The sequence below is a fragment of the Kitasatospora sp. NPDC029367 genome (assembly GCF_055569135.1).
In genome coordinates this window covers 1-57297 of the sequence record NZ_JBVHYH010000060.1, presented here as the reverse complement: position 1 = coordinate 57297, position 57297 = coordinate 1, and the positions used below count along the sequence as shown (strand labels likewise).

The following is a 57297-nucleotide window of genomic DNA, read 5'->3' as shown; positions in this document are numbered from 1 at the left end:
GCGTCGGCTGCGAGGAGTTCAAGCTCCCCGCCGAGCTGCTCGACGGCGCCACGGAGGACGAGAAGCTCTGCTCCGTCCACAAGAAGCCGGTCGAGTGGCTGGAGGAGGAGAACTACTTCTTCCGCCTCTCCGCCTACGCCGAGCGGCTGCTGGAGTTCTACGCCGCCAACCCCGACTTCATCCAGCCGGCCTCGGCCCGCAACGAGGTGCTGCGCTTCGTCGAGCAGGACCTCAAGGACCTCTCGATCTCCCGCTCCACCTTCAACTGGGGCGTGCCGCTGCCCTGGGACGAGAAGCACGTCCTCTACGTCTGGGTCGACGCGCTGCAGAACTACATCACCGCGGCCGGCTACGGCAGTGACCCGGAGCGCTTCGCCGAGCTCTGGCCGGCCTCCGTGCACCTGGTCGGCAAGGACATCCTGCGCTTCCACGCGGTGATCTGGCCGGCCATGCTGATGGCGGCGGGCCTGCCGCTGCCCAAGCGGGTCGTCGCCAACGGCTGGCTGATGGTCGGCGGCGAGAAGATGTCCAAGTCCAACCTGACCGGCATCGCGCCCACCGACCTCACCTCGCACTTCGGCGTCGACGCGTACCGCTACTACTTCCTGCGGGCGATCCCGTTCGGCACGGACGGCTCGTTCTCCTGGGAGGACTTCACCGCCCGCTACACCTCCGAGCTCGCCAACGACTTCGGCAACCTGGCCTCCCGGGTCGCCGCGATGGTCGGTAAGTACTTCGGCGGGACGCTGCCCGCCGCCACCGCCGCGGGCGAGGCCGAGCAGGCCGTCGCGGACGGGCTGGCCGCGGCCGTCGCCGCCGCCGACGCCAAGATCGGCGAGGAGCTGGACTTCGCCGGCGGCCTCGCGGCGATCTTCGAGTTCGTCAAGCAGGTCAACGGCTACCTCACCACCCAGGAGCCGTGGAAGGTCGCCAAGGACGAGTCCGAGGAGGGGCAGGCCCGCCTCGCCACCATCCTCTACACCGCCGCCGAGGCGCTGCGCGGCACCGCCGTGCTGCTCAACCCGGTGATGCCGTCCACCGCCGAGAAGCTGTGGGCCTCGCTGGGCGCCGCCGAGGGCCTCGGCGCACTCGCCGACCAGCGCGTCGCCACCACCGGTGACTGGGGCCGGCTGCCCGTCGGCGCCACCGTCACCAAGGGCGAGATCCTGTTCCCGCGCCTCGAAGAGAAGCCCGCCTCCTGATGGCGAGGAAGGACGACGACCGGTCGACCCCGCCGCCGCTGCCGGAGCCCCTGGCCGTGGCGGTGGCCGACTCGCACACCCACCTCGACATGCAGGCCGGCACCCCGGCCGAGGGGCTCGCCCGGGCCGCCTCGGTCGGGGTCACCACGGTCGTCCAGGTGGGCTGCGACGTGCCCGGCTCGCGCTGGGCCGCCGAACTGGCGGCGCAGTACGAGCAGGTGCACGCGGCCGTCGCCCTGCACCCCAACGAGGCGCCGCGGATCTTCCTCGGCGACGCCGACGGGTGGTCCGGGCAGCAGCGGCACGCGGGCGGGCAGGCGGCGCTGGAGGAGGCGCTCGCTGAGATCGACGCACTGGCCGCGCTGCCCCAGGTCCGCGCCGTCGGCGAGACCGGGCTGGACTACTTCCGCACCGGGCCGGAGGGCGTGGAGATCCAGAAGGAGTCGTTCCGCCGCCACATCGAGATGGCCAAGCGGTACGGCAAGGCACTGGTCATCCACGACCGCGACGCCCACGAGGACGTCATCGCCGTCCTGCTGGCCGAGGGCGCCCCGGAGCGGACCGTCTTCCACTGCTACTCCGGCGATGCCGAGATGGCGAAGGTCTGCGCCGAGCACGGCTGGTACCTGTCCTTCGCCGGCCCGGTCACCTTCAAGGCCAACCAGCCGCTGCGCGACGCCCTGCTCGCCACCCCGCTCGACCGGATCCTGGTCGAGACCGACGCCCCCTTCCTCACCCCGCACCCGTACCGGGGGCGGCCCAACGCGCCGTACCTGATCCCGGTCACGGTGCGGTCGATGGCGGCGACCCTGGGGCTGCACGAGGACGAGCTGTCGGCGGCGATCGCGGCGAACACGGCGCGGGCCTTCGGGTACTGAGCGGGTCGAACGGATCTCGGGTTCCGGAGGAACGATTCGGCACTCCTGGTTGCTTCCTAGGCTGGCTAGCATGAGTGCAGTGAGGGAGGTGGCAATGACCGCCGAGCCGATCAACGAACCCGTCGATCTGATGAACGAACCCGTCGAAGATCACCCTGAGTGGGTGCGGGCGCTGTCCCAGGACTGGACGTACGAGCAGGCCAAGACCCTCGACCTGCCGTTCGAATGGGATCTGGTGGACGGAGTCATCGTGGTCCGGGGGCAGACGAATCAGTGGCATGACCAGGTGCGGGACCAGCTGTTCATGGCCTTGTTCACCGCGCGCGTGGCGCCGTACGCGGCCAATGTCGAGCGTTGTGTGCTGCTGGACAAGGACAACACGACCAAGCCGGATGTCGTCGTGTTCGACAAGACCGGTCTCGACGTCTTCGAGCTGGAATGTGTTCCGCCCGAGGCGGTTGCCCTCACCGTTGAGGTCGTGTCCCACGGCACGCGGGCTGCGGACCGCTTCCGCAAGCCCGGCCAGTACGCCGAGAAGGGGATTCCCCACTACTGGCGGGTCGAGCGCGGTCTCGACAACCTGCCGATCGTCCACGAGTTCCACCGGGACGAGAAGAAGGGCGTCTACCTGCCCGTCGCCCAGCACGAAGGGGTGCTTCGTACCTCGGTGCCGTACCCCGTGGAGATCGACCTCGCCGAGGTCGTCGAACTCTGAGCGCCGCCCGCGCCCGTATCCTTGGCGCGTGAGCACCACCGACCCCACCCCTGACAGCCACCTGCTGGGCGCCGCCGACATCCGGGAGCTGGCGGCCGCGTTCGGCGTGAAGCCGACCAAGCAGCGCGGGCAGAACTTCGTCATCGACGGCAACACCGTGCGGCGGATCGTCCGCGCCGCCGACGTGACGGAGCAGGACGCGGTGGTGGAGGTCGGGCCCGGGCTCGGCTCGCTGACGCTGGCGCTGCTGGAGGTCGCGCGGCACGTCACCGCGGTCGAGATCGACCCGGTGCTCGCGCAGCACCTGCCGGACACCGTCGCCGCCCGGATGCCCCGCAAGGCGGACGCCTTCGCGCTGGTCCTCAGCGACGCCATGGAGGTCACCGAACTGCCGGGGCCGGCGCCCACCGCGCTGGTCGCCAACCTGCCGTACAACGTGGCCGTGCCCGTCCTGCTGCACATGCTGGCGACCTTCCCCAGCATCGAGCGGACCCTGGTGATGGTGCAGAGCGAGGTCGCCGACCGGCTCGCCGCCAAGCCCGGCAACAAGGTCTACGGCGTCCCCTCGGTCAAGGCCAACTGGTACGCCGAGGTGAAGCGGGCCGGCGCGATCGGGCGGAACGTGTTCTGGCCCGCCCCCAACGTCGACTCCGGGCTGGTCTCGCTGATCCGCCGCGAGCCGCCGAGGACCACCGCCAGCCGCGAGGAGGTGTTCGCGGTGGTCGACGCCGCGTTCGCCCAGCGCCGCAAGACCCTGCGCGCCGCGCTGGCGGGCTGGGCCGGCTCCGCCGCCGGGGCCGAGCAGGCGCTCGCGGCGGCCGGGATCGACCACAAGCTGCGCGGCGAGATGCTGACGGTGGAGCAGTTCGCCGCGATCGCCGAGCACAAGCCCGCCAAGCCTGCCGAGGACAGCGAGTGATCACCGTACGGGTACCGGCCAAGGTCAACGTCCAGCTCGGGGTCGGCGGACTGCGCGCCGACGGCTTCCACGACCTGGCCAACGTCTTCTTCGCGGTCGCGCTGGGCGACGAGGTCACGGCGAGTGCGGGCGAGGGCGTGACGCTGTCCTGCTCCGGGCCCGACGCCGACGCCGTTCCGCTCGACGACAGCAACCTCGCCGCCCGCGCCGCCCGGCTGCTCGCCGCCCACCACGGGATCGCCGACCCGGGCGTCCACCTGCACATCGCCAAGGCCATCCCGGTCGCCGGCGGCATGGCCGGCGGCAGCGCCGACGGCGCCGCCGCGCTGGTCGCCTGCGACGCGCTGTGGAAGCTCGACACCCCGCTCCCGGTGCTGCTGGACCTGGCCGCCGAACTGGGCTCCGACGTGCCCTTCGCCCTGCTCGGCGGCGTCGCACTGGGCCGCGGCCGGGGCGAGATCCTGGAACCGCTGCCGGTCGAGGGCGCCTTCCACTGGGTCTTCGCGGTCGCCGACGGCGGCCTGTCCACCCCCGCCGTCTTCCGCGAGTGCGACCGGCTCCGCGAGGCGGCCGGCACCGGCTCCAGCGACCTCCAGGTGCCCACCCCCGACGCCGACCCGGCCCTGCTCGCCGCCCTCGCCGACGGCGACGCCGTCGCCCTGGCCGGCGCGCTCACCAACGACCTCCAGGCCGCCGCGCTCTCCCTGCGCCCCGCGCTGGCCGCCACCCTGCGGGCCGGCACCGAGGCCGGTGCGCTCGGCGCCCTGGTCTCCGGCTCCGGACCGACCTGCGCCTTCCTGGCCAAGGACGCCGAGGCGGCGGCCGCCGTCGCGCGGGCGCTGCTGGCCTCCGGCACCTGCCGGGCCGCGCACGCCACGTACGGGCCGGTGCCGGGGGCGTCGGTCGTCTGACCCCGCGGGGGTGCTTGAGCTGGTGGGGCGCTCGACGCGGTGAGGGCGTTGCGGCCCGCCCATTAGGCTGGGGTGATCGGGTCGTCCCCGAGAGAGGGGCGGGCTGGGCCCGCCCCCGACCGCCGAACCCAGGAGCGCAGCACACGTGGCCGTCAACCTCGCCACCATCGAGTCCGTCACGAAGGTCTACGGCACCCGCACCCTGCTGGACGCGGTCAGCCTGGGCGTGAGCGACGGCGACCGGATCGGCGTCGTCGGCCGCAACGGCGACGGCAAGACCACCCTGATCCGGATGCTCGCCAAGCTGGAGGAGCCCGACGGCGGCCGGATCACCTGGAACGGCGGCCTCGAACCGGCCGTCCTCACCCAGCACGACTCGCTCGACCCGAAGGCCACCATCCGGCACGAGGTCATCGCCGACCGCGCCGACCACGAGTGGCTCGGCGACGCCCGGATCCGCGACATCATCGAAGGCCTCTTCGGCGGCCTCGACCTGCCCGGCTTCGCCGACGGCCTCGACACCGTCATCGGCCCGCTCTCCGGCGGCGAGCGCCGTCGGATCGCCCTCGCCAAGCTGCTGCTCGGCTCCCCCGAGCTGATCATCCTCGACGAGCCCACCAACCACCTCGACGTCGAGGGCATCAACTGGCTCGCCCAGCACCTGCAGAAGCGCCGCTCCGCACTGGTCTGCGTCACCCACGACCGCTGGTTCCTCGACCAGGTCTGCACCCGGATGTGGGACGTCCAGCACGGCGAGGTGCACGAGTACGAGGGCGGCTACTCCGACTACGTCTTCGCCCGCGCCGAGCGCTCCCGGATCGAGGCCGTCGAGGAGCAGAAGCGCCAGAACCTCGCCCGCAAGGAGCTCGCCTGGCTGCGCCGCGGCGCCCCCGCCCGCACCTCCAAGCCGCGCTACCGGATCGAGGCGGCCAACGCCCTGATCGCCGACGTGCCGGACCCCCGGGACAAGAGCGAGCTGATGAAGTTCGCCAACGCCCGGCTCGGCCGCACCGTCTTCGACCTGGAAGGCGTCACCGTCAAGGCCGGCCCCAAGCTGCTGCTGGAGAACCTCACCTGGCAGCTCGGCCCCGGCGACCGGATCGGCCTGCTCGGCGTCAACGGCGCCGGCAAGACCTCGCTGCTGCGCGCCATGCGCGACGCCTACGCCAGCGAGGGCGACGTCCAGCCCGCCTCCGGCGTGATCAAGGTCGGCAAGACCGTGCGCCTGGCCTACCTGTCCCAGGAGGTCGCCGAACTGGAGCCGACGACCCGGGTGCTGCAGGCCGTCGAGCAGGTCCGCTCCCGGGTCGACCTCGGCAAGGGCCGGGAGATGAGCGCCGGCCAGCTGTGCGAGCAGTTCGGCTTCGGCAAGGACAAGCAGTGGACGCCGGTCGGCGACCTCTCCGGCGGCGAGCGGCGCCGGCTCCAGCTGCTGCGGCTGCTGATGGACGAGCCCAACGTGCTGTTCCTCGACGAGCCGACCAACGACCTGGACATCGAGACCCTCAACCAGCTGGAGGACCTGCTCGACGGCTGGCCCGGCTCGATGGTCGTCATCAGCCACGACCGGTTCTTCATCGAGCGGACCACCGACGTCGTCCACGCGCTGCTCGGCGACAAGAAGATGCGGATGCTGCCGGGCGGCGTGGACGAGTACCTGGAGCGGCGGGCCCGGATGGCCGCCGCCGCGGCGCAGGCCGCCCCCGTCGCCGCGGCCCCGGCCGTCGACCCCGCCGCCGGGCTCTCCGGCGGGGACCTCCGGGCGGCCAAGAAGGAGATGCAGAAGATCGAGCGCCAGATCGCCAAGCTGGACGACAAGGAGTCCAAGCTGCACGCCCAACTCGCCGAGCACGCCGCTGACTTCTCCAAGGTCGCCGAACTGGACGGGCAGCTGCGCGCCGTCCGGGAGGAGAAGGAGGAGCTGGAAATGACCTGGCTGGAGCTGGCCGAGCAGGTCTGAGCCGCTTCCTCCCTGAGCTGCCTTCTTCCTGAGCTGCCTTCTTCGGGGGTTGTCCTCTTCCTGAACTACCGCTGCCTGAGCAGGAGTTCCAACTCGTCCGCCGCACGGCCCAGCGCACTGAGCGCCGGGTCGTGCGGTGCGTCCGGCCGGGCCGCCGGACCGACCGGCGGACGGTGCTCCCGGGCGGCGGCCGTCAGCTCGTCCAGGGCCCGCCGGACCCGCTCGGTCTCCACCGGATCCGGTACCCGTCCCCCGTACCGGATCTGCGCGGCGAACGCCGCCACCGCCCCGCCCAGCCGCTCCAGCGCCGCCGTGGCCGGCAGCCACTGCTCGGCCAGCCGGCCGGTGGGCGGCGGCTCGGCCAGCCCCTGCCGCACCTCCTGCCGGGCGTCCGCCAGGGACCGGTAGGCCGTACGGCGCAGCCACACCTCGCCGGTCCGGTGCTCCGTCACCGCGTCCAGGTAGGCGCGCAGGGCGGTCGTCGCGGTCACCAGCCGCGGCTCGATCCGGTGCCGCGGGCGCTCCGGCCACAGCAGGTAGCCGAGGAGCAGCACGATCGCGCTCGCCAGGACGGTGTCCAGCACCCGCGGCCAGAACTCGGCCGCACTGCTCCGGCCGCCGAGTTGGAGCAGCACCAGCGCCATCGGCGTCATCGCCACCGTGGTCAGCCCGTAGTGCGCCGCCGTCGCGTACGGCAGCAGCGCCACGCACAGTGCCGCCACCGCCGTCAGCACCCACTCCTCGGTGGTCGACGCCAGCAGCGCCGCCGTCACGGCCACACCCAGCACCGTGCCGACCGCCCGGCTCACCGCCCGCAGGAACACCGAACCCAGATCCGGCTTCAACACGAACGCGATCGTCATCGGCACCCAGTAGCTCTTGCTCAGCGGGTAGTTGGCCGTCACCGCCGAACCCACCGCGATGCACAGCGCCACCCGCAGCCCGTACCGCGCCGACGCGGCGGACCACAGCCGCCCCCGGAGCCGCCACGGGTCGGGCGGCGGCGCGGGCGCCGCGTCGATCCGGGTAGGCCGGCCCGCGACCGCGTCCGCGGCGGCCCGCAGCGCCACGTCCAGGGCCTGCCGCGCCGGGGTGTCCGGCCGCCACTGCGGCACCACCACCTCGCCGCCGCCCCGCCGCACCGCGGCCGCCAGCTGCCCCGGCACCGCCGCCACCTCCGCGGGCACCGGCCGCCACGCCCACAACAGGCCCGTCGCCGCCTCGGTCGCCGCCAGCGCCGCCTCGTACACCGGGCGCAGGGCCGTCCGGCCGTGCCCGGGGAACAGGTCCTGCACCTGGTTCAGCCGGGCCGTCAACACCCGGCGGGACTCCGCGCCCCGCGCCGTCCCCAGATCGCCGAGCGTCCGGCCGAGCGCCTCGTACGCCGCCGCCAACGCCCGGACGCGCGGGTCGGCCGCACGACCGGGCAGACCCAGCAGTACCACGAGCGCCGCACCCGCCGGCATCATCGGCGCCGCCGCCCACCACGGCTCCGGCAACGGCATCCCACTGCCCAGCGCCGCCGACACCAGCAGCAGCATCCCCGCCGCCGATCCGCGCGGACCCGTCGCACTCAACGCACCCGACACGAACGCCGTCAGGGTCAGCCCGGCACCGAGCGCCAGCACGCCGGCGTGGACGTGCTGCAAGGCCGTACCGACCAGCATCCCCACCGCCGAGGCCGCCACCGCCGACCCGATCCGGACCACCCGCAGCCCCGCGGGCTCGACCCGGTCGTTCATCGTCGCGTGCATCGCCCCCAGGGCGGCGAACACCCCCAGGTCCAGCCGGTGCGCCCACAGCCCCAGGACCAGCGGCACCGCCATCCCCAGCGCGGCCCGCACCATCAACACCACCGGCACCGGCGGCCGCTCCGGCCGCACCGCCCGGGCCCACCAGGGCGTCCTCTGCTCAGGCATGTCGTCACACGTCCGTTTCTGCGGCCACGGCTCGCTGCTGAGCGACATTGCACGGCAGATGGGGCGTACCGGGGCAGTCTATCCAGCGGCCCGACCCCGGGCTGTACGTGTCAAGTTCGTACCGATCGCGCCCGCGCAGGCCAAGGTCCCTGCCGGGCCGACAGGGGCGGTGGCTACCATGACAGAGGCGGGGGCCGCCCTCAGGGCGGGCGGCCGAACCGACCAGGACGGTAAGCCTTAGAAGTTGACGGTGCGTTGCGGCGCGACGGGGCCCGGGACACGCCCGGGACCCGCGGGCCGTACGGGGGAGAGGTGGATTGCTGTGGGAGAGCCGACGACCACGCCGAGCGCGGGATCGACGCCGGCACCGGGGACGCCGGGGGCACCGGACGCGACGCCGTTCATGCTGGACGGGCCGACGATCCCGCTGCCGTGGGGGCACGGGATCAAGATCGCCCCCGTGGTCAGCACCGTGCAGACCAACGTCAGCGCCGGGGACTTGGTGGCGGCCTTCGGCAAGCACGACGTCCAGATCGAGCTGCAGACGCTCACGAACTTCGCCAACAAGGTCGAGGCGCTGCTCCAGGCCATGGAGGGGTCGGCGGCCGCGCCGTACAAGCTCCAGGAGCAGAAGGTCTCCCAGGGCAGCTTCGTCAACGCCGCAGATGCTGCGAAGTTCCCCGAGGCCGTGGCCCTGCACGGTGCCTACGACAAGGTCCATGACCAGCTCGTCAAGCTCCACAAGGACTTCGTGGCGCAGATCGAGGCGATGAAGGCCGCGGTCGCGGACACGCACAGCCAGTACACGACCAACGAGGGCCACACGACCGACGCCCAGAAGGCGATCGCGGCGGGGGCGAGCGGAACGGCGTCGGCGTCCAGTGTGACGGCCTGACAGCCGCGCCAGGAGAGATCTACGGGGAGACGGGGAACGGACCATGTCAGGACCGACGGAGTTCAGCAACATCGACCACGCCGTACTCAAGGGGATGGTCGACGGCGGGAAACCCGCCGAGGTACTGAAGCGGGCGAACCAGCTCCAGGACGCAGGCCGCGTTCTGACGGACCTCAGCCAGGCGCTGCAGGGGCACCTCAGCAATGTCAGCTGGGAGGGGCCGGCGGCCGAGAGCTTCAAGACCTGGGTGGGAAACCTTTACAAGTCGGCTGCGATCATCGCCCAGCATTCCACGACCGCCGGCAATGCCATGGTCCAGGCCGGAGAGGCGCTCAGCACGGCCCAGTCCGCTGTGCCCAAGCCGCCACAGACGGAGATCGACCTGCTGGCCAAGGCCAAGTCGCAGACGGTCTACATGCCGTCGAGCGTGAACCTGGGCGGTAAGTCGGTCGACGACTTCATGTTCTCCCTCAACCCGAACTGGGTGAGCAAGGCTCGGGCCGATCAGGCCGCGGCGACGATCGAGAAGGAGAAGCAGGAAGCCATTCTCCAGATGGAGAAGTTGGCACAGGCGTACACCGCGGCGACGACGACGCTGAACGGGATCGACGACAACGTAGTGCTGCCGGGGACTCCTGGTAAGGACTCTGCCAGTAAGTCCGACGGCTCGGAGTACGGGGGTAGTGCGACCGGCTCTGGTGGTTATCGCGGCTATGGCGGCGGCACCCGTGGCTCCCGTACGAGTACCGGCAGTTACAGTCCGTCCGCAGACTACGGCGTCGCCGCCATGAAGCCCCGCGACCCGGCGGCGGGCCGGCAGGAGTCGACCTACCCTGGCCACACTGGACCGGTCCCTCCGCACAGTGGCGGTCAGCTGCCGTCTCCGCCGCAGGACCCGGGCACCCCGACCCCGCCGTCCCACCCGTCGGACCCGGTCACCCGCCCTGGTACCGGCCTGGACAGCATCCCGACCCTGCCGGACCAGACCACCCCGGTCGGGCCCGGAGGCGGCCCGGTGCTGCCGAGCGGTCCGGGTGGAACTCCGAGCTACCCCGGTGGTCCCGACGGCCGCGGCGGGCTGCCCGGCGTGCCGGGCAGTGGCCCGATCTCCGGCTTCCCGGTGGGTACCGGTGGCGGTTCCGTTCCGACCAAGGGCATCGGCAGCATCCCCGGCAAGGGCGGCGGTTCGGTTCCCCTCCGTACCGGCCCGTTCAACGGCGGCTCGACCCCTGGCAAGGCCGGTACCCCGGGACTCCCGAGCGGGACGGTCTTCGGGCGTGAGGGCGCGCCGGGCGGCGGCCGGGTCGGCGGTTCGCCCATGGGCGGCGGAATGGGTGGCATGCACCCGGGCATGGGCGGCGGCCACGGCGTCGGCGGCGGCAGCGGTGGCTCGCGCGGCCGAGGCCTGACCTCGACCCCGGGCGGCACGGTCGGTGGCCGCAAGGGCCCTGCTGCCGGTGGGGAGTTCACTCCCGGCGGCACGGGCCTGCGCAACCGCGCGGCGGCGGGAGCCGCCGAGGGCGGTGCCCGGTCCGGGCAGAACGGCATGATGGCCCCGGGTGCGGGCGGGCACGGCGGTAAGAAGGAACGCGACCGCCGCGACCGCGCGGACTACCTCCATGAGGAAGAGGAGACCTGGACCAGCGGTACGCCGCACAGCAACCCGGACGTGATTGAGTAGGACGCCGATGTCTGCCCGGCCACTGGGCCTGCCCAGTGGCCGGGCAGATCTGTTCGGGGCTGCGTTGCCCAGGGTGCTGAGAATACGACGAGGAGTTGTGATGGGGCGGAAGCTAGAGGGTCGGCGGATGCTCGCGGCGGGGATCTTGGCTGCGGGGGTTCTTGTCGTGCCGGTTGCGGCGCCTGCGGTTGCTGACGATTCGATCCGCGCCGATCAGTGGCATCTCGACACCATGCACGCCCCGGAAATGTGGAAGGTCTCGAAGGGGGAAGGCATCAAGGTCGCGGTGATCGACAGCGGGTTCAAGCTGGATCATCCGGACCTCGTCGGGCAGTTCCTGCCGGGGAAGGACTTCAGCGGCAGCTCGGGGGGAGTGGGGGCTGACCCGGAAGGACACGGGACGGAAATGGCCAGCCTCATTGCGGGTACGGGCAAGAACCGAGGGGGGAACGGCGCCTATGGCCTTGCGCCCGGGGTCAAGATCCTGCCACTGAAGATCAACAACGGGTCTGAGGGGCCTGTCATCTCGGCCGACTTCCTTGATCAGATCGGGCAGGCTGTGAACTACGCGGTCGACCAGGGTGTCAAGGTCATCAGCATCTCCCAGGGAAGGGCCGCAGTCACGGCGTCCCCCGCCGACGTATCCAAGATCAGCCTCATTCTGGCGAATGCGCGGGCGAAGGGCGTGCTCGTTGTTGCCAGCGCCGGGAATTCCGGACAGAAGGGCAATCAGGCTGACTATCCGGGGGCGTTGCCCAACGTCGTCGGAGTCGGGGCATTCGATCAGAACGGCAAGGTGACAGGGGAGTCCGAGAAGGGGCCACAGGTCGCTCTCGTGGCGCCCGGGCAGGACATAATTGCGGCTTGCACGGCCGCCACCGGTTACTGCAAGAGTCACGGCACGTCGGATGCGACTGCCTTGGTGTCTGCTTCGGCAGCGTTGGTCTGGGCGGTCCACAAGGATTGGTCGGCGAACCAGATTCTGCGGGTGCTGATCAATACTGCGGGCAGGCCGAACGGCGGGACCGCGCGTACCGACGACGCCGGTTGGGGTGCGGTGCGGCCCCGAATCGCGCTGACGGATCCCGGCGATCCCGGGCCGGCGGACGTGTCGCCCCTGCCCGCCGATGTGGTCACGCCGCCTGCCGATTCGTCCTCGGCGCCTTCGCCGGTTCCCACGTCGTCGGCTTCGACTCCGGCTGAGAGCCCGGCCGGAGCGGCGGCTGGTGCGCCGACGGTGCAGCCGAAGGCTGAGGCGTCGTCCGGGTCGGGCAGTGCGCTCCCGATCGTGGGCGGGGTGGTGGCCGGGCTGGTCGTGGTGGCCGGGGTGGTGTTCGCCGTGGTGAGGCGGCGGAGGACTGTCGCGGCGCCGGTTCCGCCGGTGGGCAACCCGTACGCGGAGTAGTTCGAGCTGTTCGTGTGAGTGGGGGATCGGATGGGGAGCCGCTGGATGTGGACCCGGCGGCTCGTGGCCGTGGGGCTCGCGGCCGCGTGTGTGGCGGGGAGTGCGGTCGGGCCGGCCGTTGCGGACGGCTCGATCCGTGCGGATCAGTGGCATCTGGATGCGATGCACGCCCCGGAGATGTGGAAGGTGTCGAAGGGAGAGGGGATCACCGTTGCGGTGATCGACGGTGGGTTCAAGCTGGATCACCCTGACCTTTCCGGGCAGTTCTTGCCCGGAAAGGACTTCAGTGGCAGCAAGGGCGGAGTTGGTGCTGATGCCAATGGGCACGGCACGCAGATGGCCGGGCTGATTGCGGGGACGGGGAAGGCGAATGGCGGGCAGGGTGCTTATGGGTTGGCGCCCGGGGCCAAGATCCTGCCATTGAAGATCAATACGGGATCCGAGGGGTCGGTGATTTCTGCTGACTTCCTGGACCAGATCGGGCAGGCCGTCGACTATGCGGTCGCCAGCGGTGCCAAGGTCATCAGTATTTCTCAGGGGACGAACTCGGTCACGACCTCCGGCGACGATGTGGCCAAGCTGAATCGGATCCTCGCGTCCGCCAGGTCGAAGGGGGCCCTGGTTCTCGCTGCGGTGGGGAACGAGGCGAAGTCCGGGAACCCGGTTGACTATCCAGGAGGATTGCCGAACGTCGTCGGTATCGGAGCCTTCGGTCGGAACGGGGATGTGACCGACGAATCAGAGACGGGGCCTCAGGTGGCTCTGGTCGCTCCTGGTGTGGACACCATCGCGGCCTGCACGGCTCCATCCGGATACTGCACCGGGCACGGAACGTCGGATGCGACTGCCCTGGCGTCCGCCTCGGCGGCGCTGGTCTGGTCGGCCCATAAGGACTGGTCGGCGAATCAGATTCTGCGGGTGCTGATCAATACTGCGGGCAGGCCGAACGGCGGGAACGCCCGGACGAACGACGCGGGTTGGGGTGCGGTGCGACCTCGGATCGCGTTGACGGATCCGGGGGATCCGGGGCCGGCGGATGTGTCGCCGCTTCCGGCTGATGCGGCTACGCCTTCGGCTGCCCCTTCGCCCTCGGCGAGTGCGTCCGTGCCGGTGTCGTCGTCGCCGAGTCCGGCCGGAGCGGCGGCTGGTGCGCCGACGGTGCAGCCGAAGGCTGAGGGGTCGGCCGGGTCGGGCAGTGTGCTGCCGATCGTGGGTGGGGTGGTGGCCGGGCTGGCTGTGGTGGCCGGGGTGGTGGTCGTCGTGGTGCGGAGGCGGAGGGTGGGGGCGCCGCCGTACGGGCGGTAGCGGTAGCGGTAGTGGCAGGTGAGGGGTGCGGTGGGCCCGGGCGTCGTGGTGGCGGCGCTCGGGCTTTTTGGTGGGCGCTGGGGGCCGGGGTGTGCGCCGGGGTCACTCGGGTGGGGGCTGGTGGGGTGGGGCGGGGGGTCGGGAGGGTGGTGGTATGGATGCGGAGGGTGCCCCGCGGGCTGGGCAGTTGAGGCGGGCCGCGGCTGCGGCGTTGATCGGGACGGCGATCGAGTTCTACGACTTCTTCCTGTACGGGACGGCGGCGGCCCTGGTGTTCGGGCCGGTGTTCTTTCCCGGGTTGGGTGGGACCGGGGCGTTGTTGGCGGCGTTCTCGGTGTACGCGGTGGCGTTCCTGGCCCGGCCGTTGGGGGCGGTGGTGTTCGGGCACTTCGGGGACCGGGTGGGGCGGAAGGCGACGCTGGTGGTGTCGCTGTTGCTGATGGGGTTGGCGACGGCGGCGGTGGGGCTGTTGCCGGGGTTCGCGGTGTGGGGGTGGTGGTCGCCGGTGCTGCTGGTGGTGCTGCGGGTGTGCCAGGGCGTCGGGTTGGGCGGGGAGTGGGGCGGGGCGGCGCTGCTGATCGCGGAGAACGCGCCGGCCGGGCGGCGCGGGCGGTACGGCGGGTTCCTGCAGTTGGGGCCGTCGGGCGGGTTCGTGTTGGCGAACGGGGCCTTCCTGGTGCTCCAACTCACCCTGGACGAGGGGTCGTTCCGGGCATGGGGCTGGCGGGTGCCGTTCCTGGCCTCGTTGGCGCTGGTGGCGGTGGGGCTGTTCGTGCGGCTGCGGCTGGCGGAGACGCCGTTGTTCCGGGCGGACGAGCGGCGGGACCGTCCGCCGGTGGTGGAGGTGCTGCGGGAGCACTGGCGGCCGGTGCTGGCGGGGGGTGGGGCGATCACGCTCGGGTACGCGTTGTTCTACCTGACCACCACCTACGCGCTGGCGTACGCGACGTCCGGCCTGGGGGTGGCGAGCACGGTGGTGCTGGCGATGCTGCTGGTCGGTGCGGTGGGCGGGGCCGTGACGGTGTGGCTGAGTGCGGCGCACAGTGACCGGTGGGGGCGGCGGCGGACGCTGCGGTGGGCGGCGGGCCTGGCGGCGGGCTGGTCGCTGGTGCTGTTCCCGCTGTTGGAGACGGTGCGCCGGCCGTTGATGTTCCTGGCCCTGGCCGGGGCGATGGTGGTGCTGGGGTGTCTGATGGGCCCGGTGGCGGCGTTCCTGCCGGAGCTGTTCCCGACCCGGGTGCGTTACACGGGTGCCGCGTTGACGTACAACCTGGGCGGGGTGGTCGGCGGGGCGTTGACGCCGTTGGTGGCGACGCGGCTGACCGGCGCGTACGGGACGGCGCAGCCGGTCGGCTGGTACCTGGGGGTGCTGGGGCTGTTGGCGCTGGGCTGTCTGTGGCTGCTGCCGGACACCACGGGTGCGGAGTTGGCGGCGGTGGACGGCGGACGCCGCCGGGCGCCCGTGTTGGGGGCGGATCCGGCGGCGTAGCCGTGCGGCGGGGGCGGTCTCAGCCGGCCAGGGCGGCGCGGCCGGCCAGGACGACGGCGGTGTGCCGGGCGACGCGCTCGCCCAGGTGCTCGGCGGTGGCGATGTCGGCCTTGTGGACGGCCTCGGGGCCGGCGTCGGCGGGGGAGGAGGCGGCGGCGCCGGTGAAGAAGCCGAGGCGGTTGAGGTCGTCCTCGGAGGCGGTGGTGGCGTTCCAGCCGGGCTTGAGGCCGAGGTTGACCCAGTTCATGCCGTGCTGGGCGGCGAGGGTCTGGAAGAAGCCGAGGGTGCTGGCCTTGTCGCCGCTCTTGGAGGCGGAGTTGGTGAAGCCGGCCGCGAGCTTGTCCTTCCAGGCGTCGGCGAACCAGCGCTTGCTGCTGGCCTCGGCGAAGACGTGGAAGGCGCCGGAGGCGGTGCCCATGTAGGTGGGGGAGCCGAAGACGATCGCGTCGGCGGCGTCCAGCTGGGCCCACTGCTCCTCGGTGATGGTGTCGACGGCGATCGTGACGACCTCGGCGCCCGCTGCGGCGGCGCCGCGGGCGACGGCCTCGGCGATCACGGCGGTGTGGCCGTAGCCGGAGTGGTAGGCGAGGGCGACGGTCGGGCGGATGGCGGTCATGCGGGCACTCCTGGGGACGGGATGGCGTGAGAGCGGGAGGGCAAGGGCGACGGAGCGGGGCGGGCCCGCTCCGTCGAGAGGTCTCCAATATAGACCAGGTCTCCAGAAGAGACCAGGTGCGGATCAGAGACCGTAGGTCTACCCTGGGTGTATGACGACGGAGGAAGCGGCCCGGGCCGAGGTCGAGCGGCGGGCAGAGGGCGTCGGGGTCGAACGGCAGGCGGGAGGCGGGGGGCCGGAGCAGGAGCAGGAGCGGGAGCTGGACGTTTTCGCCCAGCTCTGCCCCAGTCGCGAGCTGTTCGCCGAGCTCGCCGACAAGTGGTCGATGCTGATCCTGATGAGCCTGTCCGCCTGCGGGCCGCAGCGCTTCTCCGAGCTCCAGCGCGCGGTCGGCGGGGTCAGCCGCAAGATGCTCACCCAGTCGCTGCGGAGCCTGGAGCGCAGCGGGCTGGTGCTGCGCACCGTCTTCCCGGAGACGCCGCCGCGGGTGGTCTACGACCTGCTGCCGCTCGGTCGCGAGCTGGCCGGGCTGGTCGCCCCGCTCGGGCGCTGGACGGAGCGGCGCGCCGGGCAGATGCTCGCGGCCCGCGAGGAGTTCGACGCGGCGCACGCCGGGGGCTGACGGCCCGCGGGGCCCGGGGCGGAGCCGATTTCCCTTCCGGGCCGACGGCCGTGTAATGTCTTCCTTGTTCGACCGGCCCGGCGGAAACGCAAGGCCAAGCCCCTATAGCTCAGTCGGTAGAGCGTCTCCATGGTAAGGAGAAGGTCTGCGGTTCGATTCCGCATGGGGGCTCCATCGAAAGACCCTCGCCTCGCGGCGGGGGTCTTTCGCGTTCTGTGCACCGGGGTTCGCCCCGTTCCGCCACTGGTCCCGCGATCCTCGGTGGCCTAGCGGGTCGGGTACGGAATGCGCTGTGATGGTGCGTCATCGGCCGCCCGCCCGCAGGGTGCGGGCACGAGCCGGGCCCCGACCGGGAGGGCGTCATGGGTGTTCGACTCGTGGTGGTCGACGACCACCGGCTGCTGGCCGAGGCGCTGGCCACCGCGCTGCAACTGCGCGGCCACCGGGTGCTCGCGGTCGGCTCGCCGGCCGGTGTGGCGGCCGATCTGGTGGCCGGGCGGCGGCCCGAGGTGTGTCTGCTGGGGGTGTCCGCGCCGGGCGAGCCGGGGGCCTTCGACGGGCTGCGCCGGATCCGCCGGGAGCGGCCCGAGGTGGCCGTGATCGTGCTCGGACCGGTGGGTGAACTCCGGGGCGTGGCCTGCGCGTTCGCGGCCGGGGCGGCGGGGTACGTGCCCAGTGACGAGCGGATCGAGGTGGTCGAGCGGGCGATCGGGCGGGCCCGGGCGGGCGAGGCCGCGGTGGGGGTGGACGTCCTGCGCGGGGCCTTCGACCAGCTGCTGCGCCCGGTGGCCGAGCCGGACGACGAGGCGGTCCGGCTGCTGCGGCTGCTGACCCGCCGTGAGGTGCAGGTGCTGGCCCGGATCGCGGACGGCGAGGACACCGCGGCGATCGCGGCCGGGATGCGGATCGCCGCGAGCACCGCCCGTACCCATGTGCAGCGGGTGCTGATGAAGCTGGGCGCGCGCACCCGGCTGGAGGCGGCCGCGGTGGCCGCGCGCACCGGTCTGCTGGAGCGGATGGCCGAGGGCTGACCGGCTCCCCGGGGTGTCGGCGGGGGCGCGGGGCGGTACGGCCGTGGAGGTCGGCCGAGGAGTGGGTGAGAAAGCCGGGGAGCGAGCGCCCCGGTGGTCGGGAGCACCCCGGCGGGCAGGGACAATTGAGCGCAGTCGTACGCATTCCGTCGATGGCGCCGCCGACCGCGCGGACCATCGCCCGCTGGAGGTCTCATCATGAGTAAGTACCTGGTCACGGGTGGCGCCGGCTACGTCGGCAGCGTGGTGGCCGCCCACCTGCTGGAGGCGGGTCACCAGGTGACCGTCCTGGACGACCTCTCCACCGGCTTCCGCGAGGGCGTCCCGGCCGGTGCCGAGTTCGTCGAGGGCCGGATCCAGGAGGCCGGCCGGGTGCTGGACGGCTCCTTCGACGGCGTGCTGCACTTCGCCGCCTCCTCGCAGGTCGGCGAGTCGGTCGTGGACCCGGAGAAGTACTGGCGCAACAACGTGGCGGGCTCGCTGGAGCTGATCACCGCGATGCGCGCCGCGGGTGTGCGCAAGCTGGTGTTCTCCTCGACCGCGGCCGTGTACGGCGAGCCGGAGGTCGTGCCGATCGCCGAGACCGCCCGGACCTCGCCGACCAACACCTACGGCGCCAGCAAGCTCGCCATGGACCACATGATCACCAGCGAGGCCGTCGCGCACGGCCTGGCCGCCGTCTCGCTGCGCTACTTCAACGTGGCCGGCGCGTACGGCGCCTACGGCGAGCGGCACGACCCCGAGTCGCACCTGATCCCGCTGGTCTTCCAGGCCGCGCTCGGCCGGCGCCCGCACATCGCGGTGTTCGGCGACGACTACCCGACCCCGGACGGCACCTGCATCCGCGACTACATCCACGTCGCGGACCTGGCCGACGCGCACCTGCTGGCGCTGGACGCCGCCAAGCCGGGCGAGCACCTGATCTGCAACCTGGGCAACGGCAGCGGCTTCTCGGTGCGCGAGGTGATCGAGTCGGTCAAGCGCGTCACCGGCCGGGAGATCCCGGTGCAGGTGGTCGGCCGCCGCGCGGGCGACCCGGCCGTGCTGGTGGCCTCCGCCGAGCGGGCCCACCAGGAGCTGGGCTGGACGCCGCGCCGCCCCAACCTGGACGACATCGTCGCCGACGCCTGGAAGTTCACCCTGGAGCAGACCGGCGAGTAGAGCGGCGCGTAGGTCGGCGCGTAGGCCGGCGAGTAGAGCGGAGAGTAGGTCCGCGAGTGGACCGGCGGGTGGGTCGGCGACGGCCCCGCCGGCCGCACAGCGGAACGGGACGGCCCCCGGGAGGCGCTCCAGCGCGAGCGCACCCCGGGGGCCGTCCGCCCGCTCAAGTCCACCCCCTGACCCGCCACCTGACGAAACTTCACCGAACCGCCACGGGAGCGTTTCCCGGCCCGTACGCTGAGTGCGGTACCGGTGGGGGCCGGCGCCCTTTCGGCTTCACCGGCCACCGGTGGGCGGGCGGAACGGCGGGTCCGGAACGCGGACGCCGGACCGGCCCCCGTCCCCGGGCTCGGGCGCTCTGAGCAGGGGGTAGTGACGATGGGGCGGATCCGGGTCCTGGTGGTCGACGACCACCGGATCTTCGCCGAGGCACTGGCCGCGGCGCTCGCCGCCGAGCCCGACGTGGAGGTGGGCGCAGCCGGTAGCGCGGCCGCCGCCGAGCGCGCGCTGGAGCGGGCCGCGGCCGAGGGGCGGGCCTACGACGTGGCGCTGATCGACGCCGACCTCGGGGTCGAGGCGGGCGGTCCGGCGGCCCGGGCCCGACCCGGTCCGGAGGCGGCCGACGAGGCCCGGCGCCGCCCGGCCCCGGGGGCGCCCGCCGCCCGCAGGCCGGGCGGCTCCCCGCTCGCCCCGCCCACCCCGGCGACCGCCGCCGCCCGCCCCGCCGAGCAGCTGCGCGCCGCCGACCAGCTCCGTCCCGTGGACCAGCTCCGCGTCGCCGACCAGCTCCGCGCCGAGCAGCTGCGGCCCACGGCCCCGCCGCCGGACGGCATCACCCTGCTGGGCCGGCTCCGCCGGGCCCATCCGGGGCTGCGCGGGGTGGTGCTGGCCACCGCGGACGACCCGCACCGCGCCGCCCGGGCACTGCACGCGGGCGCCACCGGCTGGGTGGCGAAGGAGAGTTCGCTGGCCCGGCTGCTCGCGGTAATCCGGGGGGTGCTGCGGGACGAGACCCATCTGCCGCCGGCGCTGCTCACCGGGGTGATCCGCGAGCTCACCACGGCCCGGCGGGACCGCACCGAGAGCGAGCGGCTGGTGGACGCCCTGACCCCGCGGGAGAAGCAGATCCTGCGCTGCATGGTGGCGGGCCTGGGCCGGCAGGCGGTGGCGGAGCGGCTGTACCTGTCGCCGCACACCGTCCGCACCCACATGCAGAACGTGCTGGGGAAGCTGGGGGTGCACTCCACGCTGGCCGCCGTCGCGGTGGCCCGGCGGGCCGGGGTCAGTCCGGCGGAGCCGGCCGCGCCGCCGTCGATCGCCTCCACGCCGTAGCCCGGCGCCAGCCGGGCGCCTTAACGACGCCGTCGGGGCCGTTCGGCTCGCTCAACCCCGTTCGGCCAGATCAGCCCGATCGGCCCGCTCAGCCCGGGATGTTGTCGAACGGGGCGACCAGCAGCCGCAGCAGGCCGGCGAGTTCGCCCTGCTGGCCGGAGCTGAGCTGGGCCAGCAGTTCGCGCTCGTGGGCGAGCAGGCCGGCCAGCGCCTGGTCGGCGCGGTCGCGGCCGTCGTCGGTGAGCCGGACGAGCACGCCGCGCCGGTCGTCGGGGTCGGGCAGCCGCTTGACCAGGCCCTTGCCGGTGAGGCGGTCGATCCGGTTGGTCATGGTGCCGGAGGTGACCAGGGTCTGGGTGAGCAGCTGGCCGGGGGAGAGCTGGTACGGGGAGCCGGCCCGCCGCAGGGCGGTCAGGACGTCGAACTCCCAGGGCTCCAGCCCGTGCTCGGCGAAGGCGGTGCGGCGGGCGCGGTCGAGGTGGCGGGCGAGCCGGCTGACCCGGCTGAGCACCTCCAGCGGCTCCACGTCGAGGTCGGGGCGCTCCCGGCGCCACGCTGCGACCAGCCTGTCGACCTCGTCCTCCATGACGATCAGTGTATCGGTGGATGTGTCGATGTGAAGTCTCTTGACATCGAGAAATGTGCCAGCGAGGCTTTCGGAGATATCTTGATATCGAGATACCTGCGAGGTGAGCCATGACCGGCCCCGTCTGGGACCCGGCGCAGTACCTGCGCTTCGCCGACGAACGCACCCGCCCGCTGCGTGAGCTGCTCGCCCGGGTCCCCGCCCTGCCGAACGAACCCGCCCCGACCGTCCTCGACATCGGCTGCGGCCCCGGCAACTCCACCGCCGTCCTGCGCGAACGCTGGCCGAAGGCCCGGCTCACCGGCCTCGACAACTCCGCCCCGATGCTGGCGGCGGCCCGCACCGACGGCGAGCCCACGGCCGACTACCTGCTCGCCGACGCCCGCGACTACGACCCGGCCCCGGCCGCTCCCGACCTGATCGCCTCGAACGCGACCCTCCAGTGGGTGGACGGCCACCTCGCGGTGCTGGCGCGCTGGGCGGCCGCCCTGGGGCCCGGCGGGGTGGTCGCCGTCCAGGTGCCCGGCAACTTCGAGGCGCCCAGCCACACCCTGCTCGCCGACCTGCGCCGCAGCGCCCGCTGGCGCGACGCCCTCGGCACCGACGCCGTCCGGGGCGGTGTCCACCCGCCCGGGCGGTACCTGGACGTCCTCGCCGGGGCCGGCTGCGCGGCCGACGTCTGGGAGACCACCTACTGCACCCTGCTGCCCGGACCGGACCCGGTGCTGGAGTGGGTCAAGGGCACCGCGCTGCGGCCCGTCCTCGGCCGGCTCACCGACCGGGCCGACCGGGCCGCCTTCCTCGCCGAGTACGGGCGGCTGCTGCGCGAGGCCTACCCGGCCGGGCCGTACGGGACGGTCTTCCCGTTCCGGCGGATCTTCGCGGTCGGGGTCAGGAGGTAGCCGGTGGCCCGCGCTGCGGCGTCCGGGCGGAAAGGCGGACGGACGGACGGACGGGCGGACCGTCAGCCTCGGCGGTCGCCGACCAGCCGAGGGTGCCGCTCCAGGCCCTCCAGCCCGTGCCAGGCCAGGTTCACCAGGTGCGCCGCCACCGTGGCCTTGTCCGGCTTGCGGACCTCCAGCCACCACTGGCCGGTCAGCGCGACCATCCCGACCAGCATCTGCGAGTACATCGGGGCCAGCCGGGCGTCGAAGCCCCGGGACTTGAACTCCAGGCCCAGGATGTCCTCGACCTGGGTGGCGATGTCGCTGATCAGCGAGGCGAAGGTGCCGGTCGACTGGGCCACCGGGGAGTCCCGGACCAGGATCCGGAAGCCGTCCGTCGAGGTGTCGATGTAGTCCATCAGCGCGAACGCCGCCTGTTCCAGCAGCTCGCGCGAGTGCCCGCCGGTCAGCGCCCCGGTCACCATGTCCAGCAGCAGCTGCATCTCGCGGTCCACCACCACCGCGTAGAGCCCCTCCTTGCCCCCGAAGTGCTCGTACACCACGGGCTTCGACACCCCGGCGCGCTCGGCGATCTCCTCCACCGAGGTGCCGTCGTAGCCGCGCTCCGCGAAGACCGTCCGGCCGATCTCGAGCAGCTGCTCCCGGCGCTGCTTGCCGGTCATCCGGACCCGCCCGCCCCGGCGGCGCGGGGTCGGGGCGGCCGCGGGCCGGTCGGCGGGGCCGTCCGCGGTCCGTTCGCCGCCGCCGCCGTCGGAGGCCGCGCCCGGCGCCGCAGCGGCCCGCGGACGGGCCGGCGCCGTTCCGGGCGCCGCGTCCGTCCGCGTGGTGTGGTGACCGCCTGTGCTGTCTGCGCTGCTCCCGTTCACCCCTACATCATGCTGGAAGCGCCGCCTCATGCGGCGCGGCGGGCGGCGATCCGCTCCGCGTCCGGCCAGCGGACGTCCCGGACCCAGCCGGCCAGCTCGAACCAGCGGATCAGCCGGGCCGAGGAGTCGATCTGTCCGCGCAGGACGCCGTGCCGGGCCGAGGTCGGGTCGGCGTGGTGCAGGTTGTGCCAGGACTCGCCGCAGGAGAGCACCGCGAGCCACCAGACGTTGCCGGAGCGGTCCCGGGAGCGGAACGGGCGCCGGCCGACGGCGTGGCAGATCGAGTTGATCGACCAGGTGACGTGGTGCAGCAGGGCGACCCGGACCAGCGAGCCCCAGAAGAACGCGGACAGCGCGCCCTCCCAGGACAGGCTCACCAGCCCGCCGACCAGCGCGGGCAGCAGCAGCGAGATGGTGGTCCAGAGCCAGAACAGCCGGGAGATCCGCCGCAGCGCCGGGTCGCGGATCAGGTCCGGGGCGTACTTGAGCTGCGGGGTCTGCTCCTCGTCGAACATCCAGCCCATGTGGGCCCACCACAGGCCCTTGATCAGGGCCGGGACGCTCTCCCCGTAGCGCCACGGCGAGTGCGGGTCGCCGTCCTTGTCGCTGAACCGGTGGTGCTTGCGGTGGTCGGCCACCCAGCGCACCAGCGGGCCCTCGACGGCGAGGCTGCCGACGACGGCGAGGGCCAGCCGCATCGGGCGGGGGGCCTTGAAGGCGCCGTGGGTGAAGTAGCGGTGGTAGCCGACGGTGATGCCGTGACAGGTGAGGAAGTACATGGCGACGGCGACCGCCACGTCGGTCCAGCCGAGCCCCCAGCCCCAGGCCACCGGTACGGCGGCGACCAGCGCGGCGAACGGCACGAGGATGAAGAGCACGAGCGCGATCCGCTCGGCGGCCCCCTGCTTCTCGCCGCCGCGGGTGGCGGACAGCCGGGTCGCGGCCTCGGCGGAGGGGTCGGGGGAGTCGGGGGAGGGGTCGGGGAGCGCGGTGGCCCCCGCGCGCGCCTCGTCGGCCTGGATGGTCATGGGCGTCCCTTCGCAGCGTCCCGGTACGGGACAGAGCGGACCTACGTTGGCGTAACCTACGGCATCGTAGGTTGCGCTCCGTGTCCAGGGGAACACATCGCCGCGCGGCGCTCGAGTGAATTCACCCGACTGGATGGATGAACCCCGGGCCCCTCCCGTGCCCGGATCGGACGGGCCAGGAGGGTCGGCATTGGTGGTAGATGTGAAGCGCGCTACCCCGTAGTCTTGGCCCAGCGCGTCGCCGGGCCTCCGGCGGCGGAGCTCCGGTCCCGGATCGTCTAAGGGCAGGACAGCTGGTTTTGGTCCAGCTTATGGGGGTTCGAATCCTCCTCCGGGAGCACTGAGTACGGCCGCGGGCGGGCATGCGCGGGCCGGGCGTCTGGCGTTTCGGCTCGCCGCCCCGCACTATCCTCGAACTGCCAGAGCACATGTGCGGACCGCGTTCTGGCCTGCTCTGCCCTCTCTGAACCTAATGAGGAGCCTCCCCGCATGGGTGCCAATTCGCTTGCCGCCGTTGTCGTGCTCGCCGCCGGTGGTGGGACCCGGATGAAGTCGAACAAGGTGCCCAAGGTGCTGCACGAGGTGTGCGGGCGCTCGCTGGTGGGTCACGCGGTGTCGGCGGCCGGGGAACTGATGCCGGGGCAGCTCGTCGTGGTGGTCGGCCACCAGCGCGAGCAGGTCGAGGAGCACCTGGCGGCGCACTACCCGGCCGTGCGCCCGGTCGTGCAGGAGCAGCAGAACGGCACCGGCCACGCGGTCCGCACCGCGCTGGAGTCGCTGGCCGCCGACGGCGTGACGCTGGACGGCACCGTGATCGTCACCGCCGGGGACTCCCCGCTGCTCACCGGGGACACCCTGCGCCGGCTGGCCCGCTCGCACGAGGCCCAGCAGAACGGCGTCACCGTGCTGACCGCCGTCGTCCCCGAGCCCTTCGGCTACGGGCGGATCCTGCGGGACGAGGACGGCACCGTCGCCGCGATCGTCGAGGAGCGGGACGCCACCGACACCCAGCGCGCCATCGCCGAGATCAACTCGGGCGTGTTCGCCTTCGACGCCAAGCTGCTCACCGAGGCGCTGGCCGAGCTGACCACGGACAACTCGCAGGGCGAGGAGTACCTGACCGACACCCTGTCGATCCTGCGCGAGGCCGGCCACCGGGTCGGCGCCGTGGTCGCCGAGGACCACCGGGACATCCTGGGCATCAACGACCGGGTCCAGCTGGCGCAGGCCCGCCGGCTGCTGAACGACCGCCTGCTGGAGCGGGCGATGCGCGCGGGCGTCACCGTGGTCGACCCGGCCAGCACCTGGATGGACGTCCAGGTGACGTACGAGCCGGACGCCGTGGTGCTGCCGAACACCCAGCTGCAGGGCGCGACCCACCTGGGCGAGGACTGCGAGGTGGGTCCGAACTCCACCCTCCGGGACACCCTGGTCGGCGCCGGCGCCCGTGTGAGCAACACCACGGCCGACCGCGCCGAGATCGGCGAGCTGGCCTCCACCGGCCCGTACGCCTACCTGCGGCCGGGGGCGAAGCTGGCCCGCAAGGCGAAGGTCGGCACCTACGTCGAGATCAAGAACTCCGAGCTGGGCGAGGGCGCCAAGGTGCCGCACCTCTCCTACATCGGCGACGCCACGATCGGCGAGGGCACCAACGTCGGCGCGGCCTCGGTCACCGTGAACTACGACGGGGTCAAGAAGCACCGCACCGTCATCGGGGCGCACTGCCGCACCGGCTCGGACAACATGTTCATCGCCCCGGTGACCGTCGGTGACGGCGCTTACACCGGCGCGGGCTCGGTGATCACCACCGACGTCCCGCCCGGCGCACTCGGCGTGAACCGCGCGCAGCAGCGCAACATCGAGGGCTGGGTGGAGCGCAAGCGCCCGGGCACGGTGTCCGCGCAGGCCGCGCAGGCCGCGACCGACGGCGCTGCCGAGGCCTGACGCGCCCGCCGGGGACCGGTCGGCCGGTCCCCGGGGCGGACGGTTTCTCCGCGGGCGCGTAACCTGGGGGACATACGTGCGCCACTGGGCCTACCGCCCGTGTCCAGGCGTACCGACAATTCCCCGATCCCCTCGTGAGTGCGGGCTGCGCCTGCCCTCCTCGGGGCCGGGGTTCAGCGTCCGCAACGCGAGGAGACGGTGCAGTGAGCGGGATCACGACGTCGGGTGAGAAGAAGCTCAAGCTCTTCTCCGGCCGTGCCCACCCGGAGCTGGCGAAGGAGGTTGCCGAAGCGCTGGGGACCGAGCTGGTCCCGACCAAGGCCTTCGACTTCGCCAACGGCGAGATCTACGTCCGCTTCCTGGAGTCGGCGCGTGGCGCGGACTGCTTCGTGATGCAGAGCCACGCGGCTCCCATCAACCAGTGGATCATGGAACAGCTGATCATGATCGATGCTCTCAAGCGGGCCTCCGCCAAGAGCATCACCGCGATCCTGCCGTTCTACGGGTACGCCCGCCAGGACAAGAAGCACCTCGGCCGCGAGCCCATCTCGGCCCGTCTGATCGCCGACCTGCTGCGCCAGGCCGGCGCCGACCGCCTGATGGCCGTGGACCTGCACACCGCGCAGATCCAGGGCTTCTTCGACGGCCCGGTGGACCACCTGTTCGCGCTGCCGCTGCTGGTCGACTACATCGGCGAGAAGGTGGACCGCTCCAAGCTGACCGTCGTCTCGCCGGACGCCGGCCGGGTCAAGGTGGCCGACCAGTGGTGCGACCGGCTGGATGCCCCGCTGGCGATCATCCACAAGCGCCGCGACACCACCCAGGCCAACACCATCCTGTCGGCCGACGTCGTCGGTGACGTCAAGGGCCGGGTCTGCGTCCTGGTCGACGACATGATCGACACCGCCGGCACGATCTGCGCCGCCGCCGACGCGCTGTTCGAGAACGGCGCCGCGGACGTCGTGGTGGCCGCCACCCACGGCGTGCTCTCCGGCCCGGCCGCGGACCGGCTCAAGAACTCGCGGGTCAGCGAGTTCGTGTTCACCAACACGCTGCCCACCCCGGCCGAGCTCCAGCTGGACAAGATCACCACGCTGTCCATCGCCCCGTCGATCGCCGCCGCGATCCGCGAGGTCTTCGAGGAGGGCTCGGTCACCAGCCTCTTCGAGGGCGTGCACTGACGAAGCCCCGCGCAGGCGGCCCCGGACCACCCCGGTCCGGGGCCGCCGCCGGTTTCGACGGAGGGCGGCCGCCAGGGGCCCGATTTCGCCGGAGCGGGCCGGTGCGGTTAGACTCGTGAAACTGCTCGGCGAGGGATGTCGTGTGCCCGCTCGACGGACACCGACTCCGTGATCGACGCGCTGCCGGTGGCGGATTCCGTCCGTCGGCAGAAGTCGTTGCCGCCGAGTGACCCCCGAACGTACTGAGGGTGTGGTCCCGGCGGTTTTTCGCGTTGCCTGCACCCCCGCGCCATTCTTCCGAGGAGTGCAGTCGTGTCCGAGATCCGCCTTGCCGCTGAGACCCGTTCCGAGTTCGGCAAGGGTGCCGCCCGTCGCGCCCGCCGCGCCGGCTTCGTCCCCGGTGTCGTCTACGGCCACGGCCACGCCCCGGTTCACCTGAACCTGCCCGGCCACGACCTGATGATGGCCCTCAAGACCCCGAACGCCCTGCTGGTCGTTCCGATCGAGGGCAAGGACGAGTACGTCCTGCCGAAGGCCGTCCAGCGCGAGGCCATCAAGCGCACCATCGAGCACGTCGACCTGCTGCTGGTCAAGCGTGGCGAGAAGGTCACCGTTGAGATCCCGGTCCACACCGAGGGCGAGCTGGCCCCCGGCGGCAACCTGCTGGAGCACGTCCTGCAGGCCCTGCCGATCGAGGCCGAGGCCACCCACCTGCCCGAGGCCGTCACCGTCTCGGTCGAGGGCCTGGAGGCCGGCGCCTCGATCACCGCCGGCGACATCGAGCTGCCCAAGGGCACCACGCTGGCCGTCACGGCCGACACCGTCGTGCTGCAGGTCATCGGCGCCCAGGCCTCGCAGGCCGACGCCGACGCCGAGGCCGCCGAGGCCGGCGCCGAGGCCTGAGCCTCGCACCCCTAGTTGAGGCCGCTGCCCCGGTCGCTCCCGCAGGAGCGCCCGGGGCAGCGGTGTGTCCGGGATGATGGCGACGAGCGCGCAGACGAGGAGTGAGAGCGGCATGGCGGAGGAGTACGACGGGCCCTGGCTCGTGGTGGGGCTGGGCAACCCGGGCGAGCAGTACGCCCGGAACCGGCACAACATCGGTTTCATGGTGGTCGACCTGCTGGCGCAGCGGATGGGCGCCAAGTTCAAGGCGCACAAGAGCCGGGCCCAGGTGGCCGAGGGGCGGTTGGCGGGCAAGCGGGTGGTGCTCGCCAAGCCGATGTCCTTCATGAACCTCTCCGGCGGGCCGGTGACGGCGCTGCGGGACTTCTACAAGGTGCCCGCCTCGGCGCTGATCGCCGTCCACGACGAGCTGGACGTCGACTACGCGGCGCTGCGGCTCAAGCTCGGCGGCGGGGACAACGGCCACAACGGGCTGAAGTCGATCACCAAGTCGCTGGGCCCGGACTACCACCGGGTGCGCTGCGGGATCGGCCGGCCGCCGGGCCGGATGGAGGTCGCCGACTTCGTGTTGAAGGACTTCTCCTCGACCGAGCGCAAGGAGCTGGAGTGGTTCGTGGACCGCTCGGCCGACGCGGTGGAGGCGCTGCTGTCCGAGGGGCTGGAGCGGGCGCAGGGCACGTACAACTCCTGAACCGGGCGGCGCCTGACGTGACGTCATGGGCACGGTGTGCCGGGTACACAACAGTCGTACAACGCTTGCCCGGTAAACCTGAATCCATGTGAGAACCCTGTGCGGGATCGGATAGCGTCGGCCCTGGTACGCGAACGGGTCCTGGGGAGTTCTCGATGCGGAGATTGCGTCCGGTCCGCCGACTTCGGCGGCTCCGGGTGGTCCGGCTCAAGCAGTTCGGACGACGGCTCGGCACCGCCGGTGCCCTGGGGGCGGCCGGGATGCTGCTGTCCAGCGGCGCGGTGGCGCACGCCGATCCGGTGGCCGAGCCCGATCCGGCGGTCACGCCGGAGCCCGCGGCGGCGCAGCTCGGTCCGGTGCTGGGCGAGTCGGTCGGCCCCGACGCGGGGCTGCTGGCGGTCGGCGGCGGCCTGGTGGTCGCGTCCGGCGGAGCCGCCCTGTGGCTCAAGCGCCGGCGCGCGGGCGAGCCCGCGGAGTAGGAACGTGCGGTGAGGGGCCGGTGTCCACGGGAGTGGGCGCCGGCCCCTCCTGCGTCCCCAGCCGCCGTAGCCCGCCACCACCGGGACGGCAAGGGGCCCTTGCCCGTCCGGGGAGGACGGGCAGGGGCCCCTTCGTCGCGTTCGGCCGGCCGTCAGCCGGTGTTGCGCAGGCCGGCCGCGATGCCGTTCACGGTCAGCAGCAGCGCGCGGGCGCGCAGCGGGTCCTCCGGGCGACCGCTCGCGACCTCCTCGCGCTGGCGGCGCAGCAGCGCGACCTGGAGGTAGGAGATCGGGTCGAGGTAGGCGTCCCGGACGGTGAAGGTCTGCTTCAACACCGGGTTGTGCTCCAGCAGTTCGTTCTCGCCGGTGAGCCGCAGCACCTCGCGCAGGGTGAGGTCGTGCTCGGCGACGATCTGGTCGAAGACGTGCCGCAGCTCGCCGGGCACCAGCTGCTCGACGTAGTGGCGGGCGATCCGCAGGTCGGTCTTGGCCAGCGTCATGGCGACGTTGGACAGGAAGTTGCGGAAGAAGTGCCACTGGCCGTACATCTCGTCCAGCACGTCGCCGAGGCCGGCCGCGCGGGCGGCGGCGAGGCCGGAGCCGACGCCGTACCAGCCGGGGACGATCTGGCGGGACTGGGTCCAGCCGAACACCCACGGGATGGCCCGCAGGCCGTCCAGGCCGGCGCCGGAGTCGGGACGCCGGGACGGGCGGGAGCCCAGGTGCAGCGAGGCGAGCTGGTCGACCGGGGTGGAGGCGAAGAAGTACTTCGGCAGGTCCTCCTGGTCGACCAGGGCGCGGTAGGAGGTGTGGGCGGCCTCGGAGACCCGGTCCATCGCGGCGTCCCAGCGGGCCAGTTCCTCGGGGGCCTGGCGCGGGGCGGTGTGCAGCGCGGAGGCGGCGAGGGTGGCGGAGAGGGTCAGCTCCAGGTTCTCCCGGGCGAGGGAGGGGAGCAGGTACTTGTCGGAGATGACCTCGCCCTGCTCGGTCACCTTGATCTCGCCCTCCAGGGTGCCCCAGGGCTGGGCCAGGATGGCCTCGTGGGAGGGGCCGCCGCCGCGGCCGACGGTGCCGCCGCGGCCGTGGAAGAGGCGCAGCCGGATGCCGTAGCGGTGGGCGACGTCGCGCAGTCGGCGCTGGGCGCGGTGGATCTCCCACTGGGAGGTGGTGATGCCGCCGAACTTGGAGGAGTCGGAGTAGCCGAGCATGACCTCCTGGACGTCGCCGCGCAGCGAGACGAGCAGCCGGTAGGAGGGGTCGGAGAGCATCTCGTCGAGGATGCGGTCGGCCTGCTGGAGTTCGTCGGTGGTCTCCAGCAGCGGCACGATGCCGATCTTGGCGATCCCGGCGTGCAGGTCGATCAGGCCGGCCTCGCGGGCCAGCACGGTGGCGGCGAAGACGTCGTCGGCGCCCTGGCACATCGAGATGATGTAGCTCTCGACGATCTCGTCGCCGAAGCGCTCGAAGCCCTGGCGGATGGTGTTGAAGACGCCGAGGGTCTTGGTGCCGGCCTCGTCCAGCGGGGCCGGGGTGGGGGCCAGCGGGCGGCGCGAGCGGAGCTCCTTGGCGAGCAGCTTCTGCCGGTACTCGCGGGGCATGTCGGCGTAGCGCCAGGCCTCCTCGCCGAGCCGGTCGAAGAGCTGGCCGAGGGCGTGGTGGTGGGCCTCGGCGTGCTCGCGGACGTCCATGGTGGCGAGCTGGAGGCCGAAGGCCTCGATGGTGCGGATGGCGCGGGCCAGCCGGCCGTCGGCGATCAGCTCGCCGCGGTGGGCGCGCAGCGACTCCTGGATGAGCCGCAGGTCGGCGACGAGTTCGCGGGTGCCGAGGTAGTCGCGGCCGTCGACGTGCGGGGTGCCGCCGGCCAGGCGCTCGCGGGTGTTCTCCAGCTTGAGCCGGATGCAGGTGGCCTTGAGGCGGTAGGGCTCCTCGGCGTTCATCCGCTTGTAGCGGGGGCTGAGTTCGGGGAGCCGGTGCAGGTCGGTGTTGAGCGAGGCGAGCAGTTCGACCGAGGCGCCGGCCAGCCGCTCGGAGGTGGAGAGGGTGTTGCGCAGGTCGTCGATCGCGGCGAGGGCGTCCTGGATGCCGTACTCGTGCTGGAGGTTGAGGACGTCCCAGGTGACCTGCGGGGTGACGTTGGGGTTGCCGTCGCGGTCGCCGCCGATCCAGGTGCCGAAGGTGAGCGGGCGCACGCCGTCGGGCAGGCTCAGGCCGACCCGGGCGAGTTCCTCGTGCAGCTCCTCCAGCACCTCGGGGACGGCCTCGCGGTAGAGCTCGTCCAGGTAGTAGACGGCGTTGCGGGCCTCGTCGGTGGGCTCGGGGCGGGCGATGCGCAGTTCGTCGGTCTGCCAGAGCAGGTCGATGACCTCGGCGAGGCGGCGGTCGGCGGAGCGCTTGGCGCTGCTGGTGCGGGCCGGGTCGGCGGCGGCCAGGCCGTTGCTGAGCTCCTCGCGGTGGATCCGGTCGAGGAGTTCGCCGATCCGGCGCAGCTTGTTGAGCACGCTGCGGCGGGCGGCCTCGGTGGGGTGGGCGGTGAAGACCGGGCGGACCGCGAGGTGGGCCAGGGTGTCCTGGAGGTGCTTGGGGTCGGCCTCGGTGAGCTGGTCGGCGGTCTGGGCCAGCAGCGAGCCCTCGCGGGCGCGGCGGGTGGCGAACTCCCGGCCGCGGTGCACCTGCTCGGTGACGTTGGCGAGGTGGAAGTAGGTGGAGAAGGCGCGGACCAGCTTGGCGGCCGTGTCCAGGTCGATGTCGGAGAGGAGTTCGGCGGTGGCCTCGCCGTCGGTGCGGCTGAGCAGGCGGACCTGTTCGACCAGGCCCAACAGCTGGGGGCCCTCCTGGCGGACCAGCGTCTCGCCGAGCAGGTCGCCGAGGCGGCGGATGTCCGCGCGCAGGGCGGCATTGTCGGCGATGACGGTGGGGCTGTCCGCCGGGGTGGGGACCGGAGCGGTCACGGCTGGCTCCCTCTGGTGGTGGGGTTCGGCAACGGCTCATCGTCACAGGTCCACGCGCAGTGTGACGGGTGTGACGCGTGCGGACCGCGCTGTCCGACGCGACCAGCATAGGTGTCGGGGCGGTCGCTGTCCGCGAGGTGGCCGGATGGCGGACAGGGCTGCCGAGAACCACCTGTGGTCTGGACCACTTGAGGGGGGTCGGGGGTGTACCGGGCAATCCGGGTGGGGAAGGGGAGGGGTTGCGGCTCAAGCCGTGTCCGACGATCCGCGTCGGATCAGCGCGCGGTGTCTGGGTGCGTGCATCGCAAGGCGGAGGAGGGAGTCCATGCGGAGCATCGGCGACCGACGACAACGCAGCGAGGTGCGTGCCCAGGTGCCGGGCGCCCGGCGGGGATCGTCGGACACGGCTTAATCTGTCACGCATGAGCAAGTCGCCTGGGGAGCGCGTGCCGGTCCGGTCGTTCTGGTGGTGGAAGCGGCGGCGCAGCGCCCTCCTCGACATCGGGCTGGCGCTGCTCGCCGCGGTCGAGTGCTCGGCCAGCACGATCGCCTTCTTCTCCGCCCGGATGCACGTGAGCGCCCTCGGCGCGGTCGGGATCGCCCTGCTCGGCACGCTGGCCGGCGGTTCGCTGGTGGTGCGCCGGCGGTGGCCGGCCGTGCCGGTGGTGGCGACCCTGCTGGTGCTGCCCGCGATGCTGGGCGTGCTGCTGCTGGTGGTGTCGCTGTACACGCTGGCGGAGACCTGGGAGTGGCCCTCCCGGCGCCGCCGGGTGGTGGCGCTGTCCGGACTGGCCTTCGCCGAGGCCGGCGCCGTGATGGCGTTCCAGGTGATGACCCCGGACGACTCGGTGGCGGCGGAGCGGACTCCGCTGTGGGGCCTGGTCGTGCTGTCGCTGCTGGTCGCGGTCGGACTGACCGTCGCCCCGGTGGTGACCGGACTGTACGTGGGGGCGCGGCGGCGGCTGATCGAGTCGCTCAAGGACCGTGCGCACGGCCTGGAGACCGAACTGGACCTGCTGGCCGAGCAGGCGCAGGAGCGCGCCCGCCGGGCCCGGTTGGAGGAGCGCACCCGGATCGCCCGGGAGATGCACGACGTGGTCGCCCACCGGGTCTCGCTGATGGTGGTGCACGCCGGGGCGCTGGAGCGAATAGCCGTCAAGGATCCGGAGAAGGCCGCGCAGAGCGCCAGGCTGATGGGCGAGGTGGGCCGGCAGGCGCTGAACGAGCTGCGCGAGATCCTCGGCGTGCTGCGGATGGACGACGAGCGGCCCCAGGAGCCGGACTCGCTGGCCGGGCTGCCCCGGCTGGTCGACCAGTCCCGCGCGGCCGGGATGGCCGTGACGCTGACCGTCAGCGGCAGTCGGCAGGAGTTCACCGGTGAGGCCGAGCAGACCGCCTACCGGGTCGTCCAGGAGGGGCTGACCAACGCCCACAAGCACGCGGGCGGGGCGCAGGTGTCGGTGCTGCTGGCGTACGCGCCGAACGGGGTGCGGGTCAGCGTGGTGAACGCCTGCCCGGGCGGGGAGCGCGGGGCGGCGCAACTGCCCAGCGGGGGCAACGGGCTGGTCGGGATGCGGGAGCGGGTGATCGCGCTGGGCGGCACCTTCTCCTCCGGGCCGGAGGCGGACGGCGGCTTCCGGGTGGAGGCGGTGCTGCCGTCCCGGCTGGCCGTCCGCGGGGACCGGCTCGGCCGGGCGGGCGCCGCGCGGCCCGGCGAGGACTGACGTCAGCCCGGTGAGGACCGACCCGGGCTCGGTGAGAGCGGAATCCTGGCCCGGTGAGGACCGCCCCGGGCCTGGAGAGAGCGGATCCTGGCCCGGCGGGGGCGGCTGCTAGCCGTACGCGCGGCCGTACTCCTCGGCGGTGCGCAGCCGTTCCGGGGCGGTGCCCAGCACCAGGGTGCTGATCGCCTGGTCGATGCCGTGGCCGAGGAACCACTCGCCGGCGTGGTCCAGGCTGTAGACCCGGGCCTCCTCGTCGACGGCCAGCAGCGCCTGCCCGTACGCCTCCTCGCCGAGCGGGGCGAGCCGGCTGCCCAGCGCCCGGCCGAGGTCGAACAGGGTGCGCGGCTGGTGCAGCCCGCACATCGGGTCGATCAGGAACGGGGTGCGGGCCAACTGGCGGCCGGGGCCGGCGAGGTCGAAGGCGAGGCCGCCGAACTCGGCCCAGGCCTCCACGGCCGCCGGGAACACCGCGTGCGGGACGCCGCCGGGACCGCCGTGCCCGACCAGGGCGTCGGCCCACTCCTCGGCCTGCTGGATCTGCCAGCGGCCGGGGTGCCAGCCGGCCGCCTTGAGTTCGGCGGCGACGTCGGCGGGGAAGCGCGGGCGGGCCCGCCCGGTGGGGCCCGCCGGGCGCGGGGTGCCCGGGGCGAGGGTGCCCGGGACGAGGGTGGCCGGCGAGGGCGGGGGCGGGCTGGGCGGATTCAGGGCGTGCTCCGGGGCTCGGGGACAGGGGGCGTACGAGGGGCGTACGGGAGGCGGGCGGGCGTGGGCGTCCGGCGTGCGGACGCTCAGTGCGCCGGCGGCCCGACGGCGACGCTCTGCACCGTGAAGTGCTCCAGCATCGGTGCGCAGGAACGGCACGGCGGGGCGTGGGTGCCGTGTGCCGGGTCGCCCTCCTCGCGGATCCGCAGCGTCGTCATCCGGGAGCCCTTGAGCGCCTTGCGGGCTTCGTGCAGGCTCATCGGCTTGCGGGCGGCGCGCTTGGAGCGCTTCCCGTCCACGGTGGTCAGGTACTGGGAGAGCAGGACGGCCTCCGGGCAGCGGCCGGTGAACCGCTCGCGGGCCTCGACCGGCAAGGTGTCCAGGAACTCGCCGACCAGCGGGTGCAGGACCGGGCGCCGGTCGTCCTTGGCGCCCGCCAGGGTGTGCACCTCGCCGCCCTTGAGCGACAGCGCGGCGGCGACGGCGGGCAGCAGGCTGTCGCGGTGGTGGCGCAGCACGGGCGGGCCCGCCGGCTCACCGGTGGTCATGCGGTGTCCTCCTCCTCGTTCCTGGCGGTCCGGTTCCCGTTGGCTCCGGTCGGTCCCGGGGCAAGCCTGTCATTTGACACCGACAACCGCACAACCGGGGTGCGGGGCGGACCGAACACCCGTGCGGCCACCGGCCGGTCGGGCACCCGTCCCACCCGCATCCTGGCCGCCCACCGGCCGGAACCGCACACCGCCGTCATGACTTGTCCGCCGATCTACCGAAACCGCCCCCCGGCCCCGGCCCCGCCCGGTACGGTTCCGGCAGCGAGCCCAGGAGGGCCCGGGCCCGGCCGTGCGGACACGGACGGGCCGGGCCGACTCCGGTGCCCGCGCCGGACGTTGAGGCCGCCGGGGCGGGCGCCGTCGCGCCCCGGCGCCGGAGCCAGGGAGGGTCCTGCCGGACCCTCCAGTGAGGGGGCCCGAGCGATGACGTCGAAGCGGTGGACGGACGGGACGGCCAATCAGGCGCCCGGCGGCCACGTGCCCACCCCGGGCGAGCCGCCCCGGCCGGTGCCGGAGCGACCGGTCGGCCTCGCGGTGGTCGGGGCCGGCTACTGGGGGCCGAAGCTGGTCCGCAACGCCCAGCACACCCCGGCGCTGCGGCTGCACTGGCTGTGCGACCTGGACGAGGCCAAGGCCCGTACCGTACTGGGGGAGTACAGCACCGTCGGGGCGACCGGCCGGTACGAGCGGGTGCTGGCGGACGAACGGGTCGACGCCGTCGCGGTGGCCACCCCGGCGGGCGCCCACTACCCGCTGGTGCGGGCCGCGCTGGAGGCGGGCAAGCACGTGCTGGTGGAGAAGCCGATCACCACCTCCTCCGCCGAGGCCGCCGAACTGGTCGAACTGGCCGAGGCCGCCGGGCTGGTGCTGATGTGCGACCACACCTTCTGCTACACCCCGGTGGTCCGCCGGATCCGGGAGCTGGTGCACGGCGGGGAGATCGGGGACGTCCAGTTCTTCGACTCGGTGCGGATCAACCTCGGCCTGGTCCAGCCGGACGTCGACGTGCTGTGGGACCTCGCCCCGCACGACCTGTCCGTCCTGGACTTCGTCCTGCCGCCCGGGGTCGTGCCGGTCGGCGTCTGCGCCCAGGGCGCCGATCCGATCGGCGCCGGCCGGGCCTGTGTCGCCTACCTGACGGTGCGGCTCAGCAACGGCGCGCTGGCGCACTGCCACGTCAACTGGCTCTCCCCGACGAAGGTCCGCACCACCCTGATCGGCGGCTCCCGGCGCACCCTGGTCTGGGACGACCTCAACCCCCAGGCCCGGCTGGCCGTGCACGACCGCGGGGTCGACCTCACCCCGCCCGACCAGCTCACCGACGCCATCCGGCACCGGGCGCTGATCTCCTACCGGGTCGGCGAGATGGTCGCGCCCGCGCTGGTCGAACAGGAGGCCCTGCGCAACGTGATGGCCGAGTTCGCGGCCGCCGTCGTCGAGGGCCGGGCCCCGCTCACCGACGGGCGGGCCGGGGTGCGGGTGCTGGAACTGCTGGAGGCGGCCTCGCTCAGCCTCGAACTCGGCGGCGTCACCGTACCGGTGGGGACCGGGGACCGGGCGGCGGTCCGGTGAGCGACGCGGTCCCGCTGGTCGACCTGGCCGCCGCGCACGCCGAGGTCGAGGCCGAGGTGCGGGCCGGCTTCGACCGGGTGCTGGCGAGCGGCGCCTTCGTCAAGGGCCCCGAAGTGGCCGCCTTCGAGCGGGAGTACGCCGCCTTCACGGGCGTCCGGCACTGCGTGGGCGCCGCCAACGGCACCGACGCCCTGGAACTGGCCCTGCGCGCCCTGGACCTGCCGCCCGGCGGCGGGGTGGTGCTGCCCGCCAACACCTTCGTCGCCACCGCCGAGGCGGTGCAGCGGGCCGGACTGCGCCCGGTGCCGGTCGACGTCGACCCGGAGCACCTGCTGATCGACCCGGAGCGGGTCGCCGCCGCGCTGCCCGGGGCGGTGGCGCTGCTCCCCGTCCACCTGTTCGGCCAGTGCGCGCCGGTGGAGGTGCTGCTGGAACTCGCCGACGGCCGCCCGGTGGTGGAGGACGCGGCCCAGTCCCAGGGCGCCCGGCGCCACGGGCGCGGCGCCCACGGGCGGATCGCGGCGACCAGCTTCTACCCGGGCAAGAACCTCGGCGGCTACGGCGACGCCGGGGCGGTGCTCACCGACGACGACGAACTCGCCGCCGCCGTACGGCTGATCGGCGACCACGGCGCCCGCGACAAGTACCGGCACGAGCGGTTCGGCTTCAACTCCCGGATGGACGCCCTGCAAGCCGTCGTGCTGCGGGCCAAACTGCGTCGGCTGCCCGACTGGAACGCCGCCCGCCGTGCCGCCGCGGCCCGCTACGACCGGCTGCTCGACGGGCTGCCCGGCGTCACCCGGCCGGGCACCGCGCCCGGCAACGTCCACGTCCGCCACCTCTACCCGGTGCGGATCGCCCGCGGCCGCGACGCCGTGCTCGCCGCGCTGCACGGGGCCGGCATCGGCGCCGGGGTGCACTACCCCGTCCCGGTGCACCTGCAGCCCGCGTTCCGCCCGCTCGGGTACCGCGCGGGCGCCTTCCCGGTCGCCGAACGGGCGGCCGGCGAACTGCTCAGCCTGCCGCTGCACCCGCACCTCACGGAGGCCCAGCAGGTACGGGTCGTGGAGGTCCTGGAGCGGGCCCTGGGTGCGGGGGGTTCGTCCGGCCGGGTGACCCAATAGGCTGATGCCCAGCAAGCGCACCGAGCATTTTGCAGCAGCCAGTGGGGGCTCCCAGATGACGACAGGTCGGCCCGGCGTCGCCGCCGCACCGAACGCGGCGTACGCAGGTCAGGTGGTGCAGTTCCCGGATCCGGTCCGTGCCGAGCGGCACCCGGCCGGGGTCCGGGTGGACGAGGCCGGCTACCCGGACTTCGGTCCGTACGCCGCCGCGGCGGCCGAGGTCGCCGACCCGCCGGAGGGCTTCGGCGTGGACGAACTGCGGCTGACCGACTACGTCTCGGCCAACGCCGCGCTGTTCACCCAGGGCCACCCGCTCTGGGCCGACCTGGAGACCGCCGTGGCTACCCCGCCCGGCTGGACCTGGCACCACGCGGTCGGCCGGGCCGCCCCCGGCTGGCGCCGGATGGAGCTCGTCCCGGTCGAGGTCAAGGCCCTGCTGCGGCACCACGGCGGCCTGGCCGTCTCGCCCGCCGACCACTCCCGCCGGGGCACCCGCCCGCTGCAGGAGCGCCGGCCCGTCCACTTCTCGCTGGCCAAGGACGGCGGCGATCCGATCGGCGTCCCCGAGGACCTGGTGCAGCGCGCCGAGGAGCGCCTCGGCTACCGGCTGCCCGGCGCCTACCGCACCTTCCTCAAGCTCGGCGGCGGCCGCGGCCCGGTCGGCGTCGCGCTGGACACCGAGCTCGGCATGCTGCTCGACCAGCCGTTCCTCACCCTCACCGAGGAGTACGGCACCGAGGACGTCGTCTACGCCAACAAGTGCCTGCGCGACCACCTCACCAAGGACTACCTGGGCATCGCCTACGCGCAGGGCGGCCTGATCGCGCTCAAGGTGCGCGGCGACCGGATCGGCTCGGTCTGGTTCCACCTGTACGACGACGCCCGGGACTCCGGCGGGCCGGAGGCCCCCGAGGAGCGCTGCGCCCGGCTGCTGCTGCCCTGCGGGGACGACTTCGACGCCTTCCTGCTGCGGCTGGCCGGCAGCCCGCCGGAGCTGGAGACGGTCGCGGAGCTGATGGTGGACGGCGGGTTCGCCCGGGCCGTCCCGGTGGACTGACGTGGTCGCGGGAACGGCGTTGAGGGAACGAGTGAGGACGACGGGGACAGGGGTGAACCGGGCGTGGTGACGTACGCGCAGGCGCAGGAGCTCGCCGAGGAGTGGGTCAACGGCGGGGTGCCGCACGGGCAGCAGCGCGAGGTGCGGGTCCGGGAGTTCGACCTCGGCTTCGTCTGCTGGGCGGTGTCGCCCGCGGACACGGCGGGCGGGCCCGCCGCCGGTGCCGACGGCGGGGCCGGTGCGGGCGGGGCGCGGCTGGTGATCGCCCGCGACTCGGGCGCCAGCACGCTGTGGCCCGCGCTGCCCGTCAACGAGGTGGTCCGGCAGTTCGAGGAGGTGTACGGGCGGCCGGTCGCGGCCAACCCGGCCGGGGCGGCGAAGCCCGCGCCGGGGCCGGTGGAGGCGACCTCCTTCCTGCTCAGCCCGCCGCAGTGGCTGCAGGAGGCGGGGGCGGCGGCGATCGCGGCGGAGGCCGAGAAGCTGGGGGGCGCCGCGGCCCCGGCTCCGGCTCCGGCTCCGGCCTCGGCTCCGGCTGCGGCTGCCGCGCCGGTCGCCGCGCCCGCCGTGCTGACCGAACCCCCGGTCTCCGAGCGGCCCGCCGGGGACGCGCCGACGATGCTCGCGCCGCCGCCCGGCGAGGACCCGTTCGCCGCCCCGCTGCCGCCGAGCGCCCCGACGCCGCCGGCCGCGCCGCCCGCGCCGGTCGCGGCCGAGGCGGCGACCGTGCTGATGCCGGAGGGCCTGCGCACCTCCGGTTCGGACCTGCCCGAGGCGCCCGCTCCGGCCGGGGCCGAGGCCGCGACCATGCTGATGCCCCCGGGCGGCGGCCCCGGCCTGCCGCCGGTCCCGCCGGTCGGTGCCCCGGCCCCGGCCGCCCCGGCCCCGGCCGCCCAGGCCCCAGCCGCCCCGGCCCCGGCCGCGCCGCCCGTCGCCCCGCCGGCCCCGGTGCCCGCCCCGGCCGCCGAGCCGGCGCCGACGCTGCTCGCGTCGCCGGACGCCGTGCCGGGCCTGATGGGCCTGCCCGGTGCCCCGGCGGCCCCGCCCGCCGCCCCGGTGGAGCAGGCGCCCACCATGCTGGCCTCGCCCGGCGGGCTGGCCGGCCTGCCCGGCGCCCCCGGCCCGGCCGCGCCGCCGTCCGCCCCGCCGGCCCAGGGCGGCGGCCTCGGCCGCAACCCGGGTTCGGCCCCGCCGCCCCCGCCGCCGGCCGCGCTGCGCGGAGCTCCGGGCGGACCGTCCGGTGCCGCCGGCGCGGGCGGGCTGGGCCGCAACCCCGGCTCCGCCCCGCCGCCGCCCCCGCCCGCCGAGCTGCGGCAGACCCCTGGGTCGGGCGCGCCCGCCGCCGGTCCGGGCGGCCGCTCGGGCGGTTCGACCCCGCCGCCCCCGCCGCCGGCGGGCCTGCGCTCCGGTGACGCCCCGGCTCCCGCGCCGCAGGGCGGGCCCGCTCCGGCCGCCGCCGGCGTGGCGTACGAGGCGACCCAGCTGGCGAGCGCGATCGACCCGGCACTGCTCGGCGGCCCGGCGGACCCTGGCACCCCGCCGTCCGGCGGCCCGGCCGTCCCGCCGCCGCCCGGTGGCCCGGCGGCTCCGGCCGCGCCCGCCGCGGGGTACGGCTACCCGAACGCGGGTGCCGCGCCCGGCGTCGTCCCGCCGACCCCGGTCACCGGCCCGCCGCAGGGTGCGCCGGTGCCGCCCGGGGTGCCCGCGGTCGGCCCGGGCTACTTCGCCGCGCTCAGCTACCGGGGCCCGGACGGCTCGGAGCAGAAGCTGCTGCACCGCAGCGAGCCGGGCACCCCGCACCCGGAGTGGAAGATCCTCCAGGACCTGCGGCGGCTGAACGTGCCGCCGGAGCAGGTGCTGGAGCTCTACACCGAGCTGGAGTCCTGCGACCTGCCCGGCGGCTACTGCAACCGCATGATCGCGGCCTCCTGGCCGAACGTGCGGCTGACCCACACCGCCCCGTACGGCCGTGACCACGCCTCCCGGCAGGCCGGGATGGCCGAGCTGCTTGACCACCTGGACGAGCTGCACCAGCTGGCCTCCGGTGCCCAGCGGGTCCGCCCGTTCCGGGTGCCGCCGCCCGCGCCGGGGACGGTCCAGGCGCTGCCCCCGCTGCCGCCCCAGCAGCTCGCCCAGGAGCTGGGGACGGCCTTCGGCCAGAACCTGTTCCGCTACGAGCAGCGCGCCGTCTCCCGCCAGGGCGTGCCGGAGCCGGTGTCGCAGACGCTGGTGTGGGCCGGGCTGCCGCGCGACTTCGGGCCGTTCTTCTGGGCCCAGGCGCAGGAGGGCCGGCCGATCCCGACGCTGGCCGAGCTGGCCGCCGAGCGCGGCCTGCCGCAGGGCCCGGACTTCGGCGGCTACCTGGTGCTCGGCAACGACTACGGCCGGCAGCTGTGCGTCCAGTACGGCACCGCGAACGTGGTCGCCGTGGACGTCGACGGAACCGGCCAGCCGCCGCGCTTCGTCAACACCGGTGTACCGGAGTTCGTCCGCGCGCTGGCCCTGCTGGGCCGGATGTGGCGTCTGCGGTACGGGCTGACGCCGGAGCAGGCCGGTCGCTGGACGACCGACTTCCAGGCCCAGCTCGCCGCGATCGACCCGGCGGCCCTGCAGACCGCGGACACCTGGTGGGCGGTGCTGCTGGAGCAGTTCTGGGACGGTCTGCTGTAGCGGACCGTCGCGGATCCCCGCAGGTGGGAGGGGTCGTTCCGGTGTCCGGAACGACCCCTTCGGCGTGCCCCGGCAGCTGTGCCTCGTTGGGGTTTCGTCCGGATCTGCGCAAAATAGGTCAAGAGGATGGGTCTATTCGTCCCGTCCTCGACGCTTTCCGGTCCGCACGACGACCGGATCCGGCCCCGGTCTCCGAACCGGTTCCGGATCCGTCCAGTCCGTCCGATCATGGGCTCCGCAGCCCGCGAAACGAGGGGAAGAGCCCATGAGCGACGCCGTCCCCCAGTACGGCTTCACCCAGGCCCGGCGCGGCTACGCGCCCGAGCAGGTCGACCGGGCGCTGGCCGCCCTGACCGCACAACGTGACGAGGCCTGGGAGCGGCTGAGCGTCCTGGGAGCCGGGATCCGGCAGATGGAGACCAGGCTCGACGACATCCGCCGGGCCGCCGAGGAGGCCCCGGAGCCGGACTACGAGGTGCTCAGCGAGCAGGCCGCCGGACTGGCCGAGATGGCCCGGAACGAGGCCCGCGCCGTCAAGGAGAAGGCCGAGCGCTACGCCGAGGACCTGCGGGACGAGGTGTACGAGGCCGGCCAGGCGGCCGAGCAGGCCGCCAAGGAGTACGCCGCCACCGTCCGCGCCGAGGCCGACGCCGCCGCCCGCCGCACCGAGGAGCGCACCCGCGCCGAGGCCGAGGGCATCCGCGCCGAAGCCGACCGGGAGAGCCGCGCCGCCCGGGACGGCGCCACCGCCTACGCCGCCAAGGTCCGGGTGGCCGCCGCCGAGGCCAGCGAGCAGGCCGAGGCCGAGCTGGCCGCCAGGCGCCGCAAGGCCGACGAGACCTTCGCCGCGGCCCAGGCCCAGGCCGACGCCGAGGACGCCGAGGTCTCCGCGACGGCCGAGCGCCGGGTCAAGGAGGCCGAGCAGCACCGGGAGACGGTGCTGAACCGGATCAAGCAGCTGGAGACCGACGCCCAGGCCAAGGCCGACCAGCTGGTCGAGCAGGCCCGCCGGGAGGCCGAGAAGATCAACGCGGAGAGCGAGCGCGAGCAGCAGGCCTTCGACGCCCGGCTGGAGACGGTGCAGCAGCACCTGGACCACATCAAGGCGACGCTGGCCTCGCTCACCGGCGCGGCGGTCGGGCAGATCGAGCCCGAGCAGCTGGCCGCGGCCGCCGCCGGGGCCGCCGCGGCTGCGGCGGCCGGACCGGTGGACGCGGTGGCGGACACGGCGACGGTCGATTCGGAGGCGGACACCGGGGAGATCCCGCTGCCGGACCTGCGCAGCGCCGCGGCCCCGGCCGACGGCCCGGCCGAGGCTCCCGCCGGTGCGCGGCCCGGCGCGACGGCGCTGCTGCGGCAGCCGGTGGTCGGTGGCGGCGTGGCGGCCAGGGCCACCGGCGTCAGGCCCGCCGACGCCGAGCCCGCCGACGCCGAGCCCGCCGACGTCGAGGCCACCGATGCGGAGCCCGAGGGTGTCGCCGCCCCGGTGGTGACCGGTCCGGTCGTCCCGGCCGCGGTGCCGCCGAAGCCGGCCGCGCCGCCGGCGGTGCCCGTGGACGGTGTGGCGGCGGCCGAGGGCGCCGAGGGCGCGGACGAGACCCGGATCATCCCGAAGATCATCATCGTGGACGACGGCGCCGGTTACGCACCCCCCAACACGGTGTCCTACCGCCGCAAGTAGTCCTCAACCGCCCTCGCCCGCGGTCTGCCGGGTGAGCTTGGCGTCCTGGGCCCTGACCGCCTCCCGCTGGGCGGTCGGGGCCTGTGCGTTGCGGTCGGTCAGCTGCCGTAGGTAGCCGGCCGGCACGGCGAATCAGAGGCCGGCCGGGCCGGATCGGCCGGGAGCCCGCGCGCCGCGGGAGAGACGGATGAGGCCGAGACCCGTGGCGCCCTCCAGGAAAGGGCGCCACGGTTCCCGGCGCTTGGGCGGGCGCCCCCACCCAGGGTCGCCCGGCCTCGCACCTCCGACCCCCATCGGGGGTGCGACAGTGCCGCCACAGCCATCCCCCACGGTTGGGTGCGGCGGGCACATTCACCATGGTGCGCGATCTCCATGGACGGCCAGTGACAGGAGTATGTCCAGTTCGTGGCGGATGGCGGAGCCCGGTCCGGGCCGGCGCCCGAGCGGTTCGCCCACCGGTCGGGCCGGTGTTGCGTCCAGTGGTTCGCCTACGGTCATGTCCCTGACAGAGATGTCCGGGGCCGCCGCTCGGCCCCCGCGCGGCCGGTCGCCCGGGCGGCGCGGCCCCGCCGGGCTCGTACGCCGCGTGGCTGTCCGTGCCGCGGCGTAGGCTGGAGACCCCCGGCCGCTCGGCGTGCCGGGCCGTTCGCGTTGCCCCGGCGGGCCGTTCGCCGCCCGGAGGCAGCACCAGCCACGGCACGAAGAAGAGACCCCAGATGAGTCTGACCGGACTGCTCGATGTCGTCGCGCGGGACGCGGCGCTCGCCGAGGCGATCGAGGCGGCCACCGCCACCGGCGCCGCGGCCGGCGGCCGCCGGCACCTGGACCTGGTCGGACCGCCCGCGGCCCGGCCGTTCGCCGTCGCCGCGCTGGCCCGCGCGCTCGCCGCCCGGGCGGCCGGCGAGCGGGGCCGCCCGGTGCTGGCCGTCACCGCGACCGGGCGGGAGGCCGAGGACCTGGCCGCCTCGCTGCGCTCGCTGCTGCCCGCCGACGCGGTCGCCGAGTACCCCGCCTGGGAGACCCTGCCGCACGAGCGGCTGTCGCCCCGCTCGGACACCGTCGGCCGCCGACTGGCCGTACTGCGCCGGATCGTGCACCCGCGGGCGGACGACCCGGCGGCCGGGCCGGTGCAGGTGATCGTCGCCCCGGTCCGCTCGGTGCTCCAGCCGCAGGTGAAGGGGCTGGCCGAGCTGGAGCCGGTGGCCGTCCGGCGCGGGGAGACCCACGACCTGGAGGAGATCGCCCGCGGGCTCGCCGCGGCCGCCTACGCCCGGGTCGAACTGGTCGAGAAGCGCGGCGAGTTCGCCGTCCGCGGCGGCATCCTGGACGTCTTCCCGCCGACCGAGGAGCACCCGCTGCGGGTGGAGTTCTGGGGCGATGAGGTCGAGGAGATCCGCTACTTCAAGGTCGCCGACCAGCGCTCGCTGGAGATCGCCGAGCACGGGCTGTGGGCGCCGCCCTGCCGGGAGCTGCTGCTGACCGACCAGGTGCGCGCCCGGGCCGCCGAACTGTCGGCCCAGCAGCCCGGGTTGGCCGAGATCCTGGACAAGATCGCGGAGGGCATCGCGGTCGAGGGCATGGAGTCGCTGGCGCCCGTGCTGGTGGACGACATGGAGCTGCTGCTCGACGTGCTGCCGCTCGGCTCGGTCACGGTGGTCTGCGACCCGGAGCGGGTCCGGACCAGGGCGGCCGACCTGGTGGCCACCAGCCAGGAGTTCCTCCAGGCCTCCTGGGTCGCGGCGGCCGCCGGCGGTGACCGGCCGATCGACCTGGAGACCATCGACGTCTCCGCCGCCTCGCTGCGCTCGCTCGCCGAGGTGCGCGAGCACGCCGACCGGATTGGTCTGCCCTGGTGGTCCGTCAGCCCGTTCGCGACCAGCGAGTCGACGCTCGACGGCATCCTGGAGGTCGACGTCAACACGCTGACCCTCGGCATGCACGCCGTCGAGGCCTACCGGGGCGACACCGCCCGGGCGATCGCCGACGCCAAGGAGCGGCTGGCCGCCGACTGGCGGGTCGTCATGGTGACCGAGGGCCACGGCCCGGCCTCCCGGCTGGCCGAGGTGCTCGGCAACGAGGGCATCCCGGCCCGGCTGGTCGCCGACCTCGCCGAGGCGCCCACCCGGGACGTCGTGTACGTCTCCTGCGGGTCCATCGAGCACGGCTTCGTCGACGAGCGGCTCAAGCTCACCGTCATCACCGAGACCGACCTGTCCGGCCAGCGGTCCTCCACCAAGGACATGCGCCGGATGCCGTCCCGGCGCCGCAACGCGATCGACCCGCTGGCCCTGGCGGCCGGCGACTACGTGGTGCACGAGGCGCACGGCGTCGGCCGGTACGTCGAGATGGTGCAGCGCACCGTCCAGGGCGCCACCCGCGAGTACCTGGTGCTGGAGTACGCCCCCGCCAAGCGCGGCCACCCCGGCGACCGGCTGTTCGTGCCGACCGACCAGCTGGACCAGGTCACCAAGTACGTCGGTGGCGAGGCCCCGACGCTGCACCGGCTCGGCGGCGCGGACTGGGCCAAGACCAAGCAGCGGGCCAAGAAGGCGGTCAGGGAGATCGCCGCGGACCTGATCAAGCTGTACTCGGCCCGGATGGCCGCCCCCGGCCACACCTTCGGCCCCGACACCCCGTGGCAGCGCGAGCTGGAGGACGCCTTCCCGTACGCGGAGACGCCGGACCAGCTGACCACCATCGCCGAGGTCAAGTCGGACATGGAGAAGTCCGTCCCGATGGACCGGCTGATCTGTGGCGACGTCGGCTACGGCAAGACCGAGATCGCGGTGCGGGCCGCGTTCAAGGCGGTGCAGGACGGCAAGCAGGTCGCCGTGCTGGTGCCGACCACCCTGCTGGTGCAGCAGCACTTCTCCACCTTCGCCGAGCGCTATGCCAACTTCCCGGTCACCGTGAAGGCGCTGTCCCGCTTCCAGACCGACAGCGAGGCCAAGGCCGTCCTGGAGGGGCTGTTCGAGGGCTCGGTGGACGTCGTCATCGGCACCCACCGGCTGTTCTCCTCGGAGACCAGGTTCAAGGACCTCGGCCTGGTCATCGTCGACGAGGAGCAGCGCTTCGGCGTCGAGCACAAGGAGCAGTTGAAGAAGCTGCGCGCCAACGTGGACGTGCTCACGATGTCCGCGACGCCGATCCCGCGCACCCTGGAGATGGCCGTCACCGGCATCCGCGAGATGTCCACCATCACCACCCCGCCGGAGGAGCGGCACCCGGTGCTGACCTTCGTCGGGCCGTACGACGAGAAGCAGATCTCGGCCGCGATCCGGCGTGAACTCCTGCGCGAGGGCCAGGTGTTCTACATCCACAACCGGGTCGAGTCGATCGACAAGGCGGCCGCCCGGCTCAAGGACCTCGTCCCCGAGGCGCGGATCGCCACCGCGCACGGGCAGATGGGGGAGACCCAGCTGGAGAAGGTCGTTGTCGACTTCTGGGAGAAGGAGTTCGACGTCCTGGTGTCGACCACGATCGTGGAGTCCGGCATCGACATCTCCAACGCCAACACCCTGATCGTCGAGCGCGGCGACACCTTCGGCCTCTCCCAGCTCCACCAGCTGCGCGGCCGGGTCGGGCGCGGGCGCGAGCGCGGCTACGCGTACATGCTGTACCCGCCGGAGAAGCCGCTCACCGAGACGGCCCACGAGCGGCTGGCCACCATCGCCCAGCACACCGAGATGGGCGCCGGTATGTACGTCGCCATGAAGGACCTGGAGATCCGCGGCGCCGGCAACCTGCTCGGCGGCGAGCAGTCCGGGCACATCGCGGGCGTCGGCTTCGACCTCTACATGCGGATGGTCGGCGAGGCGGTGGCCGAGTTCCGCGAGTCGCTGGCGAACGGCGGCGAGCCGGAGGAGGAGCCGCTGGAGGTGAAGATCGAGCTGCCGGTCGACGCCCACGTGCCGCACGACTACGCCCCCGGTGAGCGGCTGCGGCTGCAGGCCTACCGCTCGATCGCGGCGGTCAACTCGGAGGCGGACATCCAGCAGGTCCGGGACGAGCTGGCGGACCGCTACGGGAAGCTGCCCGAGCCGGTCGAGAACCTGCTGATGGTCGCCGGCCTGCGGCTGTACGCCCGCCGTTGCGGGATCTCGGACATCACCCTCCAGGGCTCCAACGTCCGCTTCGGCCCGGTGGAGCTGCGGGAGTCCCAGCAGTTGCGGCTGAACCGGCTCTACCCGCGCAGCCAGGTCAAGGCGGCGGCCCGGCAGCTGCTGGTGCCCCGGCCGAGCACCGGCCGGATCGGCGGCAAGCCGCTGGTCGGGCGCGAACTGCTCGGTTGGTGCACCGAGTTCCTGTCGGCGATGTTCGACGACCTGGCGGGGACGAAGAAGTAGCCCCCGGCGGTCCACAGCGGTCCCCGGCGGTCCACAGCGGTTCACGGCGGTCCCGGGCCCGGCCCGGGGCCGCCGTTCGGCCGTCGGGCACCGGCCGGGGCCCGGGGCGCCCGCGGCGGGTAGGTTCGAGGTGTGACGACTAATGGTGTGCCGACGGACGCCCCGGGCGCGAAGCTGATCCTGCTGACCACCACCCACCGGGTGGCCCCCGGGCTGCTGGCGTGGCCGGCCTGGGAGGCGCTGCGGTCGGCCGGGCGGGTGCTGGTGGCGGACGAGGGGCATCCGCAGGTGGCGGCGGTGCGGCAGGCCGGGGTGGCGGTGGAGGTGGTGCCGGCCGGGTCGGCGCCGGCGCTGGCGCGGCTGCTGACCGGGCAGCCGACCGGGGCGGGGCCGACGGTGTGGCTGGGCGGCCCGGACGGGGACCCGGGGCTGACGGACGCGCTGGCCCGGCTCGCGGTGGAGCACGCCGGGGAGGTGCCGGAGATCGAGGTGCTGCCCGGCTCGTACGACCTGCCGGGTGCGCGGCTGCTGGACCTCGCCTCGGTGATGGACCGGCTGCGCTCGCCCGGCGGCTGCCCGTGGGACGCCGAGCAGACCCACGAGAGCCTGGTGAAGTACCTGGTCGAGGAGGCCTACGAGCTGGTCGAGGCGATCGAGGAGGGGGACCGGGACGCGCTGCGCGAGGAGCTGGGCGACGTCCTGCTGCAGGTGTTCTTCCACGCCCGGATCGCCGAGGAGCACCCGACCGGGCCGTTCACCGTTGACGACGTGGCCGGGGACATCGTGGACAAGCTGGTGTACCGGCACCCGCACGTGTTCGGGGACGTCGAGGCGGAGGGCGCCGCCGAGGTGGAGGCGAACTGGGAGCAGTTGAAGGCGGCCGAGAAGGCGGACCGGGAGTCCGTCCTGGACGGCGTCCCGGCCGGGCTGCCGGCGCTGGCGTACGCGGCGAAGCTGGTGTCCCGGGTGCGCCGGGCGGGCTTCGCACAGGTGCCGGACGAGCCGTACGAGCTGCCGGCGGAGCTGACCGCGGAGTCGGTGGGCCGACTGCTGCTGGCGGTGGTGCAGCGGGCGCACGACGCCGGGGTGGACGTGGACGCGGCGCTGCGCTCGGCCGCGCGCGGCTACCGGGAGGCGGTGCGCGCGGCCGAGGGGCTCAAGCCGGAGTAGTGGGGGCGGCTCAGGCCGCCGTGGCGGTGCGCTCCGAGGCGGACCGCTGCGGCGGGACGAGCTCGCCGATCGCCTCGCCGATCAGGACGACCAGCTCGGCGAGGCGCTCCAGGTCGAGGTGGGCGGGCAGGTCGGCGAGGGAGACGATCCGCTCGCCCTTCGGGCCCGCCACGCAGAAGAGGTCGATCGGACCGAAGTGCTTCTCGGCGGTGTCGACCAGGGCGGCGACGTCGCTGGGCCGGCGGACGTCGCCGGAGACGCCGACCACGGGGCAGCCCGGCCGGTCGAGTTCGGCGGCGAGGTCCTCGGCGACGCCGACGTGGGTGTCGGCGATCAGCATCCCGGCGGCATCGGCCGCGGCGAACCGGCGGGCGAGGTCGGCCCCCGAACCGCCCGCGAGTACCGCGATGACGACGACTGCTCCGCTGACCGTCATTGGTCCAGCTCCTCCCTGCGGGCGGCACCGCACCGGCGCCCGCGCGTACTTCGGAGGATCGTAGGCACGTCCTGACCCTCCGCAACAGGGATTACCCCGCAGGTGACCAGGCTCACGCCTGCCGCCCGGCCAAGAGCTGGCCAAGGCCTGTCCACCCGGCGTCCACGAGCCGTCCACGGAGTGTCGGCGCCCCGCTCACGCGCCGGTCACGGACGGTTCGCGCCGCGGTGACCTCCGGCCGGTCGCGGGGGCACGTCCGCCGGTGGTCCGGGCCCGTCCGGTCCAGCGGTTACGGTCGACCCATGCCAGCTCAGCCCGAGGGCGCCCAGCCCGCCGCCCAGCCCGACCCGCAGCTCTTCACCTGGGAGTTCGCCGCCGACCCGTACCCCGCCTACGCCTGGCTGCGCGAGCACGCGCCGGTGCACCGCACCAAGCTGCCGAGCGGGGTGGAGGCCTGGCTGGTGACGCGCTACGCGGACGCCCGGCAGGCGCTCGCGGACAGCCGGCTGTCGAAGAACCCGGCGCACCACAGCGAGCAGGCGCACCGCACCGGCCGGGTGGGCATCCCGGGGGAGCGGCAGGCGGACCTGATGACCCACCTGCTGAACATCGACCCGCCGGACCACACCCGGCTGCGCCGCCTGGTGGCGAAGGCGTTCACCCCGCGCCGGGTGGCCGAGTTCGAGCCGCGGGTCCAGCAGCTGACCGACCGGCTGATCGACGGCTTCGCGCAGCGCGGTTCGGCGGACCTGATCCACGAGTTCGCGTTCCCGCTCCCCATCTACGCGATCTGCGACATGCTGGGCGTGCCGGCCGAGGACCAGGACGACTTCCGCGACTGGGCCGGAATGATGCTGCGCCACACCAAGCCGGGCCAGGCGGGCGGCCAACGCGGTGGTGTGGGGCGGGCGGTGAAGCGGATGCGGGCGTACCTGCTGGAGCTGATCCACCGCAAGCGGGCGGACCTCGGGGACGACCTGATCTCCGGCCTGATCCGGGCGAGCGACCACGGCGAGCACCTGACCGAGAACGAGGCCGCCGCGATGGCCTTCATCCTCCTCTTCGCCGGGTTCGAGACGACGGTGAACCTGATCGGCAACGGCACGTACGCGCTGCTGCGCAATCCCGGCCAGCGGGCCCTGCTGCAGGAGTCGGTGGCCCGCGGCGAGACCGCGCTGCTGGAGACCGGGATCGAGGAACTCCTGCGCTACGACGGGCCGGTGGAGCTGGCGACCTGGCGGTTCGCGACCCGTCCGCTGACCATCGGCGGGGTGGAGATCCCGGTCGGGGATCCGGTGCTGGTGGTGCTGGCGGCGGCGGACCGCGATCCGGCCAGGTTCTCGGACGAGAACACCCTCGACCTGGCCCGGAGCGACAACCCCCACCTGGGGTTCGGGCACGGCATCCACTACTGCATCGGCGCCCCGCTGGCCCGGCTGGAGGGGCGGTCCGCGCTGGCCACACTGCTTTCCCGGCTGCCCGATCTGCGACTGGCCGAAAGCCCGGAGAATCTGCGCTGGCGGGGTGGCCTGATCATGCGTGGATTGCGCGAACTTCCGGTCGAATTCAGTCCGGAGCTCAGGTCGCCGCACGGCCTTCCTGAGCCGGCGACACGCTGACGAGGCATCCGGAACCGGCCACCAACGGCGGTATGAACGCCCATCAAACCGGACAAAGACCCGCCGTTGGTAGGCGATCGAACACGGGCCGTAATTCTGGTGTGATGTCGGTGATATGAGCTTGTGATTCGTCTGAGGATCTGTCTAGTCTCCGTGGAGTTCGCAGCTGCGGACCTCGTGCGCGGGACGCCGAATCCTGCCCGCCGCGTCACGGGAAACCGACCAGAACCCTGGGCAGGGGCGGGGGAACCAGGTTTGTTGCCGTTCCTCCACGGCTCGGGGTGAAGCCGCCCGCGCGGAATCGATTCCGCAGACGGCGGCCGGGCCACCTCCCGGTCCGAACCCGACAGCTCACCTCGCAGGCGTGCGGAGAGGGACCTTCATGCTGTTCGTTGGAACTGGCCGTCATCGTCGTCGCACCCAGGCCGAGAAGGCCATCGCCGTCGCAGGTGTGGCCGGCGTCGGACTCGCACTGCCGCTCCTCACCGCCACCGGTGCCTCCGCCGCCCCGGCCTCCGTCTGGGACTCCGTCGCCCAGTGCGAGAGCGGCGGCAACTGGAGCATCAACACCGGCAACGGCTTCTCCGGCGGCCTCCAGTTCACCCCCAGCACCTGGAAGGCGTACGGCGGCACCGCGTACGCGGCGCAGGCCAACCAGGCCAGCAAGGCGCAGCAGATCGCGGTCGCCGAGAAGGTCCTCGCCTCGCAGGGCCCCGGCGCCTGGCCGGTCTGCTCCAAGAAGGCCGGCCTGAGCAAGGGCGGCGCCCCGGCCGAGGTGGACACCTCCTCGGACGTCAAGCCGCAGAAGCAGCAGGCCCAGCAGCAGGCGCCCAAGCAGCAGGCCCCCAAGGCCGCCGCGAAGCCCGCCCAGTCGAAGCCGGTCCAGCAGTACGCGCCGAAGCACGCCGCGCCGAAGCAGGCCGAGAAGCCCGCCGACCCGTCGGCGCAGCAGTACGCCCCCAAGCACGCCGCCCCGCGGGCCGCCCAGGCCCCGGCCGCCACGACCGGCCACGACTACACCGTCCGGGACGGCGACACCCTGTCGGGCATCGCCACCGCCCAGGGCGTGTCCGGTGGCTGGCAGGCGCTGTACGACGGCAACCGCGGCACGGTCGGCGGCAACCCGGACCTGATCGTGCCCGGCCAGGTCCTGCACCTGGGCTGAGCCGGACCGCTTCCACGGCGGACGACACGCTGGACAGGTAGGGGGCCGCGCCCGGCGGCCCCCTACGTCCGTGTCCGCCCGCCCCGGTGGGACGCGCCGGGACGAGCAGGTGAACTACCGGTGGGTAGCCGGGCCACACGGTGAGACGCAGCCCAGGCCGACGTGGCCCCGGGAGCCCGGGCGGTTAGGCTCTGGTCGTAACGACTCCGCAATCGTCCGGCCGACGGCACCACCCGCAGCCGGACCCTGCTTCCGCAAGGAGATGCTTCGTGCCGTCCATCGATGTCGTCGTAGCCCGTGAAATCCTCGACTCCCGCGGCAACCCCACGGTCGAGGTCGAGGTCGGCCTCGACGACGGCAGCACGGGTCGTGCCGCTGTTCCGTCGGGTGCCTCGACCGGCGCCTTCGAGGCGCTCGAACTGCGCGACGGCGACAAGAACCGCTACTTCGGCAAGGGCGTGGAGAAGGCCGTCCTGGCCGTCATCGAGCAGATCGGCCCCGAGCTGGTCGGCTACGACGCCACCGAGCAGCGCCTGATCGACCAGGCCATGCTCGACCTGGACGCCACCCCGGACAAGTCCTCGCTCGGCGCCAACGCCATCCTGGGCGTCTCGCTGGCCGTCGCGCACGCCGCCTCCGAGGCCAGCGACCTGCCGCTGTTCCGCTACCTGGGCGGCCCGAACGCGCACGTCCTGCCGGTCCCGATGATGAACATCCTCAACGGCGGCTCGCACGCGGACTCCAACGTCGACATCCAGGAGTTCATGATCGCCCCGATCGGCGCGGAGTCCTTCTCCGAGGCCGTCCGCTGGGGCGTCGAGGTCTACCACACCCTCAAGGGCGTGCTGAAGGAGCGCGGCCTGTCCACCGGCCTCGGCGACGAGGGCGGCTTCGCGCCGAACCTGGACAGCAACCGCGAGGCCCTGGACCTCATCACCGAGGCCATCCAGAAGGCCGGCTACGTGCCCGGCCGCGACATCGCGCTCGCCCTGGACGTCGCCGCCTCCGAGTTCTACGAGGACGGCGCCTACCAGTTCGAGGGCAAGGCGCTGACCTCCGCCGAGCTCATCGAGTACTACGCCGAGCTGGTCGCCTCCTACCCGCTGGTCTCCATCGAGGACCCGCTGGACGAGTCGGACTGGGACGGCTGGAAGGCCATGACCGTCAAGCTGGGCGACAAGGTCCAGCTGGTCGGCGACGACCTGTTCGTCACCAACCCGGCCCGCCTGGCCAAGGGCATCGAGACCGGCACCGCCAACGCGCTGCTGGTGAAGGTGAACCAGATCGGCTCGCTGACCGAGACCCTGGACGCCGTCGAGCTGGCCCAGCGCAACGGCTACCGCTGCATGATGTCGCACCGCTCCGGCGAGACCGAGGACGTCACCATCGCCGACCTGGCCGTCGCCACCAACTGCGGCCAGATCAAGACCGGTGCCCCGGCCCGCTCCGAGCGCGTCGCCAAGTACAACCAGCTGCTGCGCATCGAGGAGATCCTCGACGACGCCGCCGAGTACGCCGGCCGCGGCGCCTTCCCGCGGTTCAAGCACGAGGGCTGAGCACGCCCGGGCCGGGCGACGTCCGGCCCGGCCGCCGGGGGCCCGAGGCCCCCGGTAGCGCACGCCTGACCGGTGCCCCGCCGCTCACCCCGTAGGGTGGACGGCGGGGCACCGTCGCGACCAGGAGGGGATACGGGAGATGGCTGGCTGGAGGATCCCGGGCTTGGCGGCCCGGCCTCGGTTCACGAGCCGGGCGACCGTCCTGGTCCTGGTGCTCTGCTCGCTGGTGGCGATCCTGGCCTACCCGACGCGGCAGTTCATCTCCCAGCGCGCCGAGATCTCCGCCCAGCGGGCGAAGGCCGACCACGCGCGCCAGCAGGTCGACCAGCTGCGCCGGGACAAGGCACGCTGGCAGGACCCGGAGTACGTCAAGGCGCAGGCCCGCGCCCGGCTGCACTACGCGGTGCCGGGGGAGACCCCGTACATCGCGGTGGACCCGGCCGGTCCAGCCGCCCAGCCCTCCGCCCCGGCCGGTTCGGCCGCTCCCGCCGCCGACGCGGCCGCCGGCCCGGCGAAGGCCGCCAAGCCCTGGTACACCAGCATCTGGGACTCGGTGGACGCCGCCGACACCGTCGCGCTGGCTCCCGCCGCACCCCGTCCGCTCCCCCCGTCCTCCGTTGGAGACCCCACCCCCCATGACCACTGAGAACCACCCCGCCGTCTCCGACGCCGACGTCGCGGCCATCGCCGCCCAGCTCGGCCGGGTGCCGCGCGGCCTGCGCGGCGTGGCGCACCGCTGCCCCTGCGGCAACCCCGACGTCGTGGAGACGGCCCCCCGGCTGCCGGACGGCACGCCGTTCCCGACGCTGTACTACCTGACCTGCCCCAAGGCCGCCTCGCTGATCGGCACCCTGGAGGCGGAGGGTGTGATGAAGGATCAGACGGCCCGGCTCGCCGAGGACCCGGAGCTGGCCGCCGCCTACCAGAAGGCGCACGAGGACTACATCGCCCGGCGTGACGCGATCGAGGTGCTGGAGGGCTTCCCGAGCGCCGGCGGCATGCCGGACCGGGTGAAGTGCCTGCACGTGCTGGTCGGCCACTCGCTGGCGGCCGGAGAGGGCGTCAACCCGCTCGGCGACGAGGCGATCGGCATGCTGGAGGACTGGTGGGCCAAGGGCCCGTGCGTCTCCCCGGCCGAGGTCCAGGCCGCCGGTGAGCGGGTCGCCCGCAACCGCGCCAAGGACCAGGACCACGAGGCCGTGATCGCGGCCAAGCAGCAGAAGGCCGCCGAGCGGGCGGCGAAGAAGCGCGCCGCCGAGGAGACCACGGCGGGTCAGGAAGCCGCGGCGGCGCAGGACGCGGCGGCGGAGCAGGAGTCCGAGTGAGCACGACCCGGGTGGCCGCGATCGACTGCGGCACCAACTCGATCCGGCTGCTGGTCGCCGACCTGGACCCGGAGACGGGCGAGATCACCGACCTCGACCGCCGCATGATCATCAACCGGCTGGGCCAGGGCGTCGACCGCACCGGCCGGCTGCACCCGGACGCGCTGGAGCGCACCTTCGCCGCCTGCCGGGAGTACCGGGAGGTCATCGCGGGCTTCGGCGTCGGCCCGGAGCGCACCCGCTTCGTCGCCACCAGCGCCTCCCGGGACGCCGAGAACAGCGACGAGTACGTCAAGGGCGTGCGCGACATCCTGGGCGTCGAGCCCGAGGTGGTGAGCGGCGAGGAGGAGGCGCACCTGTCCTTCGTCGGTGCCACCAAGGAGCTGGCCGGCGGGCAGTTCCCCGCCCCCTACCTGGTCTTCGACCTGGGCGGCGGCTCCACCGAGTTCGTGCTCGGCGGGGCGGAGGTCCAGGCGGCGCGCTCGGTGGACATCGGCTGCGTGCGGCTGACCGAGCGGCACTTCGGCGGCGCCGAACTGCCCTCCGAGGAGCAGATCGCCGAGGCCCGGGCGCACGTGCGGGCCGAGCTGGACAAGGCCGAGGAGGTCGTCCCGCTGACCGGTGCGGCCACCCTGGTGGGCCTGGCCGGGACGGTCACCACGGTGTCCGCGATCGCCCAGGACCTGCCCGCGTACCAGTCGGAGCGGATCCACCACTCCCGGATCAGCCGCGAGCGGGTCGCCGAGATCGCCCGCGAGCTGCTGGCCGCCACCCACGCCGAGCGCGCGGCCATCCCGTCGATGCACCCGGGCCGGGTGGACGTGATCGCGGCGGGCGCGCTGGAACTGCTGGAGATCATGGACCGCACCGGCGCCGCCGAGGTGGTCGTGAGCGAGCACGACATCCTGGACGGCATCGCCTGGAGTACGGCCTCCTGACCACCCTCAGGCCTTACCCCACCGGCCCCGACGCCCCTTTCGGGGTGCCGGGGCCGGGGCACGCCCGGGTGCGTGCGAGAACCTTCGTGAATTTCTTCACATGGCGATCCAGCCTTTCGTCGCACCCCGTGGCCCGCTACGCCCGAATTGTGAGACCGAAGGCCCTCCGGTCGAACGGCCCCTTGGATCGCAGGTCAGGGCTCGTCCGAGGTTTGAAAATCGAAATCACGAGCGGGAACCCGGGCGCTGTACGGATCGTTGCTGCTCAGCCGGGTAGTGCTCCGGCGCACGTTCGCGGGGGGCTGTCGAGGGTCGTGAGCCGGTGCGCCGGGCCGGTTTTTGTGGGCGCGGAGTGTAGCACGGGGTGTCCATGAGCTTGTGACCGGGCTCACGAAGGCTGCTCCGGACGGTGCTGGATACTTTCGGATATGAGCACCACGGAGCGTCCTCGCATCCTCATTGTCGGCGGTGGTTACGTCGGCCTGTATGCCGCGATGCGCATCCTCAAGAAGATGCGTTACGGCGAAGCGACCGTCACGGTCGTCGACCCGCGGTCGTACATGACGTACCTGCCCTTCCTCCCCGAGGCGGCCGGCGGCAACGTCGCGCCCCGCAACCTCGTCGCGCCGCTGCGCAAGACCCTCAAGCAGGCGGAGGTGCTGACCGGGTCCGTCACCGGCATCGACCACGCCCGCAAGGTCGCGACCATCCAGCCGGCGGCCGGCGACAGCTACGAGCTGCCCTTCGAGTACCTGGTCGTCGCGACCGGCTCGGTCTCCCGCACCTTCCCGATCCCGGGTCTGGCGGAGAACGGCATCGGCATGAAGACGGTCGAGGAGGCCATCGGCCTCCGCAACCACGTCATGGCCCAGCTCGACAAGGCCGAGTCCACCTCGGACGAGGAGGTCCGCCGCAAGGCCCTGACCTTCGTCGTCATCGGCGGCGGCTTCGCCGGCATCGAGACGGTCGCCGAGGTCGAGGACATGGCCCGCGACGCGGCGAAGCTGTACAAGACCGTCAGCCGCGACGACATGCGCTTCGTCGTGGTCGAGGCGGCCAACCGCATCCTCCCCGAGATGGGCCCGGACCTCGGTCTGTGGACCAAGGAGAAGCTCGAGGAGCGTGACATCGAGGTCTACATCGAGACCTCGATGGACTCCTGCGTCGACGGCCACGTCGTGCTGAAGAACGGCCTGGAGATGGACGCCGCCACCATCGTGTGGACGGCCGGCGTGAAGCCGAACCCGGTGCTGGCCAACTTCGGCCTGCCGCTGGGCCCGCGCGGCCACGTCGACACGGCGCCGACCCTCCAGGTCCAGGGCTTCGACTACGTCTGGTCCGCCGGCGACAACGCCCAGGTCCCGGACCTCGCCGCCGGCGAGGGCGCCTGGTGCCCGCCGAACGCCCAGCACGCCTGCCGCCAGGCCGTCGTCCTCGGTGACAACGTGATCTCCGGCATGCGGGGCTTCCCGCAGAAGGAGTACAAGCACAAGAACCTGGGTGCGGTCGCCGGTCTCGGCCTGCACAAGGGCGTGGCGATCCTCTTCGGCAAGTACAAGCTCAAGGGCCGTCCGGCCTGGTGGTTCCACCGCCTGTACCACGGCGCGATGGTCCCGACCTTCAACCGCAAGGTCCGCGTCTTCACCGACTGGACCCTCGCGATGTTCCTCAAGCGCGAAGCGGTCGGCCTCTCCCAGATGGAGAACCCGCAGCTTCCGATCCAGGAGGTCACGCCGCCCACCAAGCCCGTCGAGGCCGCCAAGCCGGCCGTCGACAAGGAGCTCGCCAGCAAGTAAGCGACTGGACCCCGGTGTGGGAGCGCCGGGGTATGAGTCGGAGGCCCTCCGCCCGGCAGTGTCGCCGGACCACGACCTCCGTGGTGCTCAGCCGGCCGTGCGACCGGGCGGAGTACAGCAGTAGTGGAGCCCCTGCCGAGAACCCTCCGGCAGGGGCTCTTGCTGTGCCCCGCGGCGGCTTCTGCTGTGCGCAGGAGCGGGCCCGGGGGGGGGGGGGGGGGGGGGGGGGGGGGGGGGGGGGGGGGGGGGGGGGGGGGGGGGGGGGGGGGGGGGGGGGGGGGGGGGGGGGGGGGGGG

45 protein-coding genes, 2 tRNA genes, 1 pseudogene and 1 riboswitch (1 of these 49 only partly in view) are annotated in these 57297 nt (G+C 73.5%); of the genes and pseudogenes, 38 read left to right on the top strand and 10 right to left on the bottom strand.

The window, feature by feature from the left end; translation table 11 throughout:
* The 6 genes from metG to ACZ4W5_RS27610 all read left to right on the top strand — a co-directional run.
* On the top strand, positions 1–1202 hold the 3' portion of the coding sequence (metG, locus tag ACZ4W5_RS27635; protein WP_360231204.1) for a methionine--tRNA ligase. The gene continues 418 nt to the left of window position 1, outside the view; only the last 1202 of its 1620 coding nucleotides appear in the window; the start codon falls outside the window, past its left edge; it ends in the stop codon at positions 1200–1202.
* Positions 1202–2080: a TatD family hydrolase gene (locus ACZ4W5_RS27630; RefSeq protein ID WP_465657587.1), complete on the top strand. Its 879-nt coding sequence runs from the start codon at positions 1202–1204 to the stop codon at positions 2078–2080. The genes metG and ACZ4W5_RS27630 overlap by 1 nt, the downstream gene beginning before the upstream one ends.
* Before the next feature lie 94 nt (positions 2081–2174).
* Positions 2175–2795: a Uma2 family endonuclease gene (locus ACZ4W5_RS27625; RefSeq protein WP_465657585.1), complete on the top strand. Its 621-nt coding sequence runs from the start codon at positions 2175–2177 to the stop codon at positions 2793–2795.
* A gap of 28 nt (positions 2796–2823) precedes the next feature.
* Positions 2824–3714 carry a 16S rRNA (adenine(1518)-N(6)/adenine(1519)-N(6))-dimethyltransferase RsmA gene (rsmA, locus tag ACZ4W5_RS27620; protein ID WP_360231198.1) on the top strand — a complete coding sequence of 297 codons (891 nt, stop codon included), beginning with the start codon at positions 2824–2826 and terminating at the stop codon, positions 3712–3714.
* Positions 3711–4625, top strand: a complete 915-nt coding sequence (locus tag ACZ4W5_RS27615) for a 4-(cytidine 5'-diphospho)-2-C-methyl-D-erythritol kinase (protein WP_465657584.1) — start codon at positions 3711–3713, stop codon at positions 4623–4625. The genes rsmA and ACZ4W5_RS27615 overlap by 4 nt, the downstream gene beginning before the upstream one ends.
* Before the next feature lie 145 nt (positions 4626–4770).
* Complete coding sequence (locus ACZ4W5_RS27610; protein ID WP_465657582.1) at positions 4771–6585, top strand: ABC-F family ATP-binding cassette domain-containing protein; 1815 nt, start codon at positions 4771–4773, stop codon at positions 6583–6585.
* A 65-nt stretch (positions 6586–6650) separates the two neighbouring features.
* Here the strand turns inward: ACZ4W5_RS27610 and ACZ4W5_RS27605 are convergent, their stop codons facing one another.
* Positions 6651–8504, bottom strand: coding sequence for an FUSC family protein (locus ACZ4W5_RS27605; RefSeq protein WP_360231192.1), 1854 nt, complete (start codon positions 8502–8504; stop codon positions 6651–6653).
* A gap of 322 nt (positions 8505–8826) precedes the next feature.
* On the opposite strand from ACZ4W5_RS27605, the gene ACZ4W5_RS27600 reads away from it, so the two are divergent.
* The 5 genes from ACZ4W5_RS27600 to ACZ4W5_RS27580 all read left to right on the top strand — a co-directional run bounded on the left by ACZ4W5_RS27600 (position 8827) and on the right by ACZ4W5_RS27580 (position 15279).
* Positions 8827–9399: a hypothetical protein gene (locus tag ACZ4W5_RS27600; protein ID WP_465657580.1), complete on the top strand. Its 573-nt coding sequence runs from the start codon at positions 8827–8829 to the stop codon at positions 9397–9399.
* Positions 9400–9442: 43 nt separating this feature from the next.
* Positions 9443–11080 (top strand): WXG100 family type VII secretion target, encoded by a 1638-nt coding sequence (locus tag ACZ4W5_RS27595; protein ID WP_465657579.1) that lies wholly within the window; start codon positions 9443–9445, stop codon positions 11078–11080.
* A gap of 127 nt (positions 11081–11207) precedes the next feature.
* Positions 11208–12485, top strand: coding sequence for a type VII secretion-associated serine protease mycosin (gene mycP, locus ACZ4W5_RS27590; RefSeq protein WP_465657577.1), 1278 nt, complete (start codon positions 11208–11210; stop codon positions 12483–12485).
* 45 nt (positions 12486–12530) lie between these two features.
* The gene (locus tag ACZ4W5_RS27585; RefSeq protein WP_465657575.1) at positions 12531–13790 is read left to right on the top strand and encodes a S8 family serine peptidase; all 1260 of its coding nucleotides are present in this window, start codon (positions 12531–12533) and stop codon (positions 13788–13790) included.
* A 154-nt stretch (positions 13791–13944) separates the two neighbouring features.
* Entirely contained in the window at positions 13945–15279 is a 1335-nt protein-coding gene (locus tag ACZ4W5_RS27580; RefSeq protein ID WP_360231183.1) for an MFS transporter, read from the top strand.
* A 19-nt stretch (positions 15280–15298) separates the two neighbouring features.
* Here the strand turns inward: ACZ4W5_RS27580 and ACZ4W5_RS27575 are convergent, their stop codons facing one another.
* Complete coding sequence (locus ACZ4W5_RS27575) at positions 15299–15895, bottom strand: flavodoxin family protein (protein WP_465657572.1); 597 nt, start codon at positions 15893–15895, stop codon at positions 15299–15301.
* 151 nt (positions 15896–16046) lie between these two features.
* Here ACZ4W5_RS27575 and ACZ4W5_RS27570 point away from each other — a divergent pair, with 151 nt between their 5' ends.
* The 5 genes from ACZ4W5_RS27570 (at position 16047) to ACZ4W5_RS27550 (ending at position 20041) form a co-directional block, all read left to right on the top strand.
* Complete coding sequence (locus ACZ4W5_RS27570) at positions 16047–16517, top strand: winged helix-turn-helix transcriptional regulator (protein WP_465657570.1); 471 nt, start codon at positions 16047–16049, stop codon at positions 16515–16517.
* Positions 16518–16615: 98 nt separating this feature from the next.
* Positions 16616–16691, top strand: a tRNA-Thr gene (locus ACZ4W5_RS27565).
* 188 nt (positions 16692–16879) lie between these two features.
* Positions 16880–17548: a response regulator transcription factor gene (locus tag ACZ4W5_RS27560; RefSeq protein WP_360231174.1), complete on the top strand. Its 669-nt coding sequence runs from the start codon at positions 16880–16882 to the stop codon at positions 17546–17548.
* A gap of 198 nt (positions 17549–17746) precedes the next feature.
* Positions 17747–18709, top strand: a complete 963-nt coding sequence (gene galE / locus ACZ4W5_RS27555; RefSeq protein ID WP_375892711.1) for a UDP-glucose 4-epimerase GalE — start codon at positions 17747–17749, stop codon at positions 18707–18709.
* A 378-nt stretch (positions 18710–19087) separates the two neighbouring features.
* Positions 19088–20041, top strand: coding sequence for a LuxR C-terminal-related transcriptional regulator (locus ACZ4W5_RS27550; RefSeq protein ID WP_465657568.1), 954 nt, complete (start codon positions 19088–19090; stop codon positions 20039–20041).
* 88 nt (positions 20042–20129) lie between these two features.
* On the opposite strand, the gene ACZ4W5_RS27545 is transcribed toward ACZ4W5_RS27550, so the two are convergent.
* Entirely contained in the window at positions 20130–20627 is a 498-nt protein-coding gene (locus tag ACZ4W5_RS27545; protein WP_360231165.1) for a MarR family winged helix-turn-helix transcriptional regulator, read from the bottom strand.
* A gap of 110 nt (positions 20628–20737) precedes the next feature.
* On the opposite strand from ACZ4W5_RS27545, the gene ACZ4W5_RS27540 reads away from it, so the two are divergent.
* Positions 20738–21529, top strand: coding sequence for a methyltransferase domain-containing protein (locus ACZ4W5_RS27540; protein ID WP_465657566.1), 792 nt, complete (start codon positions 20738–20740; stop codon positions 21527–21529).
* Positions 21530–21591: 62 nt separating this feature from the next.
* Here the strand turns inward: ACZ4W5_RS27540 and ACZ4W5_RS27535 are convergent, their stop codons facing one another.
* Positions 21592–22194: a TetR/AcrR family transcriptional regulator gene (locus ACZ4W5_RS27535; protein ID WP_360259311.1), complete on the bottom strand. Its 603-nt coding sequence runs from the start codon at positions 22192–22194 to the stop codon at positions 21592–21594.
* Positions 22195–22424: 230 nt separating this feature from the next.
* Positions 22425–23426, bottom strand: a complete 1002-nt coding sequence (locus tag ACZ4W5_RS27530) for an acyl-CoA desaturase (protein ID WP_465657564.1) — start codon at positions 23424–23426, stop codon at positions 22425–22427.
* A gap of 267 nt (positions 23427–23693) precedes the next feature.
* On the opposite strand from ACZ4W5_RS27530, the gene ACZ4W5_RS27525 reads away from it, so the two are divergent.
* The 6 genes from ACZ4W5_RS27525 (at position 23694) to ACZ4W5_RS27500 (ending at position 28624) form a co-directional block, all read left to right on the top strand.
* Positions 23694–23764 (top strand) — tRNA-Gln (locus ACZ4W5_RS27525).
* 151 nt (positions 23765–23915) lie between these two features.
* Positions 23916–25370, top strand: coding sequence for a bifunctional UDP-N-acetylglucosamine diphosphorylase/glucosamine-1-phosphate N-acetyltransferase GlmU (gene glmU / locus ACZ4W5_RS27520; RefSeq protein ID WP_402486976.1), 1455 nt, complete (start codon positions 23916–23918; stop codon positions 25368–25370).
* Between the two features lie 203 nt (positions 25371–25573).
* Positions 25574–26551, top strand: coding sequence for a ribose-phosphate diphosphokinase (locus ACZ4W5_RS27515; RefSeq protein WP_360231153.1), 978 nt, complete (start codon positions 25574–25576; stop codon positions 26549–26551).
* A gap of 312 nt (positions 26552–26863) precedes the next feature.
* The gene (locus ACZ4W5_RS27510) at positions 26864–27454 is read left to right on the top strand and encodes a 50S ribosomal protein L25/general stress protein Ctc (RefSeq protein WP_360231150.1); all 591 of its coding nucleotides are present in this window, start codon (positions 26864–26866) and stop codon (positions 27452–27454) included.
* Between the two features lie 112 nt (positions 27455–27566).
* Entirely contained in the window at positions 27567–28145 is a 579-nt protein-coding gene (gene pth / locus ACZ4W5_RS27505; RefSeq protein ID WP_355670028.1) for an aminoacyl-tRNA hydrolase, read from the top strand.
* Positions 28146–28300: 155 nt separating this feature from the next.
* A complete protein-coding gene (locus ACZ4W5_RS27500; protein WP_402486984.1) occupies positions 28301–28624 on the top strand; it encodes a hypothetical protein in 324 nt (107 codons plus the stop codon).
* Positions 28625–28776: 152 nt separating this feature from the next.
* Here ACZ4W5_RS27500 and ppc read toward each other — a convergent pair whose 3' ends face one another.
* The gene (ppc, locus tag ACZ4W5_RS27495) at positions 28777–31572 is read right to left on the bottom strand and encodes a phosphoenolpyruvate carboxylase (RefSeq protein ID WP_465657561.1); all 2796 of its coding nucleotides are present in this window, start codon (positions 31570–31572) and stop codon (positions 28777–28779) included.
* A 422-nt stretch (positions 31573–31994) separates the two neighbouring features.
* Between ppc and ACZ4W5_RS27490 the strand changes: the two genes are divergently transcribed.
* Complete coding sequence (locus ACZ4W5_RS27490) at positions 31995–33296, top strand: sensor histidine kinase (RefSeq protein ID WP_465657559.1); 1302 nt, start codon at positions 31995–31997, stop codon at positions 33294–33296.
* A 108-nt stretch (positions 33297–33404) separates the two neighbouring features.
* Here the strand turns inward: ACZ4W5_RS27490 and ACZ4W5_RS27485 are convergent, their stop codons facing one another.
* Both ACZ4W5_RS27485 and ACZ4W5_RS27480 read right to left on the bottom strand, forming a co-directional pair.
* Positions 33405–34001 carry an SUKH-3 domain-containing protein gene (locus tag ACZ4W5_RS27485; RefSeq protein WP_465657589.1) on the bottom strand — a complete coding sequence of 199 codons (597 nt, stop codon included), beginning with the start codon at positions 33999–34001 and terminating at the stop codon, positions 33405–33407.
* Between the two features lie 83 nt (positions 34002–34084).
* A complete protein-coding gene (locus ACZ4W5_RS27480; protein ID WP_360231138.1) occupies positions 34085–34546 on the bottom strand; it encodes a YwqJ-related putative deaminase in 462 nt (153 codons plus the stop codon).
* Between the two features lie 426 nt (positions 34547–34972).
* Here ACZ4W5_RS27480 and ACZ4W5_RS27475 point away from each other — a divergent pair, with 426 nt between their 5' ends.
* From ACZ4W5_RS27475 to ACZ4W5_RS27455, 5 genes are all read left to right on the top strand, one after another.
* Entirely contained in the window at positions 34973–36121 is a 1149-nt protein-coding gene (locus ACZ4W5_RS27475; protein ID WP_465657557.1) for a Gfo/Idh/MocA family protein, read from the top strand.
* Positions 36118–37245, top strand: coding sequence for a DegT/DnrJ/EryC1/StrS family aminotransferase (locus ACZ4W5_RS27470; RefSeq protein ID WP_465657556.1), 1128 nt, complete (start codon positions 36118–36120; stop codon positions 37243–37245). Before ACZ4W5_RS27475 ends, ACZ4W5_RS27470 begins: the two co-directional genes overlap by 4 nt.
* Before the next feature lie 55 nt (positions 37246–37300).
* Positions 37301–38302, top strand: coding sequence for an HNH endonuclease (locus ACZ4W5_RS27465; protein WP_360231306.1), 1002 nt, complete (start codon positions 37301–37303; stop codon positions 38300–38302).
* A 63-nt stretch (positions 38303–38365) separates the two neighbouring features.
* Positions 38366–40969: an SUKH-4 family immunity protein gene (locus tag ACZ4W5_RS27460; protein ID WP_465657554.1), complete on the top strand. Its 2604-nt coding sequence runs from the start codon at positions 38366–38368 to the stop codon at positions 40967–40969.
* A 265-nt stretch (positions 40970–41234) separates the two neighbouring features.
* Positions 41235–42650: a hypothetical protein gene (locus ACZ4W5_RS27455; RefSeq protein ID WP_465657552.1), complete on the top strand. Its 1416-nt coding sequence runs from the start codon at positions 41235–41237 to the stop codon at positions 42648–42650.
* Between the two features lie 3 nt (positions 42651–42653).
* On the opposite strand, the gene ACZ4W5_RS27450 is transcribed toward ACZ4W5_RS27455, so the two are convergent.
* Positions 42654–42776, bottom strand: coding sequence for a hypothetical protein (locus ACZ4W5_RS27450; RefSeq protein WP_465657551.1), 123 nt, complete (start codon positions 42774–42776; stop codon positions 42654–42656).
* A 590-nt stretch (positions 42777–43366) separates the two neighbouring features.
* On the opposite strand from ACZ4W5_RS27450, the gene mfd reads away from it, so the two are divergent.
* Positions 43367–46996, top strand: a complete 3630-nt coding sequence (gene mfd / locus ACZ4W5_RS27445) for a transcription-repair coupling factor (protein WP_360231123.1) — start codon at positions 43367–43369, stop codon at positions 46994–46996.
* A 132-nt stretch (positions 46997–47128) separates the two neighbouring features.
* Entirely contained in the window at positions 47129–48166 is a 1038-nt protein-coding gene (locus ACZ4W5_RS27440) for a nucleoside triphosphate pyrophosphohydrolase (RefSeq protein WP_465657549.1), read from the top strand.
* A 10-nt stretch (positions 48167–48176) separates the two neighbouring features.
* Here the strand turns inward: ACZ4W5_RS27440 and ACZ4W5_RS27435 are convergent, their stop codons facing one another.
* Positions 48177–48602: an SDR family NAD(P)-dependent oxidoreductase gene (locus tag ACZ4W5_RS27435; protein WP_465657547.1), complete on the bottom strand. Its 426-nt coding sequence runs from the start codon at positions 48600–48602 to the stop codon at positions 48177–48179.
* Positions 48603–48904: 302 nt separating this feature from the next.
* Between ACZ4W5_RS27435 and ACZ4W5_RS27430 the strand changes: the two genes are divergently transcribed.
* The 7 genes and pseudogenes from ACZ4W5_RS27430 (at position 48905) to ACZ4W5_RS27400 (ending at position 57001) form a co-directional block, all read left to right on the top strand.
* Positions 48905–50221, top strand: coding sequence for a cytochrome P450 family protein (locus ACZ4W5_RS27430; RefSeq protein WP_360231114.1), 1317 nt, complete (start codon positions 48905–48907; stop codon positions 50219–50221).
* A gap of 210 nt (positions 50222–50431) precedes the next feature.
* Positions 50432–50602: riboswitch (cyclic di-AMP (ydaO/yuaA leader) on the top strand.
* A gap of 1 nt (position 50603) precedes the next feature.
* Positions 50604–51386 (top strand): transglycosylase family protein, encoded by a 783-nt coding sequence (locus tag ACZ4W5_RS27425; RefSeq protein ID WP_465657545.1) that lies wholly within the window; start codon positions 50604–50606, stop codon positions 51384–51386.
* 269 nt (positions 51387–51655) lie between these two features.
* Positions 51656–52942: a phosphopyruvate hydratase gene (eno, locus tag ACZ4W5_RS27420; RefSeq protein ID WP_360231108.1), complete on the top strand. Its 1287-nt coding sequence runs from the start codon at positions 51656–51658 to the stop codon at positions 52940–52942.
* A 163-nt stretch (positions 52943–53105) separates the two neighbouring features.
* The gene (locus ACZ4W5_RS27415) at positions 53106–53588 is read left to right on the top strand and encodes an FtsB family cell division protein (protein WP_360231105.1); all 483 of its coding nucleotides are present in this window, start codon (positions 53106–53108) and stop codon (positions 53586–53588) included.
* Positions 53560–54081 (top strand): annotated as a pseudogene (locus ACZ4W5_RS27410) (DUF501 domain-containing protein); the annotation flags it as partial. The gene ACZ4W5_RS27415 and the pseudogene ACZ4W5_RS27410, both read left to right, overlap by 29 nt.
* 182 nt (positions 54082–54263) lie before the next feature.
* Positions 54264–55205 carry a Ppx/GppA phosphatase family protein gene (locus tag ACZ4W5_RS27405; RefSeq protein ID WP_360231102.1) on the top strand — a complete coding sequence of 314 codons (942 nt, stop codon included), beginning with the start codon at positions 54264–54266 and terminating at the stop codon, positions 55203–55205.
* A gap of 428 nt (positions 55206–55633) precedes the next feature.
* Positions 55634–57001 (top strand): NAD(P)/FAD-dependent oxidoreductase, encoded by a 1368-nt coding sequence (locus ACZ4W5_RS27400; protein WP_465657543.1) that lies wholly within the window; start codon positions 55634–55636, stop codon positions 56999–57001.
* The last annotated feature ends 296 nt before the right edge of the window (positions 57002–57297 follow it).

Excerpts from the sequence above, each read along its gene's own strand:
- ACZ4W5_RS27435 (WP_465657547.1), bottom strand. The coding sequence starts at position 48,602 with ATGACGGTCAGCGGAGCAGTCGTCGTCATCGCGGTACTCGCGGGCGGT.
- ACZ4W5_RS27560 (WP_360231174.1), top strand. The coding sequence starts at position 16,880 with ATGGGTGTTCGACTCGTGGTGGTCGACGACCACCGGCTGCTGGCCGAG.
- ACZ4W5_RS27625 (WP_465657585.1), top strand. The coding sequence starts at position 2,175 with ATGACCGCCGAGCCGATCAACGAACCCGTCGATCTGATGAACGAACCC.
- ACZ4W5_RS27475 (WP_465657557.1), top strand. The coding sequence starts at position 34,973 with ATGACGTCGAAGCGGTGGACGGACGGGACGGCCAATCAGGCGCCCGGC.
- ACZ4W5_RS27605 (WP_360231192.1), bottom strand. The coding sequence starts at position 8,504 with ATGCCTGAGCAGAGGACGCCCTGGTGGGCCCGGGCGGTGCGGCCGGAG.
- ACZ4W5_RS27595 (WP_465657579.1), top strand. The coding sequence starts at position 9,443 with ATGTCAGGACCGACGGAGTTCAGCAACATCGACCACGCCGTACTCAAG.
- ACZ4W5_RS27580 (WP_360231183.1), top strand. The coding sequence starts at position 13,945 with ATGGATGCGGAGGGTGCCCCGCGGGCTGGGCAGTTGAGGCGGGCCGCG.
- ACZ4W5_RS27550 (WP_465657568.1), top strand. The coding sequence starts at position 19,088 with ATGGGGCGGATCCGGGTCCTGGTGGTCGACGACCACCGGATCTTCGCC.
- glmU (WP_402486976.1), top strand. The coding sequence starts at position 23,916 with ATGGGTGCCAATTCGCTTGCCGCCGTTGTCGTGCTCGCCGCCGGTGGT.
- ACZ4W5_RS27425 (WP_465657545.1), top strand. The coding sequence starts at position 50,604 with ATGCTGTTCGTTGGAACTGGCCGTCATCGTCGTCGCACCCAGGCCGAG.
- ACZ4W5_RS27430 (WP_360231114.1), top strand. The coding sequence starts at position 48,905 with ATGCCAGCTCAGCCCGAGGGCGCCCAGCCCGCCGCCCAGCCCGACCCG.
- mfd (WP_360231123.1), top strand. The coding sequence starts at position 43,367 with ATGAGTCTGACCGGACTGCTCGATGTCGTCGCGCGGGACGCGGCGCTC.
- ACZ4W5_RS27465 (WP_360231306.1), top strand. The coding sequence starts at position 37,301 with ATGACGACAGGTCGGCCCGGCGTCGCCGCCGCACCGAACGCGGCGTAC.
- ACZ4W5_RS27535 (WP_360259311.1), bottom strand. The coding sequence starts at position 22,194 with ATGACCGGCAAGCAGCGCCGGGAGCAGCTGCTCGAGATCGGCCGGACG.
- mycP (WP_465657577.1), top strand. The coding sequence starts at position 11,208 with ATGCTCGCGGCGGGGATCTTGGCTGCGGGGGTTCTTGTCGTGCCGGTT.
- ACZ4W5_RS27480 (WP_360231138.1), bottom strand. The coding sequence starts at position 34,546 with ATGACCACCGGTGAGCCGGCGGGCCCGCCCGTGCTGCGCCACCACCGC.
- ACZ4W5_RS27530 (WP_465657564.1), bottom strand. The coding sequence starts at position 23,426 with ATGACCATCCAGGCCGACGAGGCGCGCGCGGGGGCCACCGCGCTCCCC.
- ACZ4W5_RS27540 (WP_465657566.1), top strand. The coding sequence starts at position 20,738 with ATGACCGGCCCCGTCTGGGACCCGGCGCAGTACCTGCGCTTCGCCGAC.
- galE (WP_375892711.1), top strand. The coding sequence starts at position 17,747 with ATGAGTAAGTACCTGGTCACGGGTGGCGCCGGCTACGTCGGCAGCGTG.
- ACZ4W5_RS27545 (WP_360231165.1), bottom strand. The coding sequence starts at position 20,627 with ATGGAGGACGAGGTCGACAGGCTGGTCGCAGCGTGGCGCCGGGAGCGC.
- pth (WP_355670028.1), top strand. The coding sequence starts at position 27,567 with ATGGCGGAGGAGTACGACGGGCCCTGGCTCGTGGTGGGGCTGGGCAAC.
- ACZ4W5_RS27570 (WP_465657570.1), top strand. The coding sequence starts at position 16,047 with ATGACGACGGAGGAAGCGGCCCGGGCCGAGGTCGAGCGGCGGGCAGAG.
- ACZ4W5_RS27500 (WP_402486984.1), top strand. The coding sequence starts at position 28,301 with ATGCGGAGATTGCGTCCGGTCCGCCGACTTCGGCGGCTCCGGGTGGTC.
- ACZ4W5_RS27630 (WP_465657587.1), top strand. The coding sequence starts at position 1,202 with ATGGCGAGGAAGGACGACGACCGGTCGACCCCGCCGCCGCTGCCGGAG.
- ACZ4W5_RS27455 (WP_465657552.1), top strand. The coding sequence starts at position 41,235 with ATGAGCGACGCCGTCCCCCAGTACGGCTTCACCCAGGCCCGGCGCGGC.
- ACZ4W5_RS27490 (WP_465657559.1), top strand. The coding sequence starts at position 31,995 with ATGAGCAAGTCGCCTGGGGAGCGCGTGCCGGTCCGGTCGTTCTGGTGG.
- ACZ4W5_RS27585 (WP_465657575.1), top strand. The coding sequence starts at position 12,531 with ATGTGGACCCGGCGGCTCGTGGCCGTGGGGCTCGCGGCCGCGTGTGTG.
- ACZ4W5_RS27400 (WP_465657543.1), top strand. The coding sequence starts at position 55,634 with ATGAGCACCACGGAGCGTCCTCGCATCCTCATTGTCGGCGGTGGTTAC.
- ACZ4W5_RS27575 (WP_465657572.1), bottom strand. The coding sequence starts at position 15,895 with ATGACCGCCATCCGCCCGACCGTCGCCCTCGCCTACCACTCCGGCTAC.